Here is a 57,671-nt window from a genome sequence, read left to right as displayed (position 1 = left end):
AGCCGACGCCGACGACGGCGCACTTGGCGTGCGCCCACAGGTCCATGACCCGGCGTACGGACGGCTCGTGCTGCAGCGAGTAGAACAGCTCGGGGCCGGGCAGCGCGGGCGCGTAGAGGTAGGCGGGCACGCCGCCGGCGCGTTCGGCCAGGATGCGGGTGGTCTCGTTGGTCTGGAACCAGGGTTGCGGCTCCTCCTGGCCGCCCACGGCGGGCGCGATCGTGACGCCCGGGTACTGGCCGAGCCCTTCGCGGGCGCACTCGTAGACCGTGGTGCCGGACGAGACGAGCACGACGTCGCCGGACTCCAGCCCGACCGCCGCCAGCGCGCGGGTCACGGCGGGCGCCAGCCACGGGCCCAGGGTGGGGCCGCTGACCTTGGGGACCAGGTAGACGCGCTCCAGGTCGAGCGCCTCGGCCACCTCGGCGGCCAGCGGGCCGTCCGCGAGCGCGGCCGGCCGGTGCACCTTGATCTCGACGATGCCCTGCTTGCGGGCCTCGGTGAGCAGCCGGCTCACGGTCGCCCTGGAGACGCCGAGCCGCTGGGCGATGTCGCCCTGCGTGGCCTCCTCGATGTAGTACTGCTGGGCCGCCGCGTACATCAGCTCAAGCGGGAACCTGGCCTGCGTCTCGGGTGCGACGTCGGCGGCATTCATGCGCGCGCTCCTGTGAACATTTTTGCTGAACCGATGCGCAAACGACTATAGGCGGTGATGTCCCCGGGGGCCACTGCCGCGTCCTCCGCTGGAAAGGCTAGCCGCCATGAGGTTCTCCAGACAGGACTACTACTCTGCGCTTACGATCGGCTGCGCACAGTAATACGGGGGACAGGGGAGAGGCAATGTCCAAGGGGATGTACGTCGCGGTGGCCGTCGGCCTGGTGGTCGGGAACATGGCGCCGCCCGCCGTGGCGGCGGCCACGGTCCTGCGCTGCGACACCTACGTGCACGCGCAGGACCGAGACCTCGGCATCGCGTCCTGCACCAACCCCACGGGCCAGACCTGGAGGTTCCGGGCCGTGGTGGTCTGCGGCCGGGCGCCGGACGTCGTGGGCGAGTGGGTGACGCTCGCGCCCGGCGCGTCGGGGGAGTCCCGGGGATACTGCGGCGGCATCTTCACCAGCGGCGTGGGCGCCGTGGGCGTGGACGAGCGGGTCGCCTGACCGGTCAGCCCGGTGGGGGGAGCTCGCCGGAGCCGCGGGCGATGAGCCGTACCGGCAGCTCGATGTGCTCCGGCGGGCCCGTGTCGCCGCGCAGGCGGCGGAAGAGCAGCTCGGCCGCCACCCGCCCCATCCACGCGGGGTCCTGCGCCACCACGCTCACCCCAGGGGTCAGCAGGTCGGCCAGCTCGAAGTCGTCGAACCCCACCAGCGCCACCCTGCGCCCCGCCAGCGCGCGCAGCGCCGTCACGGTGTAGCGGCCGTTGCCGGTGAACAGCGCGGAGGGCGGATCGTCCAGGGCGAACATGCGGGCCAGGTCGGCGCGTACGCCCTCCAGCGAGGGCGGCCGCATCGACACCAGCCGCTCGTCGAACAACCCTCCGAGCGCCTGCCGGTAGCCGTTGAGCCGCTCGGCCGCGGTGAAGATCCCCGGGGCGTCCCCGAGGAAGGCGATCCTGCGGTGGCCGTGGCCCATGAGGTGGCGGATCGCCTCCCCGGTGCCGCCCAGGTTGTCGGCGAGCACCGTGTCCACGTCGATCCCCGCTCCCGGCGGCCGGTCGGCGAACACCACCGGCGTGCCGGCTTCCAGCTCGGGCCGCAGGTACGTGTGGTCCTCGCCGGCGGGCACCATGATCAGCCCGTCCACGCGGCGCGCGCAGAACGTCTCGACCAGCTCGCGCTCCCTGAGCGGCTCCTCGCTCGACGACCCGCTCAGCAGCAGGCAGCCGTGCTCGATGACGACGTCCTCGACGGCCCGGCTCAGACCCGAGTAGAACGGGTCCGCCACGTCCTCGATGACCAGCCCGACCGTGGCGGTCCTGCCCCTGCGCAGCACCGCCGCGCTCTCGTTGCGGCTGTAGCCCAGCCGCTCGATGGCCGCGCGCACCCGCTCGGCGGTGGCCGGGTGGACGCCGGGCTCGCCGTTCACGACGCGCGAGACGGTCTTGAGCGCCACGCCCGCCGCCGAGGCGACGTCCTTCATCGTCGGTCTCACGCCAGGATCATTCCTCACCTGGACCAGGCAGACAACGTTGTCAGGGGTTATGCGAGAGTGGTGCCCTATGTCGTTGAGATCTGCCGTGCTGGTCACCGGGTTCGTGCTGGCCGCGCTCAACCTGCGCCCCGCCATCGCGGGGGTCTCCCCGCTCCTCGACGAGATCATGAAGGACGTGGGCCTGTCGCCCGCCGGCGGCGGCGCCGTCACCACGGTCATGGTGGTCTGCCTCGGCGTGTTCGGGCCGGTCACGCCGCTGCTCGCGCGGCGCTTCGGGCTCGACCGCACGCTGCTGGCCGGACTGCTGGTCATCGCGGCGGGCGTGACGCTGCGCGGCCTCGGCGGCGCGCCCGTGCTCTACCTCGGCTCCGCCCTGGCCGCCACGGCGATCGCCGTCATGAACGTCTCCATGCCCGCCGTCGTCAAGGAGCACTTCCCCACCCGGGTCAACCTGCTGACCGGCGTCTACGTCGCCGCGGTGGTGGCCGGCGCCACCCTCGCCTCCGGGCTGGTCGTCCCCATCGAGCACGCCACCGGGTACGGCTGGCGCGGCGTCTCCGCGCTGCTCGCCGTGCCCGCCCTGCTGGCCGCGCTGCTCTGGCTGCCCCAGGCGCTGCGCAAGCAGAGCGGGGCGCAGAACGGGCCCAGGCCGTTCGGAGTGGTGCTCAGGAGCCCCGTGACCTGGTCCGTGACCGCCCTCATGGGCCTGCAGTCGCTCACCTTCTACGTCATGCTGGCCTGGCTGCCGACGATCTTCCTGGAGGCCGGACTCCCCGCCGACCAGGCCGGCTACCTGCTCAGCCTGACGAACCTGGTCCAGGTCGGCACCTCGCTGGCGATCCCCGTCCTGGCGGGCCGGCGGGCCTCGCAGGTGCCGTACGTGGTCGGAGCGGGGGTGCTGACCGTGCTCGGCTACCTCGGCATGCTGCTGGCCCCCACGGCCGCGCCCTGGCTGTGGATGATCGTGCTGGGGATCGGCCAGGGGGCCTCGTTCGCTCTGGCACTGCTGATCATCGCGCTGCGGCCCGCCGATCCGGCCACCGTGACCGCGCTGTCGGCCGTGGCGCAGTCCGTGGGGTACGGGATCGCGGCGGTGGGGCCGTTGCTGTTCGGGTTCCTCAGGGAGGTCTCCGGCGGCTGGACGGTGCCGCTGCTGGCGGGGCTGGGGGTGCTCGTGGTGCAGATCGCGGCTGGGTGGTTCGCGGGGCGGCCTGCTACCTTAGGTAAGGCTAACCTTTAGGGGGTTCAGGGTGCTGACCGAGACGCTCCAGCGGGTCGCCGACGCGCGTGGCGGGGTGCTGGGCGTCGAGCCGCGCCTGGTCATCGAGCCCGACGGCAGCTGGACGCCGGTCGCCGAGCTGCTGCGGGAGCCGTACGCGGCGCTGCTCGGGCTGATCGACGAGACGGCCGCGCGCTGGAACGCGCCACGCCATGTCGGCGCGGCGCTGTTCTGGAAGACGTACGGCTACTGGCACACCATGCCCATGGCGCTCGGCTGGGCGCTGGACGGGCGGGTGCCGATCATGCGGCCGGCGGACACGTACTTCAAGGTGTCGGACGCCGGGGTGACGATCGCGGCCACGCGGGTGAGCTGGTCCGAAGGGGCCGCCGCGATCCGCGAGGCGCTCGCCGAGTCGCAGGCGCCGCTGGTGCGGGCCGTCGGGGCGATCGCGAAGGTGGGCGAGCGGACGCTGTGGGGATCCACGGCCGAGGCGCTCGCCCATCCGCTGACGTCGATCGTGCCGGGCGACTACATGCGGCTGCTGAAGGAGATCGGCCCGCCGGTCGACGGGCTGATCGAGCCCGTCGGCGACGGCTACTTCCGCAGGACCTGCTGCCTGTGGATCACACTGCCCGATGTCGAGCCCTGCGGAAGCTGCTGCGTGCTCAGGCCACCACCGCGTCGTCCAGCGGCCTGAGCTCGTCGGCGTAGCTCACCGAGACGCGGCGCATGACGCCGGTGCCGTCGATGGAGTACTGGCCGAGCCGCCACAGCGGCGGCGAGTAGGCGTGGATGGAGACGCTTTCGTCCACCGCGCCGTTGAGCCGGTGGATGTGGTCGGGCCCGAACGAGAACGACTGCCCCTCCGTGACCACGGTCTCCAGGTGCTCGCCGCCGATGCGCGGGTTGCACTCCAGGAGCGCGCCCTGCACCACGTGGACGGCGCCGGAGGAGATGTCGTGGTCGTGCCAGCCGGTGTCGTCCTCGGGGCGCCAGCAGAGCAGCCAGACGTCCACGTACGCGTCGCGGTAGAGCGAGGCGTAGTGCCTGCCGCCGTCCTCGGGGAACTGCACCTGCTCCCGCCACTCCTCGGGATTGGCGGCCAGCTCGTTCACCAGGTCGCGCAGTTCGCGTCGGTCGAGCGTGCGCTCGGGCAACCGGGCACAGGTGCCCCCGTCCTGGATCTGCGTAGTGCTCACTTACGAGTCTCCCTTCTGGCGAGTAGACGACGGGGGTTGACGACCCGGATGGCGTGGCCGGCGGCCGCGCCGAGTCCGGGCTCGGGTGCGGTGGCGTAAGGGGCGTCGGAGCCGTTGACGACGACGTCGATGCCCAGCTCGCGGACGATCGCGTCGATCGCCCGCGGGCCGTAGGAGGAGGTCTCCACGAAGAAGTTCGGATCGACCAGGCCGCGGCTGCCGCCGCCCCTGGCGATCAGGCGCTCGGAGTGCAGCGGGGCCAGCCCCGCGAGGAGGGCGAAGCAGACGCGCAGCTCCGGGTGCCTGGGGCGGACGACGGCGTGGAAGTAGTGCCACGCGGCGTGCATCTGCTGGACGTACGGCACCACGGCGGGCCACCAGGGCGGCGTGCCCGGGGTTTTCGCGGCCGGGCCGGGGTGGACGAACAGCGGAAGGTCCAGGTCCGTGAGCACCTCGAGCAGGCCGTCGTCGGGCACGGCCGTCGCGGGGATCTGCAGCCCCGCGAAGCCGCGGCCGAGGTCCCGGGCCAGGCGCTCGGGGTCGGGCCGGCTGAGGCACGTGGACGCCCAGGCCCCGAACGGCTCGCCCAGCGCGAGCGCGCCGTCGTGGTAGGCGTCGATGACCGGCCAGGACTCCTCCGGCGGCAGGAACTCGATGCCGAGCGGGCTCGACGGCGACACCAGCGCCAGCTCCAGGCCGGTGGTGTCGCGGTGCTCGAGGTCCTGGGGGTCGATCTCGTACGGGGGCTCGTCGTCGAGGAACAACGTCCAGCCGTCGACGTGGGGAGGGGAGGAGCGGGCGCGCAGGGCGTCGACGAGCGGGCGCGTCCAGACGTGCTGATGGACGTCGATGCTCACGGCCTCCTCCTTCCCCTATTCCCTACTAATATTACAGGTAATCCGCGCCACCTTGCGACACTGAGCTGTGAAGCGTTTCAGTGATACGGTTCAGTGAACCGCTTCACAAGGCCGTTGTCAACGGGCCCGGCGCCGCCGGAAACACCGACAGGCCCGGCGTTCCGGGGCGGCGCACGCGCGGTGAGGAGCGCGAATCGTCTGACTGGAATCGGTTCTGTCGGCGCTAGCGAATAGGCTGGCTTAATGCCTCGCAAGAGAGCCACGATCCGGGAGGTGGCTCAGGCCACAGGCCTGTCACCGGCAGCCGTCTCGTACGCGCTGCGCGGCCTGCAGGTTTCCGAGGAGACCATGGAGCGCGTACGCGCGGCGGCCGCCGAGCTGGGCTACGAGGCCGACCCCATCGCCAGGGCCCTGGCCAGCGGGCGCACCGGCATGATCGGCCTGCTGTGCGGCTCGCTGGAGGACCTGTGGCAGCAGTCCCTGGCGGTCGGCATCAGCAGAGGGCTGCGGGAGAAAGACCGCTATGCCCTGATCCTTGACGCGGTGGGGGATCCCGCCCGCGAGCGGGCCTTCGCCCAGCGGCTGCGCGACCAGCGCGTCGACGGGCTGATCGTCCAGCCGATCGATCCGGCGGCGGCGTTCTGGCCCGAGCTGTGCGAGTCGCTGCCGGTGGTCGCGATCGGCGACTCGATCGCGGGCACGGCCGGGGAGGTCGTCTTCGACAACCGGCGCGGCGTGACGCTGGCGCTGGAGCACCTGCGCGCGCTGGGCCACCGCCGCATCGCCGTCCTCACCCCGACCCGGGCCAGCACTCCCGACCGGCCCGCCGACGTGCACGTCACCGCCGAGGCCGACCGGCTGGGGCTGGACATCGTGGTCGCCACCGCCCCGCACGGGCTGGCGGGGGCCACCGCCGCGGCGCGGGAGCTGCTGGCGGGGCAGGGGCCGAGCGCGGTGTTCTGCTTCGCGGACTCGATCGCCTACGGGGTTTACGCCGCGGCTCAGGAGCTGGGGCTGGCCGTGCCCGACGACGTGTCGGTCATGGGGTATGACGATCACCCGATGTCCGGGCTGCTCACGCCTGGTCTCACGACCGTCGATTGGGACATCGACGGGATCGTCAAGGCCGCGGTCCGCCTCATCTCGGCGGCGGCGGACGGGGGGACCCGGCGGCGGCGCGTCGTCCAGGAGCCCACCCTTCGCGAGCGGGGATCGGTCGCCCGCATGACGTGACGCCTCCCCGGCCTCGGTGCGCATCCCTTAGGGGGCACCCGAGAGCGGGCACCCCCGAGGGCGGGCGCACTCGGGGGGTCAGAGGGGTGGGTGGAGGGTCAGGGCGTGGCGGGAGGCGGTGAGGTCGTCGGTGAGGGGGCGGTCCGCGGTGGGGGTGTTGAGGGCCCGGAGGGCGGCGGTGCGTTCGCAGGCCAGGACGATTTCCAGGGGCTCCAGGCAGCGCAGGGCGTTGCGGGCCGCCTGGGTCGCGAAGCCCGCGTGGTCCTCCGTGCCCAGGGAGATCACCGCCGTGCCCGTCGTCACCGGCGTCGCGAGGAGCCGGAGCTCGGCCAGGGCATCCTGGGCCACGTACTCCAGGATCAGCGCCCCCGACGACCCCGGGCGGTCGGCGAGAAAGGGGTGGTGGCCGGTGTAGGCGGGGTCCATGAGGGTGGCCAGGCGAGCGGCGCTGAGCTGGGCCGTCTGTACGAGCGCGGCACGCGCCGCGTCGAGCGCCAGCGCCAGCGGGGCCGAGTGGAAGTTGCCGTTGTGCCAGGCCAGGGAGCCGGCGATGAGGGGGTTCTCGGCGGCGGCGTTGAGGTCGATCTCGACGGCGGCGGTGGCCCGGTCGAGGGCGTCCACGGCGGCCCCGTGCACCTGGGCGAAGGCCCGGTAGCCGTACGGGTCCTGCACGCGGGTCGCCAGCTCCTGGGTGAGCAGGCCGCGCAGGCGGGCGGCCACGGCGGCCTGGCCGGGGTGGGGGCGGGCCTCCTGTACGGCGGCCGCCAGCGGCTCGGCCGAGGCGCCCACGGCGGTGAACGACATCGCCGCCACGTCGATGACGCCTTCCAGGAGGAGCCGGAGGCGGTGGCAGGCGATGGCGGCGTCGGCCAGCGTGGCGGCCCCCGAGCTGATGAACGGCAGCGCGTCCTCCGGGGCGAAGGGGAAGCGGGGCCCGGCCACGTCGATCGAAGGCGTCCCCGGAGGGAACGGGGGTGGGGGTTCGTGGTGCCAGGGGAGTTCGCCGAGCAGGCACAGGGCCGTGGTGGCGAGGGCGGAGAGGTCGCCGGTGCCGATGGCGCCGTACGTCTGGATCGGCGGGGTGAAGCCGCCGTTGATCGCCTCGGCCAGCGCCGGCAGGACGGCCGGATCGATGCCGGAGCCGCCGGCGATGAGCTGGTTGAGCCGGACCACGAGCATGGCCCGGGCGCGGGCCGGCGGGATCATCGGGCCGGCGCCGCACACGTGGCTGCGGAGCAGGTCGAGGCCGGGTTTGTCGAGGATGACGCCTCTGTTGGCGCCCACGCCGGTGCTCCGCCCGTACACGGGGCCCGTGAGCTCCTGAGCGGTGGCCCACGCGGCCCGGGCCCGATCGAGGGAGGCGATCGTGACCCGGGCACCGTCGTACGCGGCCTCGTGGACCTGCGCGCAGGTCAGGCCGGCGCCGTCGAGCTCCACCGGCGGTTCAGTCGCCGTCGGGAATGAACAGGCCCAGCAGCCAGCTCACCACGCTGATGATGATCGCGCCCCAGAAGGCGGCCGGATAGAAGTTGTCGACGTGGAAGGGGATGTCGAGCTGAGTCGAGATCCAGCTCGTCAGCAGCAGCATGGCCGCGTTGATCACGAGGAGGAACAGGCCCAGTGTCAGAACGATGATCGCGCATCCGAGGGCCTTGACGATGGGCTTGACGATCGCGTTCACGATGCCGAAGATCAACGCCACGATCAGCAGCACGCCCCAGTATTTGGCGGAGTTGGGGGAGGTGCTGACCTCGATGCCGGGGACCAGTTGGATGGCCACCCAGAGGGCCGCCGCCGCGGCGATGGTTCTGATGATGAATCTCACGCTGCTTGATCCTCCCACTTGAGATCGGCACTTCGATAGTGGCGCGGCCACTACGATTCTCAGCGGCTACTGTGCGTAGTCGTCGGTTATGGTTGGCCCAACTCGGGAAGAGGCGTCCAGGGGGAGGGAGCGAGATGGACGCGAACGGGCTCGAGTCGTTGCCGGCCGACGAGTTGCACGACCGTGCGGTGCGGTACGCCGTACGGCACGGGGACCTGGGGTTTCTCTGGGACCTGTTGAAGGTGATCCCGGCCGCCGAGGCCGCCAGCGGTCACGGGACGGAGGCCGCCAACGACCTCAGCAGGGTCTCCGCGCTGCTCAGCGATGCCATCGCCTCCGGCGAGGGGCAGTTGGGTGAGGCGCTGCGCCCGATCTACATAGAGTATTTGCGTAAACATCCCGACGCCTGACCGTGCTCCCAGGGCGCCGGGGGGTGACCTCGCGAGGCCGATACGGGCCACCCTCCGTAATCACACGGGCGCGCTCAGCCCGCCATGCGGGCCTCGCTGCCGCTGTATTCGGCGAACCCGGGCGTGCTGACCTCCTGCCCGTCACGGGTGATGATCATCGTCTGGTACGGTCCCGCCGCCGCCAGGTCGGCCGCGAAGCGCCTGGACAGCATGGGCCCCATGGCGTAGATGGCGGTCGCGTACGCGTCGGCCTGACCCAGGTCGGGACCGATCACGGTGACCGAGCCGAGCCCTTCCTCGACGGCCCCCGTGTGCGGGTTGACGATGGGCGCGCCGCCGGAGGTGGCGATGCCGAGGTCGTGGGCGAAGACGACCTTGCGGATCACGTCCTTGCGCGGATCGCGGATGCCGACCCGCCAGCGCTTGCCCGGGGCGGCCGAGCCGCGCACCCTGATGTCCTCGCCCGCGCTGATGCGGTGGTCGCCCGCGCCCGCGTTGACCAGGGCACGGGAAAGGCGTTCGAGCGCCCAGCCCTTGATGTAGCCCGACGGGTCGGTGACGCCGTTGATGCGGGCCTCGAAGTAGCCGTCGGTGGCCTGGCTGATCTCGTCGCAGCGGTGGAGGACCTCGATGAGCTCGGGGATCTGCTTGATCGTCTGGCCGCGGTTGAGGCGGCCGATCTGGCTGTCCTCTCTTACCGGGCTGAAGGTGTCTTCCACCCACCTCAGCCAGGAGAACGCGTCATCCAGCAGGGGCGTCATCTCACGCACCGGGAGAGCGGTGCGGATGTCCACACTGACCGGCATGCCCATGACCATCTCGACACGGGCGCTTCCGGGGAAAGTCGTCACCTTGCCTCCTTGTCCGCAGCCCACCGTTGCAGATGGCGCGTAATGTGGAGCTAAACCTTTTGCCGTGATTTGAAATGAATTTGTGATCTTGGGACAGCAAGGCGTGACAACGCGCCGCGTACGTACCTCTTGAACTGCCGCGGACCGGCCACCACCACGTCGCGCTCGGCGATGTCGGGAATCTGGCGGCTCAGGCCGGAGGCGCTCAGGCGCTCCTTGGCGCGCGGGTCGTGCTCGGCGCCCTCGACGAGGATGAGCCCGTATCGGGCCTCCAGGTCGCGCAGCTCGTCGGTGGCGCGCTCGGTGCGGTAGACGGCCACGGTGCCGGGCGTGCCGGCCAGCCGTTCGCGCAGGGCGGCCGCGTCGAGGCCGGTGGCGATCAGCAGGGTCGGCCTGGTCGCGTGGGAGAGCTGGTGACTCCAGACCGCCATGACGGCCGCCATCGCGTACAGGACGAGCGAGCCGGCGCGGCTGAGGTCGGTCACGTACGCCGTGGAGCTGAACTGGTGGGCCACCAGCAGCGCGCCGGCGAGATAGCTGCCGAGCCGCAGGCGCTGCCTGGCCTCCTCGGTGCGGAGGTAGTCGGCGGCCTTGACGGTGATCAGGCCGAACGCGACGAGCAGCGCCGCGGCGGCGTAGGCACTGGGTCGCCATGGGTAGCCGAATCCCGGCTGGATCGCACCGAACTCGGCCACCGCGACCCCGCACCAGAAGAGGATGGGACCTTGGTTCGCATTCGCCTCGCTAGCCATGCCACTCACGATGCTGAATGAACATTAAAGGTTTCTGAGTAGGGTCTGAAACATGGCTAACGTGCGTGTCGAACGAACTGAGGACGGCGGCTTCCGGGCCACGAACGCCCGCGGCGCCGAGGTGCGGATGGGCAGCGGGGACGAGGACGGGGTGTTCACCCCGGTGGAGTTGCTGCTGGCGGCCGTGGGCGGATGCAACATCGTGACGGTCGAGCCGCTGACCGCCAAGCGGGGTCACCGGCTGGTCCGCCTGGCGATGACGGTGCAGGCGGAGAAGGTCGAGCCCAGCAAGCTGGGCCCGGTCACCGTCACGTACGACGTCGAGCTGCCCTCGGAGGAGGCCGACGAGGTGTTCAGGGCGGTCGCGGAGCGGGTGCACGAGAAGTACTGCACGGTGAGCAGGTCGCTTCAGGAAGGTACGGAGGTTCGGTTGGAGCTTCCGTAGTCGGATTAAACAGATATTCGACCCCGTTATGACGCGACCGTTGCATTCGTCTCGGTAGCGTTGTAGCAGGTCAAGAGGCCAATAGACCTTCACCGAAGCGGACGCGGAGGGGGACCGCGGTTCGCCAGTGCGGGACCGCCGGCGTTTTGGGGGAAGCGCCGGCCTGGACCGCCGCCGATCGGGCCGGGCAGCTTTGGGGGAACTGCCCGGCCCGATCTATGCGTATCCTCCCCTTTCGTGAAGAAAGTGCTGATTGACTGCGACCCCGGCATCGACGACGCGCTCGCTCTGGCTCTCGCCGCCGGCTCCCCCTCCCTGGACGTGGTGGGCATTACCACCGTGGGGGGCAACGTTGACCTCTCGCTGACCACCGCGAACGCCCTCGCGCTGCGCGAGTTCCTGGAAATGGGAAATGTCCCCGTGACGCCGGGCAGCGCCGGCGCCCTCCTGCGCGAGACCGTGCGCGCCACCCGCGTGCACGGCACCACGGGTCTCGGCGGCGTGGTGCTCCCCACCCCGCAGCTGGGGCCCTCGGACGGCCACGCGGTCGACTTCATCGTGGAGACCCTGAAGGCCGCTCCGGGCGAGATCACGCTGGTGGCCGTGGGCCCGCTGACGAACATCGCCCTCGCCGTACGCCGCGAGCCGCGCGTCGTGGAGTGGGCCCGCGAACTGGTGATCATGGGTGGCTCGTTCACGCGTGGCAACCACAATCCGGCGGCCGAGTTCAACATGCTGGCCGACCCGGAGGCGGCGGCCATCGTCTTCGGCGCCGGGTGGACGGTGCGGATGCTGGGGCTGGACGTCACCCTGTCCGCCACGGTCACCTCGGACGTCCTGGACCGGATGCGGCCGCTCGGCAAGCTGGCCGAGCTGCTGGTGCCCGCCGCGCAGTTCTACGGAGTGGTGACGGCCGACGGCGGGCCGGCCATCCATGACGCGTGCGCGGTGGCGTACGTGCTCGACCCCTCCCTCTTCACCTGCGTCCCCGCGACGGTGAACGTCGAGACCGCCGGGCTTTACACGCGAGGGATGACCGTGACGGACTTCAAGGTGAGCGAGCAGGACTCGAACGCGCTCGTGGCCACGTCGATCGACGTCAAGGGATTCTGGGAGCTGGTGCTGGGAGCGTACGAGAGGCTGGCGGGGCGGCTCGGATGATGTGCGGTCAGGGCTCGGCGGCTGATACAGTTACACCTGTTGCGCCGCTAGCTCAGTTGGTCAGAGCAGCTGACTCTTAATCAGCGGGTCCGGGGTTCGAGTCCCTGGCGGCGCACAGCGAAAAGCCCAGGTCACTCAGGTGGCCTGGGCTTTTTTGATCAGGCGGGCGCCGGGCATCGGCGCGTCAGGATCGGGAAGGTCTCGGCGCATACCCGGCCGAGGCGCCCACGGTGGAAGACGAGCGGGTCGTCGTCGGAGTCGTTCACGGTGAGCGACACCACCCTGGCGAGGATCAGCTCGTGGTCGCCCACGACGTGGCTCAGGTCGAGGACGCAGTCGATCCACGCGACCGCGCCCGTGATCGCCGGGTGCCCGCTCTCCCGCACCGACCAGCCGACCCCCGAGAACTTGTCGCTCCCCTTGGCCGCGAACGACCGGCACACCTGCTCCTGCCCGGCCCCCAGCACGCTGATCGTGAAGGCGCCCGCGGCCTTGATGCGGGGCCAGGTGGCCGAGGTGTGGGCGGCGCAGAAGCTCACGATGGGCGGGTCGAGGGAGACGGAGGTGAAGGAGTTGACCGTGAAACCGTGCGGTTCGCCGTCCTCCAGCGCCGCGATCACGACGACCCCCGTCGGGTAGTGGCCGAGCACGCGCCTCAGCCTCAGGCTGTCGATCATCGTGTGCTCCAGCGCCGCTTGAGCTCGTCGAGGTGGCGCAGCCCGTCGAGGACGGTGTCCGTGTCGGGGACGAAGTCGATGAGACAGGCGACCTCGTCGACGCCGATCTCCTGGAGCGAGCTCAATACCGCCATGCCGTCGTCGACCGTGCCGAACAGGCCGCCCGTGTCGAAATAGCGGTCGAACGAGACCTCCAGGAGGAACTCGATGTCCTCCGGGTCCATCGAGTCCGGGTCGATGCCGGGCATCAAGTCCTCGGCCGCCTTCAGCACCAGGCCGAGAGAGCTGCGCAGGTAGTCGGTGAAGGGCTGGTGAACGATCTCGCGCACGCGGGCGCGGTCCTCACCGATGAAGGTGTGCAGCATCAGCGCGACGTGGCCGGTGCCGCTGTGCGCCCTGGCGTAGTGCTCGCGGTAGTCGGCGACCTTGCGCACGAGGTCGTCCAGGCTCTGGCCGAGCAGGTGCGTCAGGATGCCGTAGCCGAGATCGCCCGCCTGGCGGAACGTCTCCGGGTTGCCCGAGCTGGTGAGCCACGTGGGCAGCTCCGGCTGGACCGGCGCCGGGTAGGCGCGCAGCTTGACCGACTCGCCGGCCCCGTCGACCAGCTCCACCTCCTCCTGCCGCCACAGCCGCCGCACCGTGTCGATGGTGTCCGTCGTCACCTGCCGGCGGCCGGCGTAGTTCTCGGGCCGCAACGCGAAGTCGACCACATGCCAGCCCGGGGCGAAGGACACGCCGACCCGGCCGCCGGACAGGTTGTCCACCATGGCCCATTCCTCGGCGATGCGAACCGGGTGGTGCAGCGGCGCCACGACGCTTCCCGCGCGGATGGCGACCCGCTCGGTGACGGCGGCGACGGCCGCGGCGCTCACGGCGGGATTGGGATATCGGCCGCCGAATTCATGAAAATGCCGCTCGGGTGTCCACACCGCGGAGAATCCATGGGTGTCGGCGAACCTGGCCCCTTCCAGCAGCAGCCGGTACTGGTCGGTTCCCGCCCTGACATCGTCCGCGAAATAGAATAGACCAAAGTCCATCGTTTCTCCTTGCGTACCGCGTTGATGCGCCCGGTCCGGGTGTCACAAGTATTTGTGAGCGGAGAAAGCGGGGTAACCCCTAGCGCCCACTAGGCGTGCCGGCCGTCGGGCGTCCGCCCTGCTGAGCACGGCCTGACGCGCTCGGGCAACCCTTATCGCCCCTTATCTCGACGCGGCTTCACCGCGCGCCGGAGCGTCGGCGGATTCGTTAGGGGAATACCCCCGGACATTAGGGGGCGAATCCCGTGGCTACGCCGCGGCCGCATGGGCTGGAATGAACGGTGATATCCCGCGGCGTGGTGCCGAATTCCCTGTCGGCAGAGGAAGGAATGTTCAGTGATCACCGAAACCGGAGCGTGGGTACGGCGGTTCTTCGCCGCGCCGGCATCCGCCACCCGTCTGATCTGCTTCCCGCACGCGGGCGGCTCCGCTTCCTATTTCCACCCGGTCGCCAAACAGCTCGCACCGCGGCTCGACGTCCTGGCGATCCAGTATCCGGGCCGGCAGGAACGCCGCCTGGAGCCGTGCATCGACGACATAGGCACCCTCGCCGATCGCCTCACCGGGGAGATCCTGCCCCTGGCGGACCGGCCGATGGCCTTCTTCGGGCACAGCATGGGCGCGGTGGTCGCGTTCGAGGTGGCCAAGAGGCTGATGGGCGACGGCGTCTCGCCGCTGGTGCTCTTCGCGTCCGGCCGGCGCGCGCCGTCGAGCGTACGCGTCGAGACCGTGCACAAGGAGGGCGACCGGGCGCTCATCGCCGAGGTACGGCGGCTCGGCGGCACCGACACGCGGATGCTGGACGACCCCGAGCTCGTGAACATGATCCTTCCGTCGCTGCGCGGCGACTACACGGCGATCATGACCTACCGCTGCCCGCCCGGCATCAAGATCGACGCGCCGATCATCACGCTGGTCGGCGACTCCGACCCGCACGTGTCGCTGGACGAGGCCGAGCGCTGGAAAGAGCACACCAGCGGCCCGTTCGACATGCACGTCTTCCGCGGCGGCCACTTCTACCTGAACTCACACGCGGCAGCGGTCATGCGGAAGATCACCGAGAACATCCCCGCCGTCCAGGCGTAGGTCCCCCTTTCGGTTGCAGGAAGAGTACGAGGCGAGAATGGCTGCGAACGACACCAAGCTCATCGAGGCCCTGCGTTCCTCATTGAAAGAGACGGAACGGCTGCGTGCGCAGAACCGTTCTCTCGCCGAGGCGGCGCGCGAGCCGATCGCGATCGTGGGCATGGCCTGCCGCTACCCGGGCGAGGTCCTGTCACCGGAGGACCTGTGGGACCTGGTGGCCACGGGCGGGGACGCGATCGGGGAGTTCCCCGCCGATCGCGGCTGGAACCTCGACAAGCTGTACGACCCGGACCCGGACAGCCGTGGGACGTCTTACTCGCGGCACGGCGGTTTCCTGTACAGCGCGGGGGAGTTCGACCCCGGGTTCTTCGGGATCTCGCCGCGTGAGGCGTTGGCGATGGATCCGCAGCAGCGGTTGCTGCTGGAGGCGTCGTGGGAGGCGATCGAGCGGGCGGGCGTCGATCCGGCCGGGCTGCGCGGCAGCCGTACCGGCGTGTTCGCCGGGGTGATGTACCACGACTACGCCCCTCAGGTGTCCTCCGTGCCCCAGGAGTTGGAGGGCCTGGTCGGGACCGGTAACTCGGGCAGCATCGCCTCGGGCCGGGTGTCGTACACGTTCGGGTTCGAGGGCCCGGCGGTGACCGTGGACACGGCGTGCTCGTCGTCGCTGGTGGCGCTGCACCTGGCGGTGCAGGCGCTGCGGTCGGGTGAGTGCGACCTGGCGCTGGCCGGCGGTGTCACGGTGATGGCGACGCCGGGCACGTTCGTGGAGTTCTCGCGGCAGCGCGGGCTGTCCCCTGATGGGCGATGCAAGGCGTTCTCGGCTTCGGCGGACGGCACCGGCTGGGCCGAGGGTGTCGGCATGCTGCTGGTGGAGCGGCTGTCTGACGCGCGGCGTAATGGTCACCGGGTGCTGGCGGTCGTCAAGGGCTCGGCGATCAACCAGGACGGTGCCAGTAACGGCCTGACCGCGCCGAACGGTCCTTCCCAGCAGCGGGTGATCCGGCAGGCCCTGGCCAACGCCGGGCTCGCGGCCGGAGACGTGGACGTGGTCGAGGCGCACGGGACCGGGACCACCCTGGGTGACCCGATCGAGGCGCAGGCGTTGATCGCGACGTATGGCCAGGAGCGGGAACGGCCGCTGTGGCTGGGGTCGCTGAAGTCCAACATCGGTCACTCCCAGGCTGCGGCCGGGGTGGGTGGCGTGATCAAGATGGTCATGGCGATGCGGCACGGGGTGCTGCCGCAGACCTTGCACGTGGACCAGCCGTCCCCACATGTGGACTGGTCGGCCGGTGCCGTTGAGCTGCTGACCGAGGCCCGGTCGTGGGACGTTCAGGATCATCCGCGCCGTGCCGCCGTCTCGTCGTTCGGGGTGAGCGGCACCAACGCGCATGTGATCATCGAGCAGGGTGAGGAGACCGACGCGGTCGCCGGCGACGACACGGGGCTGCCGGTGGTGCCGTGGCTGATCTCGGCGAAGACGCCCGAGGCGCTGGCGGGGCAGGCCGAGCGGCTCGCGTCATGGGTGGAGGAACACCCGGAGCCGGACGCCGCCGGGGTCGCGTGGACGCTGGCGACCGGTCGTACCGTGCTGGAGCAGCGTGCGGTCGTGGTCGGTGCTGATCGTGACGAGTTACTGGCCGGGTTGCGGGCGCTGGCCTCGGATGGGGTTTCCGGGAGTGGTTCTGGCGGAAAGCTGGCGTTGCTGTTCGCCGGCCAGGGGAGCCAGCGGGTCGGGATGGGCCGGCAGTTGGCCGAGGCGTTCCCGGTGTTCGCCGAGGCGCTGGAGGAGATCGACCAGTTCCTGCCGGTCCGTGAGGTCATGTTCGACGACCCGGATGGGGTGTTGAACGAGACGGGCATGACGCAGCCGGCGTTGTTCGCCTTCGAGGTGGCTCTGTATCGGCTGCTGGAGTCCTTCGGGGTCCGCGCGGATGTGCTGGTCGGGCATTCGATCGGGGAGATCGCCGCCGCGCACGTAGCGGGGGTGTTCTCGCTGGCGGATGCGTGTGCGCTGGTGGCGGCTCGGGCTCGGTTGATGCAGGCCCTGCCGACAGGCGGTGCGATGTTGGCGATCGCGGCACCCGAGGCAGAGGTTCTCCCGATGCTGGGGGACCGGGTCGGGATCGCGGCGGTCAACGGTCCGGCTGCGGTGGTGGTCTCCGGAGATGCCGAGGCGATCGCGGAGATCGAGGGGCGGGTGAGCGTTCGGACGCGCAGGTTGCGGGTCTCGCACGCTTTCCACTCGCCGCTGATGGAGCCGATGCTCGCCGACTTCGAGCAGGCCATCTCCGGTCTGACCTACCACGAGCCCACTCTCGCGATCGTCTCCAACCTCACCGGCCGGCTGGCCGAGCCGGGGCAGCTCACCCGTCCCGGTTACTGGGTGGAGCACGTGCGGCAGGCCGTGCGGTTCGCCGACGGAGTGACAGCTGCCGGGGCGAGCCACTTCCTGGAGGTCGGCCCGGATGGGGTGTTGACGGGGCTGGCTCAGCAGAGCATCGCCGACGGTGTGTTCATCCCCGCCAGCCGCAAGGACCGCGACGAGGTCCGCTCTCTGATCGAGGCGCTCGGCCGGCTGCACACCCACAACATCGCCGTGGACTGGACCGCGGTGCTGGCACCGGCCAGGCAGGTCGATCTGCCCACCTACGCCTTCCAGCACCAGCGGTACTGGATGTCGGCGCGGGCCGACGCCGGGGACATGGCCGGGGCCGGGCTCGCGGCAGTCGATCACCCGCTGCTGAGCGCGGTGACCGAGATCGCCGGCGGCGAGTCCGTGATCCTCAGCGGCCGGCTCTCCGTGGCCGCGCAGCCGTGGCTGGCCGACCACGCCGTCAACGGGACGATTCTCCTGCCCGGCACGGCGTTCCTGGAGCTGGCACTGCAGGCCGGGGACGAGGTCGGTTGCCCGGTCGTACAGGAGCTCACTCTTCAGGCACCGCTGCTGCTGCCCGCCGACGGCGGGCGCCAGCTGCAGGTGCTGGTCGGCAGCGGTGACGACGCCGGGGTTAGGCCGGTCTCGATCCACTCCCGCGCCGACGGCGACGCCCCCTGGGTGCTGCACGCCGACGGCACGCTGGCCGTTGCCGCGTCCACGCCCGTCGAAGGGCTGGAGCAGTGGCCGCCGTCCGGCGCCGCCGTGATCGACGTGTCCGACGCCTACGACCTCCTCCTGGACATGGGATACGAGTACGGGCCCGTCTTCCAGGGCCTGCAGGCGGCCTGGTCCCGAGACCGCGACGTGTTCGCCGAGGTCGCGCTGCCCGAGCAGGCGCACGCCGACGCGGCCAGGTCGGGACTGCACCCCGCCCTGCTGGACGCCGCCATGCACGCGCAGCTGATCGCCGGGGACGGGCAGACCGTCCTGCCGTTCTCCTGGGGCGGAGCGCGGCTGCACGCGGCAGGCGCGAGCAGCGTCCGGGTGCGGATCTCCCGCATCCGGGACACCTCCATCGCCCTGACCATCGCCGACGCCGACGGCGCGCCGGTGCTGTCGGTCGAGTCGCTGGCCGTGCGGCCCGTCTCGGCCGGTCAGCTCACCGCCGCTCGCGGCGACCACGCCGACGCGCTGTTCCGCGTGGACTGGACACCGCTCTCGCTCGCCCCCGCCGGGGTCGAGGAGCTGCCCGAGCTGACGGCCGTCGCCGAGGATGCCGCCGTGCCCGAGGCGGTGACGTACGTGGTGTCCGCGCCGGAGGGCGAGGTCCTCGACGCCGTCCACGAGATCACCGCCGAGGCCCTGGTCGTGATCCAGGAGTGGCTGGCCGACGAGCGGTTCACGTCGTCGCGGCTGGTCGTGGTGACGCGTGGTGCGGTGGCCGTGCAGGCCGCCGAGGGCCTGAACGTCGGTACGGCCCCGGTGTGGGGCCTGGTACGGGCGGCCGAGGCGGAGAATCCGGGCCGGTTCGTGCTGGTGGACGTGGACGGCAGCGCGGAGTCGTGGCGTGCCCTGGGTTCGGTGGTCGCTTCGGGGGAGCCGGAGGCGGCCGTTCGCGACGGGCAGGTGCGGGTTCCCCGGCTGGTGAAGGCGCAGGCGTCGGCGGGCGAGCCGGTGTTCGGCCCGGACGGCACGGTGCTGGTGACCGGTGGCACGGGCGGTCTGGGTGCCCTGGTGGCCCGGCACCTGGTGACGGCGCATGGAGTGCGCAGGCTGGTGCTGGTGAGCCGGCGTGGCCTGGAGGCGCCCGGCGCCGCTGACCTCGTGGCGGAGCTGGCCGAGCTGGGAGCCGAGGTCGCGGTCGAGGCCTGCGACGTGGCCGACCGGGAGGCGCTGGCCCGGGTTGTCGCTTCGGTGGCGGACTCGTTGACCGGGGTGGTGCACGCGGCCGGGGTGAGTGACAACGGCCTGGTGGGGTCGCTGTCGGTGGAGCGGCTCGCGCGGGTGCTGGGGGCCAAGGCGGCAGCGGCGTGGCATCTGCATGATCTGACGGCGGGTCTGGACCTGTCGGCGTTCGTGCTGTTCTCGTCGGCCGGTGGCCTGGTGCTGGCGGCGGGGCAGGCCAATTACGCGGCGGCGAACGTGTTCCTGGACGCCCTGGCGTCGTACCGGCGGTCGATGGGGTTGGTGGCGACGTCGCTGGCCTTCGGCCTGTGGGATACCGACGCGGGCATGGGCGGCGCGCTGAGCGAGGCCGACTTCGAGCGCATGCGGCGCCAGGGCCTGCCGGCGCTGTCGGTGGAGGAGGGGCTGGCGCTGTTCGACGCCGGGTCGGCGGGTGACGCGGCGGTGCTGGTGCCGCTGCGGGTGGACGCGACGGCCCTGCGGAACCGCGGTGAAGGGCTTCCGGCGCTGTTGCGCGGGCTCGTACGCGGTCCCGCGCGGCAGGTGGCGCGTGCGGCGGGAACGGGGCTGGCACGGCGGCTGGCAGGGATGGAGGCCGACCAGCGGGACCGGGCGCTGCTGGAGCTGGTCCGGCAAGAGGTCGCCAAGGTGCTCGGACACGCTTCGATGGACGCGGTCCAGCCGGATCGCGCCTTCCAGGAGCTGGGCTTCGACTCGCTGACCGCCGTGGAGTTCCGCAACCAGCTGATCGCCGCCACCGGGCTGCGGTTGCCGGCGACGTTGGTGTTCGATTTCCCGACGGCTGAGGCGGTGGCCGGGTATCTGGCCGGTGAGCTGGCCGGCGGGCGGTCGTCGGAGGCCGTGGTGGCCACCACGACGGCGACGGACGAGCCGATCGCGATTGTCGGGATGGCGTGCCGGTATCCGGGTGGCGTGACCTCGCCGGAGGGCCTGTGGGAGTTGGTGTTCTCGGGTCGGGATGCGGTGGGGGAGTTCCCCGCCGATCGCGGCTGGGACCTCGAGAAGCTGTACGACCCGGACCCCGACAGCCGTGGGACGTCGTATGCGCGGCATGGCGGGTTCTTGTATGACGCGGCGGAGTTCGATTCGGGATTTTTCGGGATTTCGCCGCGTGAGGCGTCGGCGATGGATCCGCAGCAGCGGCTGCTCCTCGAAACGTCGTGGGAGGCGGTTGAGCGGGCGGGGATCGATCCGACGGGGTTGCGGGGGAGTCGGACGGGTGTGTTCGCCGGGGTGATGTATCACGACTACGGGTTGGGGACGCCGGCGAACACCAGTGGCGGGAGTTTGGTGTCGGGTCGGGTCTCTTACACGTTGGGGTTGGAGGGTCCGGCGGTGACCGTGGACACTGCCTGCTCGTCGTCGTTGGTGGCGTTGCATTGGGCTGCTCAGGCGTTGCGGTCGGGGGAGTGTGATCTGGCGCTGGCCGGTGGTGTGACGGTGATGTCGACGCCGGGGATGTTCATCGAGTTTTCGCGGCAGCGGGGGCTGGCGGCGGATGGGCGGTGCAAGGCGTTCTCGGCCTCGGCGGATGGTACGGGCTGGGGTGAGGGTGTCGGTGTGCTGCTGGTGGAGCGGCTGTCGGACGCTCAGCGCAACGGGCATCAGGTGCTGGCGGTCCTCAAGGGCTCGGCGATCAACCAGGACGGTGCGAGCAACGGGATCACGGCCCCGAACGGTCCTTCGCAGCAGCGGGTGATCCGGCAGGCGCTCGCGAACGCCGGGTTGTCGGCCGCTGATGTGGATGTGGTCGAGGCGCACGGGACTGGTACGACGCTGGGTGACCCGATCGAGGCGCAGGCTTTGATCGCGACCTACGGCCAGGAGCGGGACCAGCCGTTGTGGCTGGGGTCGCTGAAGTCCAACTTCGGTCACACGCAGGCCGCCTCTGGTGTGGGCGGCGTGATCAAGATGGTCATGGCGATGCGGAACGGCTTCATGCCCCGGACCTTGCACGTGGATGAGCCGTCGCCGCATGTGGACTGGTCGGCCGGTGCCGTTGAGCTGCTGACCGAGGCGCAGCCGTGGGAGCAGAACGGGCACGCCCGTCGTGCGGCGGTCTCCTCGTTCGGGATCAGCGGCACCAATGCGCATGTGATCATCGAGCAGGGGCCGGGGGCAGAGGAGCAGCCGGAGCCTGTTGACGAGCCGCCGGTGGTGCCGTGGTTGGTCTCGGCCAAGGACCCGCAGGCGCTTCAGGCTCAGGCGTCTCGACTGGCGTCGTGGCTGGAGGAGCGGCCGGAGCTGAAGACGGCCGATGCCGCGTGGTCGTTGGCCACGGGGCGGGCCGTGTTGGATCAGCGTGCGGTCGTGGTGGGCGCTGACCGTGACGAGCTGCTGGCCGGGTTGCGGGCGCTGGCCGAGGGTTCACCAGAGGTGGCAGCTGGAGGCAGGCTGGCGTTGCTGTTCGCCGGTCAAGGAAGTCAGCGGGTCGGGATGGGTCGGCAGCTCGCTGAGGCGTTCCCGGTGTTCGCCGAGACCCTGGAAGAGATCAACCAGCTCCTGCCGATCCGCCAGGTGATGTTCGACGACCCCGATGGGGTGTTGAACGAGACCGGGATGACCCAGCCGGCGTTGTTCGCCTTCGAGGTGGCCTTGTATCGGCTGCTGGAGTCCTTCGGGGTCCGGGCGGATGTGCTGGTCGGTCATTCGATCGGGGAGATCGCCGCCGCGCATGTGGCCGGAGTGTTCTCGCTGGCCGATGCGTGCGCGCTGGTGGCGGCTCGGGCTCGGTTGATGCAGGCCCTGCCGACCGGCGGTGCGATGCTCGCGATCGCGGCACCGGAGGCGGAGGTTCTGCCGCTGCTGGAGGGCCGGGTCGGGATCGCGGCGGTCAACGGTCCGGCAGCGGTGGTGGTCTCCGGAGACGCCCAAAAGATCGCGGAGATTGAGGAGCGGGTGAGCGTTCGGACGCGCAGGTTGCGGGTCTCGCACGCTTTCCACTCGCCGCTGATGGAGCCGATGCTCGCCGATTTCGAGCAGGCCATCTCCGGTCTGACCTACCACGAGCCGACGGTCGCGATCGTTTCCAACCTCACCGGCCAGATCGCTGGACCGGGCCAGTTGACCAGCCCGAGCTATTGGGTGGAGCACGTGCGCCAGGCTGTGCGGTTCGCCGACGGGGTTGCGGCTGCGGAGGCCGGTTGCTTCCTGGAGGTCGGCCCGGATGGGGTGCTGACGGGGCTGGCTCAGCAGAGCATCGCCGATGGTGTGTTCGTTCCCGCCACGCGCAAGGACCGGGATGAGGTCCGCGCGCTGATGGAGGCGCTCGGCCGGTTGCACACCCACGGCATCGCCGTGGACTGGACGGCGGTGCTGACCCCGGCCAGGCACGTAGACCTGCCCACCTACGCCTTCCAGCGGGAGCGGTACTGGGTCAACGCGCAGGTCGAGGCCCGTGAGATGAGTTCCGTCGGGCTGGCGGACGTGGACCATCCGCTGCTGGGCGCCATGACCGAAGTGGCCGCCGGAGAGTCCGTGGTCTTCAGCGGCCGGTTGTCGGTGGCCACGCAGCCCTGGCTGGCCGATCACATGGTCAACGACACGATCCTGCTCCCCGGCACGGCGTTCCTGGAGCTGGCGCTGCACGCCGGGAACGAAGTGGGCTGCTCGCGCCTGCAGGAGCTCACTCTTCAGGCGCCGCTGCTGCTGCCTGCGGATGCCAGTTGTCAGCTGCAGGTCGTGGTGGGCGCGAGCGACGAGTCCGGGACGAGGCCGGTCTCGATCCACTCCCGTGTCGAGACCGACGCCGCGGGCGCGTGGACGGGGCATGCCGAAGGCGCGCTGACCACGGCTCCGCCGGTGTCGGTGTCGGCGTCCAGGCTGGAGCAGTGGCCGCCGTCCGATGCCGTCGGGATCGATGTGGCAGACGCCTACGACATGCTGCTGGACCGGGGTTACGAGTACGGGCCGGTCTTCCAGGGGCTGCAGGCGGCCTGGCGGCGCGGAGAAGAGATATTCGCCGAGGTCGCGCTGCCGGAGCAGGCGTTCGCCGACGCGGGACGCTTCGGGATCCACCCGGCTCTGCTGGACGCCACGCTGCACGCGCAGCTGGTCGCCGGGGACGGGCCGACGGTCCTCCCGTTCTCCTGGGCCGGAGTGGATCTGCACGCGGCCGGCGCGACCAGCGTACGGGTGCGGATCTCCCCCTTGCGCGACAACGCCATCGCCCTGACCATCGCCGATCCCACCGGGGCTCCGGTCCTGTCGGTGGAGTCGCTCGCCGTACGCCCGATCTCGGCTGACCAGCTCGCCGCGGCCAAGAGGAACAGTCTCGAGTCGCTGCACCACCTCGAGTGGAGCACGGTTCCGGCCGATCCCGCGGCTCAGGCGCCCACATGGGCGTTGCTTGAGGGACTCGCCGAAGCCGGAACGGTTCCGCAGTGCGTGCTGGTGGCGGCCCCGGCCGGACGGGGAGCAGTGCATGAGGTGCTGGACCTGCTGCAGGAGTGGCTGGCGGACGAGCGGTTCACGTCGTCGCGGCTGGTCGTCGTCACGCGTGGTGCGGTGGCGGCCGGTCCGGAGGATGTGCCGGAGCCGGCGCAGGCGGCGGTGTGGGGTCTGGTACGGGCCGCGCAAGGCGAGCAGCCGGGCCGGTTCGTGCTGCTCGACCTGGATGACGACACACCTGAGGACATGATCGGCCGGGCGCTGGCCTGTGGTGAGGCCCAGGTGGCGGTGCGGGCCGGTGAGGTGTGGGCGCCGCGCCTGGCCCGGGCGGCGGTGTCCGAGGGCCTGAGGCCGGTGTTCGGGCCGGAGTCGACGGTGCTGGTCACCGGCGGTACGAGCGGTCTGGGCGCCTTGGTGGCCCGGCATCTGGTCACGGCGTACCAGGTGGGACATCTGGTGCTGGTCAGCAGGCGGGGCGCGGACGCTCCGGGGGCCGGAGAGCTGGTGGCCGAGCTGTCCGCGCTGGGCGCCGAGGTGAGTGTGGCCGCCTGCGACGTGAGCGACCGTGACGCCGTTGCCGAGCTGATCGCCTCCATGCAGCGTCCGCTGTCCGGTGTCGTGCACGCGGCCGGTGTCCTGGACGACGGAGTGATCACTTCCCTGACGTCCGAGCGTCTTGACACGGTCATGCGGCCCAAGGCCGACGCCGCCTGGCACCTGCACGAGCTGACCCGGGATCTGGAGCTGTCGGCGTTCGTCCTGTTCTCCTCGATCGCCGGGGTGCTGGGTGGCCCTGGCCAGGGGAACTACGCGGCGGCGAACGCGTACCTGGACGCCCTGGCGGAGCACCGCAGAGCACAGGGGCTGCCCGCGATCTCGCTGGCCTGGGGCCTGTGGAACACGGGCGGCATGACCGAGGAGCTGACCGAGGCCGACCTGCGTCGCATGGAGCGCGTGGGGCTGAAGCCGCTGTCGGAGGCAGAAGGGCTGACGCTCTTCGACGCCGCGCTGTGCTCCGATCGGCCGGTGCTGGTCGCGGCGCGGTTCGCGCAGGCCAGGAGCGCTCGTACCCAGCCGCGGCGGGCCGCCGCGGTCAACGGGCTCGCCGACCGGCTGGCCGGGATGGAGCCGGCCGAACGCCAGTCGGCACTGTCGAACCTGGTGCGCCAGGAGGTGGCGACCGTCCTGGGCCACGCCTCGGCCGACGCGGTACAGCCCGATCGGACGTTCCAGGATCTCGGCTTCGACTCCCTCACCGCGGTCGAGTTCCGCAACCGGCTCACCACGGTCATCGGGCTGCGCCTGCCGGCCACGCTGATCTTCGACTACCCGACCGCCGCCGCGGTCGCCGATTACCTGGACTCGGAGCTGTCGGGAGCCGCGTCCGCGGCGTCCGCCGCCGTGGCCCGGACGGTGATCGACGACGAGCCGATCGCGATCGTGGGGATGGCCTGCCGCTACCCGGGTGGCGTGGTGTCTCCGGAAGGTCTGTGGGAGCTCGTCTCCTCCGGCACGGACGCGATCGGGGAGTTCCCCACCGACCGCGGCTGGGACCTCGGCAGGGTGTACGACCCCGACCCGGAGAGCAAGGGCACCTCCTACGTACGCCACGGCGGGTTCTTGTACGAGGCCGCCGAGTTCGACCCCGGGTTCTTCGGGATCTCGCCGCGTGAGGCGTTGACCATGGATCCGCAGCAGCGGCTGCTGCTGGAGACCTCGTGGGAGGCGCTTGAGCGCGCCGGTGTCAGTCCCGTCGCGCTGCGCGGCAGCCGGACCGGTGTGTTCGCCGGTGTGATGTATCACGACTACGGGCTGGGCACTCCCGCGTCGACCAGCGGCGGCAGCCTGGTGTCCGGGCGGGTGTCGTACACGTTCGGGTTCGAGGGCCCGGCGGTGACCGTGGACACGGCGTGCTCGTCGTCCCTGGTGGCTCTGCACCTGGCGGCTCAGGCTCTGCGGTCCGGTGAGTGCGACCTGGCGCTGGCCGGTGGTGTGACGGTGATGTCGACGCCGGGCACGTTCATCGAGTTCTCCCGCCAGCGTGGCCTGGCCACGGACGGCCGGTGCAAGTCCTTCGCCGCCGCGGCGGACGGTACCGGTTGGGGCGAGGGCGCCGGCGTGCTGCTGGTGGAGCGGCTGTCGGACGCGCGGCGCAACGGGCATCAGGTGCTGGCGGTCGTCAAGGGTTCGGCGATCAACCAGGACGGTGCGAGCAACGGGATCACGGCTCCGAACGGTCCTTCGCAGCAGCGGGTGATCCGGCAGGCGCTGGCCAACGCCGGTCTGTCGGCCGGAGATGTGGACGTGGTCGAGGCGCACGGCACGGGCACCAAGCTCGGTGACCCGATCGAGGCCCAGGCGCTCCTCGCGACCTACGGCCAGGAGCGGGACAGGCCGTTGTGGCTGGGTTCGCTGAAGTCGAACTTCGGTCACACGCAGGCCGCGGCCGGTGTGGCGGGGATCATCAAGATGGTGATGGCCATGCGCCATGGCCTCATGCCTCAGACCTTGCACGTGGACGAGCCGTCGCCGCACGTGGACTGGTCCGCCGGGGCTGTTGAGCTGCTGACCGAGGCCCGCCCCTGGGAGCGGCAGGACCGGCCGCGGCGGGCGGCGGTCTCCTCGTTCGGGATCAGCGGTACGAACGCCCACGTGATCATCGAGCAGGTTGACGCCGAGGTCGCGAGTGATGACGCGGTTCTGCCCATGGTGCCGTGGCTGATCTCGGCCAGGACCACCGAAGCGCTGCAGGCCCAGGCCCGGCGTCTGGAGTCGTGGGTCTCGGAGGAGACCTCGATCGCCGGTACGGGCGCGGCGCTGGCGTTGAACCGGGCGGTGCTGGAGCAGCGTGCGGTCGTGGTGGGCGCCGACCGTGACGAGCTGCTGGCCGGGTTGCGGGCGCTGGCCTCGGACGTGGTTTCCGAGAGTGGCTCTGGTGGCCGGCTGGCGTTGTTGTTCGCCGGTCAAGGAAGCCAGCGGGTCGGCATGGGCCGGCAGCTCGCCGAGGCGTTCCCGGTCTTCGCCGAGACCCTCGAAGAGATCAACCAGCTCCTGCCGATCCGCGAGGTCATGTTCAACGACCCCGATGGGGTGTTGAACGAGACGGGCATGACCCAGCCGGCGTTGTTCGCCTTCGAGGTGGCTCTGTATCGGCTGCTGGAGTCCTTCGGGGTCCGGGCGGGTGTGCTGGTCGGGCATTCGATCGGGGAGATCGCCGCCGCGCACGTGGCCGGAGTGTTCTCGCTGGCCGATGCGTGCGCGCTGGTGGCGGCTCGGGCTCGGTTGATGCAGGCCCTGCCGACCGGTGGCGCGATGCTCGCGATCGCCGCACCCGAGGCAGAGGTTCTGCCGCTGCTGGAGGGCCAGGTCGGGATCGCGGCGGTCAACGGCCCGGCAGCGGTGGTGGTCTCCGGAGACGCCCAAAAGATCGCTGAGATCGAGGAGCAGGTCAGCGCTCGGACACGCAGGCTGCGGGTCTCCCATGCTTTCCACTCGCCATTGATGGAGCCAATGCTGGCTTCCTTCGAGGAGGCCATCTCCGGTCTGACCTACCACGAGCCGACGGTCGCGATCGTTTCCAACCTCACCGGCCAGTTGGCCGAGCCGGGCCAGCTGACCACCCCGAGCTACTGGGTGGAGCACGTGCGCCAGGCCGTGCGGTTCGCCGACGGAGTGATGGCCGCCGGGGCGAGCCACTTCCTGGAGGTCGGCCCGGATGGGGTGCTGACCGGGCTGGCCCAGCAGAGCATCGCCGACGGGGTGTTCATCCCCGCCACCCGCAAGGACCGCGACGAGGTCCGTACCCTGGTCGAAGCCCTGGGACGGATGCACGCCTGTGGTCTGACCGTCGATTGGGAGGCGTTCTTCGCCCCTGTGGGGGCGCAGCGGGCGGACCTGCCCACCTACGCCTTCCAGCGGGAGCGGTACTGGGTGCCAGCCGCTCAGAGCACCGGCGATGTGGACGCCGCAGGGCTGGGCGCCGTCGATCATCCGTTGCTGAGCGCGGTGACCGAGGTGGCCGGCGGCGAGTCGGTGGTCTTCAGCGGCCGGTTGTCGCTGGCCACGCAGCCCTGGCTGGCCGATCACCTGGTCAACGGCATGGTCCTGCTTCCCGGCGCGGGCCTGGTGGAGCTGGCGGTTCGCGTCGGTGACGAGGTGGGCTGCTCGTGCCTGCAGGAGCTGACCCTGCAGGCTCCGCTGGTGGTGTCCGCCGAGGGCGGCGTGCAGCTGCAGGTGGTGGTCGGTGCGGTGGAGGAGTCCGGTCAGCGGTCGGTGAGCATTCATTCCCGGTCCGGTGACGGGGACGAGTGGGTCCGGCACGCCGACGGCGTGCTGGCGGCCACGGCCGCGGAGCCGGGCTTCGACGTGGCGCAGTGGCCGCCGGCGGACGCGGTGCCGGTCGATGTCGAGGACCTGTACGAGAACCTGGCGGGGATCGGCCTGGAGTACGGCCCGCTCTTCCAGGGCCTGACGAGCGCGTGGACCCGGCCGGGCGAGGTGTTCGCCGAGATCACGCTGCCGGACCAGGCGCACGCCGAGGCGGCGCGGTTCGGGATGCATCCGGCCCTGCTGGACGCCGCGCTGCACGCCAGCGCACTGGGCGATCTGCTGCCGACGCCCGAGCCGGGTCAGCCGTTCCTGCCCTTCGCCTGGTCGGGAGTGTCGCTGCACGCGACCGGAGCAACCGGCCTGCGTGTAAAGGCCACCAAGAACACCGCCGCCGGCAGCACCTCCGTCTCGCTGACCATCGCGGACGGCACCGGTGCTCCGGTGGCCGACATCGACGCGCTCACCGTCCGGCCGCTGTCCACCGGCCAGCTGCAAACGGGTCAGAACCCCCTCTACCAGGTGACCTGGACGAAGCCGGCCGAGGTTCCGGCAGCTCCCGTCGAAGTGGGTGAATACCCGGACCTGGCGGCTCTGGGGGATGCGGTGCCTGAGTGGGCGTTCCTGGAGTGCCCGGCCACCGACCCCGCGACGGACGTCCCCACCGCCGTACGGCAGGCCATCCGTCCCGTCCTGGAATCGGTGCGGGAGTGGCTGGCGGACGAGCGGTTCGCGTCGTCGCGGCTGGTCATCGTCACGCGTGGCGCGGCGGCGGTGCGGCCCGACGAGTCCGTGGACGTCGGCGTGGCCCCGGTATGGGGGCTGGTGCGGGCGGCCGAGGCCGAGAACCCCGGCCGGTTCGTCCTGGTGGACGTGGACGGCAGCGAGGAGTCCTGGCGCGCTCTGGGCGCGGTGGTCGCTTCCGGGGAGCCCGAGGCCGCTGTGCGCGAGGGCGAGGTGTGGGTGCCGCGGCTCGCGCGGGCCGCGAGCGCGGAAGGCGGGTCACCGGCGTTCGGGCCGGACGGCACGGTGCTGGTAACCGGTGGCACCGGCGGGCTCGGCGCGCTGGTCGCCCGGCACCTGGTGGTCACCCACGGAGTGCGGCACCTGCTTCTGGCCAGCCGCAGCGGGCCATCGGCCGCGGGCGCGGCAGATCTGGTGGCCGAGCTGGGCGAGCTCGGGGCCGAGGTGTCGGTGGCGGCCTGCGATGTCGCCGACCGGGACGCGCTGGCCGAGGCGATCGCCTCCGTCCCTCAGCAGCATCCGCTGGTCGGCGTGGTGCACGCGGCGGGCGTGGCCGACAACGGGCTGGTGGGTTCGCTGTCGGCCGAGCGGATCGACGGAGTGCTGGGGGCGAAGGCCGACGGAGCCTGGCACCTGCACGAACTGACCCGCGATCTGGACCTGTCGGCGTTCGTGCTGTTCTCGTCGGCCGGCGGGTTGGTGCTGGCGGCCGGGCAGGCGGCGTACGCGTCGGCCAACGTGTTCCTGGACGCGCTGGCGGTGCACCGTCGCTCGCTGGGGCTGCCGGCGACGTCCCTGGCGTACGGGCTCTGGGACGCCGAGACGGGGCTGAGCGCCTGGCTGAGCGAGGCCGACCTGGAGCGGATGCGGCGTCAGGGTCTGCCGGCGCTGTCGGTGGACGAGGGCCTGGCGTCGTTCGACGCGGGCGTGGCCGCGGATGCGGCGGTGCTGGTGCCGTTGCGGGTCGACGCGCAGGCGCTGCGCTCGCGGGGTGAAGGCCTTCCGGCGCTGCTGCGCGGGCTGGTACGCGGCTCGGCCCGGCGGGTGGCGCGCTCGGACGCGTCGGCGCTGGGGCGGCGGCTGGCCGGTCTGGAGCCGGCGGAGCGCCGGCAGGTGCTGCTGGAGCTGGTACGCCAGGAGGTGGCGACCGTGCTGGGCCACGCCTCAGGGGACGCGGTGCAGCCCGATCGCGCCTTCCAGGAGCTGGGCTTCGACTCGCTGACCGCGGTGGAGCTCCGTAACCGGCTGAACGCCGTTTCCGAGCTGCGCCTGCCGGCCACCCTCGTCTTCGACTACCCGACCGCCGCCGCGGTCGCCGATTACCTGGACTCGGAGCTGACGGGAGCCGCGTCCGCGGCGTCCGTCGCCGTGGCCCGGACGGTGATCGACGACGAGCCGATCGCGATCGTGGGGATGGCCTGCCGGTATCCCGGTGGCGTTGTCTCTCCCGAAGGTCTGTGGGAGCTCGTGCTCTCCGGTACGGACGCGATCGGGGAGTTCCCCACCGACCGCGGCTGGGACCTGGACAAACTGTACGATCCCGACCCCGACACCAGGGGCACCTCCTACGTACGCCACGGCGGGTTCTTGTACGACGCGGGGGAGTTCGACCCCGGGTTCTTCGGGATCTCGCCGCGTGAGGCGCTGGCGATGGACCCGCAGCAGCGGCTGCTCCTCGAAACTTCGTGGGAGGCCCTGGAGCGGGCCGGAATGGACCCGCACGGGCTGCGCGGCAGCAGGACCGGCGTGTTCTCCGGCGTCATGTACCACGACTACGCCTCTCAGCTCACTTCGGTGCCGGAAGAGCTGGAAGGGCTGATCGGCACCGGCAACTCGGGCAGTGTCGCCTCCGGCCGGGTGTCGTACACCTTCGGCTTCGAGGGCCCCGCGGTGACCGTGGACACGGCCTGCTCGTCGTCGCTGGTGGCGCTGCACCTGGCGGTGCAGGCGCTGCGGTCCGGCGAGTGCGACCTGGCCCTCGCCGGCGGCGTGACCGTGATGGCGACGCCGGGCACGTTCATCGAGTTCTGCCGGCAGCGCGGCCTGTCCACCGACGGCCGCTGCAAGGCGTTCTCGGCCGGGGCGGACGGCGCCGGCTGGAGCGAAGGCATCGGGGTGCTGCTGGTGGAGCGCCTGTCGGACGCGCAGCGCGACGGCCACCAGGTGCTGGCGGTCATTCGCGGTACGGCGGTCAACCAGGACGGTGCCAGCAACGGCCTGACGGCGCCGAACGGTCCCTCCCAGCAGCGGGTGATCCGCCAGGCCCTGGCCAACGCCGGGCTGTCGGCCACCGACGTGGACGTGGTCGAGGCGCACGGCACGGGGACCCCGCTGGGGGACCCGATCGAGGCCCAGGCGCTGCTCGCCACCTATGGCCAGGACCGGGACCAGCCGGTGTGGCTCGGCTCGATCAAGTCGAACATCGGCCACACGCAGGCCGCCGCCGGCGCGGCGGGCGTCATCAAGATGGTCATGGCGATGCGCAACGGCGTACTTCCCAGGACCTTGCACGCGGACGAGCCCAGCCCGCACGTGGACTGGTCGGCGGGCGCGCTGGAACTGCTGAACGAGCGCCAGCCGTGGGACCGGCAGGACCGCCCGCGCCGGGCAGCGGTCTCCTCCTTCGGCGTCAGCGGCACGAACGCGCACGTGGTGCTGGAGGAGCCGCCGATCGAGGCCCCGGTGGAGCCGGAGCCCGTTGACGAGCCGCCGGTGGTGCCGTGGGTGCTGTCGGGCCGTAGCGCGGAGGCGTTGCGGGCCCAGGCGGGCCGGTTGGCCGATGCGGTGACCGGGATCCGGCCGGCAGATGTCGGCTGGTCGCTGCTCGGCCGCTCGGCGTTCGACCACCGCGCGGTGGTGATCGGCGCCGACCAGGAGGAACTGCTGGCCCGGCTGGAAAGGCTGGACGAGGGCGCGGTGCGGGGCGTGGCCGGGCCGGGTGGCAAGACGGCCTTTGTCTTCCCCGGTCAGGGGTCGCAGTGGCTCGGCATGGGCGTCGAGTTGCTGGACGACTCGCCGGTGTTCGCGGCGCGGATGGCGGAGTGCGAGGCGGCGCTGTCGGAGTTCGTGGACTGGTCCCTCACAGAGGTGCTGCGCAGCGGGGAAGGTCTGGACCGGGTCGATGTGGTGCAGCCGGTGCTGTGGGCCGTGATGGTGTCCCTGGCCGAGGTGTGGCGCTCGCTCGAAGTGACACCATCCGCCGTGGTCGGTCACTCCCAAGGCGAGATCGCCGCCGCAGTCGTGGCTGGCGCGCTGTCGCTTCAGGACGGCGCCCGGGTGGTCGCGCTGCGGAGCCAGGCCATCGTGGCACTGGCCGGACAGGGCGGCATGGCATCGATCCCGCTACCGGCTGCAGAAGTGACCGCAGACGACCGGATCTCCATCGCGGCCGTGAACGGACCTTCCTCGACAGTGGTGTCAGGCGATGCGGACGCCATTGACGAATTGATCGCCGGCTATGAGGCCCAGGGGGTGCGGGCGCGGCGGATCGAGGTGGACTACGCCTCGCATTCGGCCCATGTCGAGGCGATCGAGGACGAACTGGCGAGACTGCTGGCCCCGGTCATCCCGCAAACGAGCGACGTGCCGTGGTACTCGACCGTCCGGCAGCGCTGGCTGACCGGCACCGAGGTGGACGCCGCGTACTGGTACGAGAACCTGCGGCAGACGGTGTGGTTCGCCCCGGCGGTGAGTGAGCTGGCGGGTTCGGGCTTCCGGTTCTTCGTGGAGGTCAGCGCGCATCCGGTGGTGCAGATCGGGATGCGCGAGGCGGTCGAGGAGGCCGGCGCCGAGGCGGTGGTGGTGGGTACGCTGCGCCGCGACGACGGCGGCCTGCGCAGGCTGTGGACCAGCGCCGCCGAGCTGTGGGTACGCGGCGCGGAGATCGACTGGGCCGGAGTGTACGAGCCCGCCCGGCCGAACCAGGTCGAACTGCCCACCTACGCCTTCCAGCACCAGCGCTTCTGGCTGCTGGAGTCGGCCGGTGCCGGCGACGCGGAGAGCCTCGGCCTGTGGGCCACGGGACACCCGCTGCTCGGCGCGGTCACGGGCCTCGCCGACGGCGGAGCGGTGGTCCTCACCGGCCGCGTGTCGATCGCCACCCACCCGTGGCTGGCCGACCACGCCGTCAACGGGCAGGTGTTCCTCCCCGGCACGGGCTTCGTGGAGCTGGCCGTCAGGGCCGGCGACGAGGCCGGCTGCGACCTGCTCGAAGAGCTCACCCTGCAGGCCCCGCTCGTCGTGCCCGAGCGCGGCGCGGTCCAGCTCCAGGTCGCCGTCAGCGCCCCGGACGAGGACGGCCGCCGGCGGCTGGGGATCTACTCCCGCCTCCACGGCGCGCAGGACGAGCCCTGGACCCAGCACGCCGCCGGAACTCTGACGCGAGCCGGCGTGACGGTGCCGGAGCCCGAGAGCGTCTGGCCGCCGGAACGGGCAGAGGCGGTGGCGCTGGACGGCCTGTACGACCAGTTCGCCGCCATGGGCCTCGGCTACGGCCCCGCCTTCCGCGGGCTCCGGGCCGCATGGCGCAAGGACGACGAGGTCTTCGCCGAGCTGGCGTTGCCGGAGGAGATGGCGCGCGACGCGGCCCGGTTCGGGCTGCACCCGGCGCTGTTCGACGTGGCGCTGCACGCCACCGCGCTCGGCGGGTTCGCGCCGGACGCGGAGCCCGGCCGCCCGTCCCTGCCGTTCGCCTGGAGCGGCGTGGCGCTGCACGCCTCCGGCGCCACGAAGCTCCGCGTACGGATCTCCTTGCGGGCACAGGGCGCGGTTTCCGTGACATTGACGGACACGGGCGGCCTGCCCGTGGCCACGGTCGCCTCGCTGGCGGTACGTCCGGTTTCCGCCGGTCAGCTGGAGACCACCCCGGCGGCCAGGAGCAGGAACAAGCTGTTCCAGGTCGACTGGGTGCCGGTGGAGTTGAGCGCGCCGGGCGACCCGCAAGAGATCCTGGCAGGGCTCGCCGAGATCGGGACGGTTCCGGAATGCGTGCCGGTGGCGGCTCCGGCCGGTGTGCACGAGACGCTGGACCTGCTGCAGGAGTGGCTGGCGGACGAGCGGTTCACGTCGTCGCGGCTGGCCGTCGTCACGCGTGGCGCGGTGGCGGCGGGTCCGGCGGACGTGCCGGATCCGGCACAGGCGGCGATCTGGGGCCTGGTACGGGCCGCGCAGGCCGAACAGCCCGGCCGGTTCGTCCTGCTCGACCTGGACGACGACACGTCCGAGGACGTGATCGGCCGGGCACTGGCCGGCGACGAGGCCCAGGTGGCCGTGCGGGCCGGTGAGGCGCGGGTTCCGCGCCTGGCGCGGGCGGCGGTGCCGGAAGGCCGGGCGCCGGTGTTCGGGCCGGAGTCGACGGTGCTGGTCACCGGCGGTACGAGCGGTCTGGGCGCGCTGGTGGCCAGGCACCTGGTCACCACGTATCAGGTGGGGCGTCTGGTGCTGGTCAGCAGGCGCGGGCCGGAAGCTCCGGGGGCCGCGGACCTGGTGGCCGAGCTGTCCGCGCTGGGCGCGGAGGTGAGCGTCGCCGCCTGCGACGTGGCCGACCGTGAGGTGCTGGCGGCGTTGGTGACCTCGGTGGCGGACTCGCTGACCGGTGTGGTGCACGCGGCCGGCGTCCTGGACGACGGCGTGATCACCTCCCTCACGTCCGAACGGCTCGACACGGTCATGCGGCCCAAGGCCGACGCCGCCTGGCACCTGCACGAGCTCACCCGCGATCTGAACCTGTCCGCGTTCGTCCTGTTCTCCTCCCTGGCAGGCGTCATGGGAGGCGCGGGCCAGGGCAACTACGCGGCGGCGAACGCGTACCTGGACGCCCTGGCGGAGCACCGCAGAGCACACGGGCTGCCCGCGATCTCGCTGGCCTGGGGCCTGTGGAGGGAAGGCGGGCTCGCGGAGCTCGACGACGCCGCCCTGCGGCGGCTCGCACGCTCCGGCGTCGACCCGTTGTCGGCCGAGGACGGGCTGGCCCTGCTCGACGCGGCGCTCGGCACCGACCGGGCCACGCTGGTCCCCGCCCAGCTGAACCTCAAGGTCCTCGGCGCCCACGCGGACATGCTGCCCCCGCTGCTGCGCGGGCTCGTGTCCGGTCCCGCCAGGCGCGTGGTGACGGCCGCGTCGGAGGCCGCCGCCACGCTGAAGCAGCAGCTGGCGAGCATGCCGCCGGCCGGACAGCAGTCCGTGCTGGAAGACCTGGTACGCGATCAGCTGGCCGTGGTGCTCGGCTTCGCCGACCGGTCGGCCCTCGACGAGGGCATGTCGTTCCAGGAGCTGGGTTTCGACTCGCTGATGGCGGTGGAGTTCCGCAACCGGCTCAGCGAGGTCACGGGCATCCGGCTGCCGGCGACGCTGGTGTTCGACTATCCCACCCAGGCGGCGCTCGTCAGGTTCCTGTCCGGCGAGCTGCTGGGCACGCATGAGGTCGCGGTCACGGCACGGACCTCGGCGGCGGATGACGAGCCCATCGCGATCGTCGGCATGGCCTGCCGCTACCCCGGCGGGGTCGCCTCGCCCGAGGATCTGTGGCGGCTGGTGGCTCAGGCCGGGGACGCCGTGGGCGAGTTCCCGGCGGACCGAGGCTGGGATCTGGACAGGCTCTACGACCCGGACCCCGGCAACCGGGGCACCTCGTACGCCCGGCACGGCGGCTTCCTGTACGACGCCGCCGAGTTCGACCCCGGCTTCTTCGGGATCTCGCCGCGTGAGGCGCTGGCCATGGACCCGCAGCAGCGGCTGCTGCTCGAAACCTCGTGGGAAGCGCTCGAACGCGCCGGAATCGATCCCCACAGGTTGCGGGGCAGCCGGACGGGTGTGTTCGCCGGTGTGATGTACCACGACTACGCGTCCCAGCTGTCCTCGGTGCCGGAAGAGCTGGAAGGCCTGATCGGCACCGGCAACTCGGGCAGCGTCGCCTCCGGCCGGGTGTCGTACACCTTCGGCTTCGAGGGCCCCGCGATGACCGTGGACACCGCGTGCTCGTCGTCCCTGGTCGCGCTGCACCTGGCGGTTCAGGCGCTGCGGTCGGGGGACTGCGACCTGGCGCTGGCAGGCGGCGTGACCGTGATGGCCACCCCGTGGACGTTCATCGAGTTCGCCCGGCAGCGCAACCTCTCCGTGGACGGCCGGTGCAGGGCGTTCGGCGAGGCCGAGGGCGGCGTCGGGCTGTCGGAGGGCGCGGGCATGCTGCTGGTGGAGCGGCTGTCGGACGCGCGCCGCAACGGCCACCAGGTGCTGGCGGTCGTCCGCGGATCCGCGGTCAACCAGGACGGTGCCAGCAACGGCCTGACCGCCCCGAACGGCCCCTCCCAGCAGCGGGTGATCCGCCAGGCCCTGGCCAACGCCGGACTTTCGGCCGCGGACGTGGACGCGGTCGAGGCGCACGGCACGGGCACGGTGCTCGGCGACCCGATCGAGGCCCAGGCGCTGATCGCGACCTACGGCCAGGAGCGGGACCAGCCCCTGTGGCTCGGCTCGATCAAGTCGAACATCGGCCACTCCCAGGCCGCCGCGGGCGTCGCGGGCGTGATCAAGATGGTGATGGCGCTGCGGAACGAGACGCTGCCGCAGACCCTGCACGCGGACGAGCCGTCCACGCACGTGGACTGGACGGCCGGCGCGGTCCGGCTGCTCACCGACGCGCAGCCCTGGCAGCGGAACGGGCACGCGCGCCGCGCCGGCATCTCCTCCTTCGGGATCAGCGGCACGAACGCCCACGTCGTCCTGGAGGAGTCCCCGGCCGCGCCCGAGCCGGAGCCCGCCGGCGAGCTGCCCATGGTTCCGTGGGTGCTGTCGGGACGCAGCGAGCAGGCGCTGTCGGCGCAGGCCGGACGGCTCCGCTCCTGGATCGAGTCGCGGCCCGAGCTGGACGTGGCCGATGTCGGCTGGTCGCTGGCGGCGGGCCGGTCGGTGCTGGAGCACCGGACGGTGATCACCGGCGCGGACCGCGCCGAACTGCTCGAAGCACTGGCGGCGCTGGCCGACGGCAGCCCGGACGAGCCGAGGACCCAGACGGGGCTGGTGCGCTCGCGGGCCAAGCTGGCACTGCTGTTCGCCGGTCAGGGCAGCCAGCGGGTCGGCATGGGCCGGCAGTTGGCCGAGGCGTTCCCGGTCTTCGCCGAGACCCTGGAGGAGATCAACCAGCTCCTGCCGATCCGCGAGGTCATGTTCAACGACCCGGATGGGGTGTTGAACGAGACCGGGATGACCCAGCCGGCACTGTTCGCCTTCGAGGTTGCGCTGTACCGGCTGCTGGAGTCCTTCGGCATCCGCGCGGATGTGCTGGTCGGTCACTCGATCGGCGAGATCGCCGCCGCTCACGTGGCCGGAGTCTTCTCGCTGGCCGATGCGTGCGCCTTGGTGGCGGCCCGGGCCCGGTTGATGCAGGCTCTCCCGACCGGCGGTGCGATGCTCGCGATCGCCGCACCCGAGGCGGAGGTTCTGCCCCTGCTGGAAGGCGAGGTCGGGATCGCGGCGGTCAACGGCCCCGCAGCGGTGGTGGTCTCCGGAGACGCCCAAAAGATAGCTGAGATCGAGGAGCGGGTCAGTGTTCGGACGCGCAGGTTGCGGGTCTCGCACGCTTTCCACTCGCCGCTGATGGAGCCGATGCTGGCCGACTTCGAGCAGGCCATCTCCGGTCTGACCTACCACGAGCCCACATTGGCGATCGTCTCCAACCTCACCGGCCGCCTGGCCGAGCCGGGCCAGCTGACCACCCCGAGCTACTGGGTGGAGCACGTGCGCCAGGCCGTGCGGTTCGCCGACGGGGTCGCTGCCGCTCGTGCCGCCGGGGCGAAGGTGTGGGTGGAGGTCGGTCCGGACACCACTCTGACCGCGCTGGCCCAGCAGAGCCTGGAGGACGGCGCCTTCGTACCGGCCGCGCGCAAGGACCGCGACGAGACCCGTACGTTCGTCGAGGCGCTGGGCCGGATGCACGCGAACGGCGTTGCCGTCGACTGGGAAGCGTTCTTCGCGCCGGCCCGCCCGTCCCGGGTGGACCTGCCCACGTACGCCTTCCAGCACGAGCGCTACTGGCTCATGCCCGGCCCCGACACCGGCGACGTCACCACCGCGGGCCTGGGCGCCGTCGAGCACCCGCTGCTCGGCGCGGCGACCGAGGTGGCCGGCGGCGAGACGGTGATCTTCAGCGGGCGGCTGTCGGTCGCCACGCACCCCTGGCTGGCCGACCACGTCGTGGGAGGCAGCGTGATCGTGCCGGGCACCGCGCTCGTCGAGCTGGCCGTCCGGGCCGGGGACGAGAGCGGTTGCCCGCACCTCCAGGAGCTCACCCTGCAGGCCCCGCTGGTCCTGCCCGAGGGCGGCGGCGTCCAGCTCCAGCTGGTGTCCACCGCCACCGAGGAGCCGGGCCGCAGGTCGCTGGCGATCCACTCCCGTACGCAGGACGCGACCGAGTGGACCCAGCACGCCCAGGCCACGCTCACCGGGACCGTGCCCGAGCCGGACATCGACCTGCGGCAATGGCCGCCCGCGGGCGCGGAGCCGGTCCCGGTCCAGGACCTCTACGACGACATGCTCGCGATCGGACTGGACTACGGGCCGACGTTCCAGGGGCTGACAAGCGCCTGGGAGCGGGGCGGCGAGGTGTTCGCCGAGATCGTCCTGCCAGAGGAGGCGCACGCGGACGCCGGCCGGTTCGTGCTGCACCCCGCCCTGCTGGACGCCGCGCTGCACGCCACCGCCCTGGGCGGTCTGCTGCCGCGGCCCGAGCCGGGGCGGCCGTACCTGCCGTTCGCATGGTCGGGCGTGTCCCTGCTCGCGGCGGGAGCGACCAGCCTGCGCGTCAAGATCGCCAACGTCGGCGGCGCGGCCATCACGCTGAGCATCGCCGACGAGCTCGGCGCGCCGGTCGCCGCCGTCGAGACCCTCACCCTGCGCCCGATGGCCGGCGGCCGGCAAGGCGGCGGGAACCAGGGCGCCCTGCACCAGATCGAGTGGACCCGGCTCCCCGACGCGCCCGCGTCCGAGACGCCGCGCTGGGCGCTGCTCGGTGCCGACGACCTCGGCACCGGCCGCGTCACCTATCCGGACCTGGCCACTCTGGTCTCGCTGCACGACCCGGCCGATCTCCCGGAGGCGGTCCTGACCGGCCCCTCCGCCGGGCAGGACCATCACGCGGCGACGCACGGCGTCCTCGAACTGCTGCAGAGCTGGCTGGCGGAGGAGCACCTCGCGTCGTCCCGGCTCGTCATCCTCACGCGCGGCGCCCTCGCACCCGCCACCGGTGAGAGCCCGGACCTCGCCCAGGCGGCGGTCGGCGGCCTCGTGCGGGCCGCGCAGGCCGAGCAGCCCGGCAGGTTCGTGCTGCTGGACCTGGACGGCGACACGTCCGAGGACGTGATCGGCCGGGCGCTGGCGTCGGGTGAGTCGCAGCTGGCGGTGCGGGCGGGCGAGCTGTGGGTGCCGCGGCTGGGCCGGGCCACGGATCTGGAGGATCAGGGTCCGGTGTTCGGGCCGGAGGGCACGGTGCTGGTCACCGGTGGCACGGGCGGGCTGGGTGCGCTGGTGGCCCGGCACCTCGTCACCGAGCACGAGGTCAGGCGGTTGGTGCTGGTCAGCCGTCGTGGGCTGGGGGCGCCGGGCGCGGCCGAGCTGGTGGCCGAGCTCTCGGAGCTGGGTGCGGAGGTGGAGGTGGCGGCCTGCGACGTGGCCGACCGTGAGTCGCTGGCGGCGACGGTCGCCTGGGTGGCGGACTCGCTCACCGGTGTCGTGCACACGGCCGGTGTTCTGGACGACGGGGTGATCACGTCCCTGACGTCCGAGCGTCTTGACGGGGTCCTGCGGCCCAAGGCCGATGCCGCCTGGCACCTGCACGAGCTGACGCGAGGGCTCGACCTGCGGGCGTTCGTGCTGTTCTCCTCGATGTCGGGGGTGCTGGGAGGAGCGGGCCAGGGCAACTACGCCGCGGCGAACGCGTTCCTCGACGCGCTGGCCCAGCTGCGGGCCGCCGAAGGGCTGGCGGGCACGTCCCTGGCCTGGGGGCTGTGGGAGCAGGGCGGCATGTCCGGCGAGCTGACCGAGGCCGACCTGCGGCGCCTGGCGCGCATGGGCGTGGCGCCGCTGTCCGCGGCCGACGGGCTGGAGCTGTTCGACACCGCGGTCGCGTCCGGCCGGTCACTGCTCATCCCGGCCCGATTCGTCCAGGCCCGCGCCAGTGCGCGGACCTCCATGCGGCGGGCGGGAACCACCGACGGGCTCGCCGAGCGGCTGTCCGCGATGGAACCGGCCGAGCGCCGGTCGGCGCTGTCGGACACCGTCCGCGGCCAGGTGGCGGCCGTCCTCGGGTTCTCCGACGGCTCCGCCATCGACCCGCAGCGCCCGTTCCAGGACCTCGGGTTCGACTCCCTGACCGCGGTCGAGTTCCGCAACCAGCTCGGCAGGGCCACGGGCCTGCGGCTGCCCGCCACCCTCGTCTTCGACTACCCCACCCCGGTGGCCCTGACCGACCACCTCATGGGGTACTTCGGCGAAGCCGGGGCGGAGAACGAGGAGGCCGGCATCCTGCGGATCTTCGCGGAGCTGGACCAGATCCAGGATTCACTGACCACACTCGCCGAGGACAGCACGGTGCGCGCCAGGCTCACCGCGCGCCTCAAAGAGCTCCTGTCGGGCCTGAACGGCACGGGCGAGTCGGACGTCGCGGACCAGCTCGAGTCCGCCAGCGACGACGAGATGTTCGCCTTCATCGACAACGAGCTCGAGATCTCTTGACAGTTGCAGCGGCTCAGAAGGGCTACGTTCGATGGCAAACGAAGACAAGCTCCGGGGCTACCTGAAGCGGGTCACGGCCGACCTGCACCAAACCAGGCAGCAACTGCGGGAGATCCAGGGCCGGGAGCACGAGCCGATCGCGATCGTCGGCATGGCCTGCCGCTACCCGGGCGGGGTCACCTCGCCCGAGGAGCTGTGGCGGCTCGTCGCCGACGGCGTCGACGCGATCTCCGAGTTCCCCACCGACCGCGGCTGGGACGAGAACCTCTACCACCCCGACCCGGACAACCCGGGCACGACCACGGCCCGGACGGGCGGCTTCGTCTACGACGCGGCCGACTTCGACGCCGGCTTCTTCGCGATCTCGCCACGTGAGGCGTTCGGGACCGACCCGCAGCAGCGGATGTTCCTGGAGTCGTGCTGGGAGGCGTTCGAGCGCGCCGGCATCGACGCGAACTCCGTGCGCGGCAGCCGGACCGGCGTCTACGCCGGCGTCATGTACCACGACTACTTCCGCGCCGAGGCGCTCGGCAGCGTGGTCTCCGGCCGCGTGGCGTACGCGCTCGGCCTCGAGGGCCCGGCGATCTCGGTCGACACGGCCTGCTCGTCGTCGCTGGTGGCGCTGCACCTGGCGGCGCAGGCGCTGCGGCGCGGCGAGTGCTCGCTGGCGCTGGCCGGCGGCGTGACGGTGATGGCGACCCCGAACACCTTCATCGAGTTCTCCCAGCAACGGGGCCTGTCGGCCGACGGCCGCTGCAAGTCCTTCGCCGACGCGGCGAACGGCACCGGCTGGAGCGAGGGCGTGGGGGTGCTGCTCCTCGAACGCCTGTCGGACGCGCGGGAGAACGGGCACCACGTCCTCGCGGTCATCCGCGGCAGCGCGGTCAACCAGGACGGCGCCAGCAACGGGCTGTCCGCGCCGAACGGCCCCTCCCAGATCCGCGTGATCAGGGAGGCGCTGGCCGACGCGGGCCTGTCGCCCTCGCAGGTGGACGCGGTGGAGGGCCACGGCACCGGCACCACCCTGGGCGACCCGATCGAGGCCCAGGCGCTCATCACCGCGTACGGGCAGGACCGGGACCAGCCTCTGTGGCTGGGCTCGCTGAAGTCGAACATCGGCCACGCCCAGGCCGCCGCCGGCGTCGGCGGCGTGATCAAGATGGTGATGGCGCTGCGCAACGAAACGCTGCCGCGCACCCTGCACGTGGACGAGCCGTCCACGCACGTGGACTGGTCGGCCGGCGCCGTCGAGCTGCTCACCGAGCCCCGGTCGTGGGAGTCCGGCGAGGCGCCCCGCCGCGCCGCCGTCTCGGCCTTCGGCTTCAGCGGCACCAACGCCCACCTGATCCTCGAAGAGACGCCGGCCGAGCAGGACGACACCGCCGAGCAGGCCGGGCTGAACCTGCCGCTGGTGCCCTGGACGGTCTCCGCCAGGGACGCGCAGGCGCTGGCCGCGCAGGCCGACCGGCTCAGTACGTGGGCGGCCACGCGGCCGGACCTGCGCGTCGAGGACGTCGGCTGGTCGCTCGCGACCGGCCGGGCGGCGCTCGACCAGCGCGCCGTGATCGTGGGGGAGACCCGGGACGAGCTCCTGGCCGGTCTCCGGTCGCTCGCCGACGGCGCCACCGCCGTCACGGGTTCCGGGGCGGGAGGCAGGATCGCCTTCCTGTTCGCCGGCCAGGGCAGCCAGCGGGTGGGCATGGGCGCCGCGCTCGCCCAGGCGTTCCCGGTGTTCGCCGCCGCGCTCGAAGACGTCTGCAAGGTGCTGGACCCGCTGCTGCCGCACCCCATCAGGGACGTCATGTTCACCGACCCCGACGGGGTGCTGGACGAGACGGGCATGACCCAGCCGGCACTGTTCGCCTTCGAGGTCGCCCTGTACCGGCTGCTGACCTCGCTGGGCATCGAGGCCGACGTGCTCGCCGGGCACTCGGTCGGCGAGCTCGCCGCCGCCCACGTCGCGGGGGTGCTCTCGATCGGCGACGCCTGCGCGCTGGTCGCCGCGCGGGCCCGGCTGATGCAGGCGCTGCCCGCGGGCGGCGCCATGCTCGCCGTCGCCGCCCCGGAGGAGCAGGTGCTCCCGCTGCTGGCCGGCCGCGCGGACCGGGCCGGGATCGCCGCGGTCAACGCGCCGGGCGCGGTCGTCGTCTCCGGCGCCGCCGGCGACATCGACGAGATCGCGCAGGCACTCGAGGCGGGGCAGGTACGCACCCGCCGGCTGCGCGTCTCCCACGCCTTCCACTCGCCGCTCGTCGAGCCGATGCTGGAGGAGTTCCGGCAGGTCGCGGAGTCCTTGACGTACGGCGAGCCCGCCATTCCGATCATCTCCGACGTGACCGGGCAGAAGGCGCAGCCCGGGCAGCTCACCGACCCCGGCTACTGGGTGGACCACGTCCGCCGGGCGGTGCGCTTCGGCGACGCCGTCACCACCGCCAGGGCCGCCGGCGCCACCGTGTTCGTGGAGATCGGCCCGGACGGGGTGTTGACCAGCCTGGCCAGGCAGACGCTCGACGGCGACGACGCCGCGTTCTTCGTCAGCGCCACGCGCAAGGACCGCGACGAGGCCCGCGCCTTCGTCGAGGCCGTCGGCCGGCTGCACTGCCGGGGCGTCGCCGTCGACTGGGACGCGTACTTCGCCGACGCCGTCCCCCAGCGCGTCGAGCTGCCCACGTACGCCTTCCAGCGCAAGCGCTTCTGGTTCATGCCCGGCGGGACCCCGGTCGAGCAGGCGCCCGACGGCTCCGTCGACCCCGAGTTCTGGGCCGCGGTCGAACGCGAGGACGTGGCCGCGCTCGCCGCCACCCTCGGCATCGAGGACGGCTCCCCGCTGGCGGCCATCCTGCCGGCGCTGTCGTCCTGGCGGCGCCGGCGGCGCGACCAGGACGTGCTCGACTCCTGGCGGTACCGCGTCACCTGGACGCCCGTCGGCGCACCCGGCGGGAAGCCGCCCGCGCTGTCGGGCACCTGGCGCGTCGTCGTCCCGGCGGACCGGGCCGGCGGCGACGCGGCGGCCTCCGTCGCCGGGGCGCTCGAACGGCACGGAGCCCGGTGCGAGCTCCTGGAGGTCACCGGCGACTCCGGAAGGGACGACCTCGCCGCGCTGCTGGCCGGGGACGAGGCGCCGGCCGGCGTGCTCGCCCTCCACTGCGACCTGGCCCGGACGGTCACGCTGATCCAGGCCATGGACGACGCCGGCGTGGCGGCCCCGCTCTGGATCGCCACCGACGGAGCCGAGAGCGTCAGCCGGGCCGACCCGGTCCGCGACCCGGAGCAGGCCGCGGTCTCCGGGCTCGGCCGGGTCTTCGGCCTGGAGCACCCCGCCCGCTGGGGCGGCCTTGTGGACCTGCCGGAGACGCTCGACCAGCGCGTCCTGACCCGCCTGGTCACCGTGCTCGCCGGGATCGGGGAAGAGGACCAGCTCGCCGTCCGCGCCTCGGGGATCTTCGCCCGCCGCCTGTCCAGGGCGCCCAGGGCGCGGACCGACTCGGCCGGGCACTGGCGGGCCCGCGGCACCGTACTGATCACCGGCGGCACCGGCGGCCTGGGCGCGAACGTCGCGCGGTGGCTGGCCCGCGACGGCGCCGAGCACCTCGTGCTCACCAGCCGGCGCGGCGCCGACGCCCCCGGCGCCGCCGCGCTCGTGGCCGAGCTCCAGGAACTCGGCGCGCGGGTGACGGTGTCCAAGTGCGACGTGGCCGACCGCGACGCGCTCGCGGCCCTGGTCCGCGAGATCGAGGCCGACGCCCCCGTCCGATCGGTCTTCCACACCGCGGGCGTGCCCCACATGCAGCCCCTCACCCGGCTCGGACGGGACGAGCTGGCCGAGGCCACCCAAGCCAAGATCGTCGGAGCCGCCAACCTGGACGCGGCCTTCGACGGACCGCTCGACGCGTTCGTGCTGTTCTCGTCCGGCGCCGGTGTCTGGGGCGGCGCCCTGAACGGCGCGTACGCCGCCGGCAACGCCTACCTCGACGCGCTGGCCGCGCACCGCCGCGCCCGCGGCCTCGCCGCCACGGCTGTCGCCTGGGGCTTCTGGGACGCCGCGGGCGGCGGCATGACCACGCTCCTCGACGAGGAGGACGCCCGCAGGACCGGCGTCCGCTACATGGACGCCGGCCTGGCCATCGACGCCCTGCGGCAGGCCCTGGACGACGGCGAGACCAACCTGGTCGTCGCCGACGTCGACTGGGAACGGTTCTTCCCCATCTTCACCGCCGCCCGGCGGCGGCCCCTTCTCGACGGCGTCCCCGAGGCCGTGGCGGTGTTCCAGAAGGAGGCGGTAGCCGACTCCGAGTCCTCCGAGCTGCGCGCGAAGCTCCTCCCGCTGAGCGAGGACGAGCAGGACCGGCTGCTGGTCGCGCAGGTGCGCGAGCAGGTGGCCGCCGTGCTCGGGTACGCCCCCGGCGAGGTGGAGGTGGACCGGGCCTTCCGAGACCTCGGCTTCGACTCGGTCACCGCGGTCGAGCTGCGAGGCAGGCTCAACGCCGCGCTGGGCGTGCGGCTGCCGGCGACCGTGGTCTTCGACTACCCGAACGTCAAGGCGCTCGCGGGCCTGGTCCGCGGCGAGATCCTGGGCACCCGGACGGAGGCCGGGTTCACCGGCGAGACCCGCGGGCCGGTCTCCGACGACCCGATCGTGATCGTCGGGATGAGCTGCCGGATGCCCGGCGGCGTGACCAACGCCGACGACCTCTGGCGGCTGGTCGCCGAGGGCGGGGACGCGATCTCGGCCCTCCCGGACGATCGCGGCTGGGACGTCGAGGGGATCTACGACCCGGACCCCGAGGCGCAGCTCGCCTCGTACGTACGGGACGGCGGTTTCCTGCGTGACGCGGCCGAGTTCGACCCCGAGTTCTTCGGCATCAGCCCGCGCGAGGCCCTGGCCATGGATCCGCAGCAGCGGGTCCTGCTCGAAGCCTCGTGGGAGGCGATCGAGCACGGCCGGATCGAGCCCGGCTCGCTGCGCGGCACCCGTACCGGCGTCTTCGTCGGCGCGGCCTATGAGGAGTACGGCCGCCACTCCGACCAGGTCCCGCTGGAATCCGTGGGGCACCTGGTCACCGGCACCCTGAGCAGCATCGCGTCCGGCCGGGTCGCGTACGCGCTGGGGCTCGAAGGGCCCGCGGTGACGGTGGACACGGCGTGCTCGTCGTCGCTGGTGGCGCTGCACCTGGCGGCGCAGGCGCTGCGGAACGGCGACTGCGACCTGGCGCTGGCCGGCGGCGTCACGGTGATGTGCACCCCGCTCGGATTCATCGGCTTCAGCCTCCAGGGCGCGCTCGCCCGGGACGGCAGGTGCAAGCCCTTCGCCGGCGCGGCGGACGGGTTCGCGCTGTCGGAGGGCGTCGGCATGCTGCTGGTGGAGCGGCTGTCGGACGCCCGCCGCAACGGCCACCCGGTGCTGGCGGTCGTCAAGGGCTCGGCCATCAACCAGGACGGGGCCAGCAACGGCCTGACCGCGCCGAACGGCCCTTCCCAGCAGCGGGTGATCCGCCAGGCCCTGGCCAACGCCGGGCTGTCGGGCGCCGACGTGGACGTGGTCGAGGCACACGGGACGGGCACGACGCTGGGCGACCCGATCGAGGCCCAGGCGCTGATCGCCACCTATGGCCAGGACCGGGACCAGCCGCTGTGGCTCGGCTCGGTCAAGTCGAACATCGGCCACACCCAGGCCGCCGCCGGTGTCGCCGGGGTCATCAAGATGGTCATGGCGATGCGGCACGGGATGCTGCCGCAGACGCTGCACGTGGACGAGCCGTCGCCGCACGTGGACTGGTCGGCCGGGGCCGTCGAGCTGCTCACCGAGGCCCGGCCGTGGGACGTGCAGGATCATCCGCGCCGCGCCGCCGTCTCCTCCTTCGGCATCAGCGGCACCAACGCCCACGTGATCATCGAGCAGGTGCCGGGCACGGACGAGGAGCCCGAGCCCGTCGACGAGCCGCCGGTGGTGCCGTGGGTGCTGTCGGGTCGCAGCGCGGAGGCGTTGCGGGCCCAGGCGGGCCGGTTGGCCGATGCGGTGGCCGGGGTCCGGCCGGTGGATGTGGCGCATTCGCTGGTGGCTTCGCGGTCGGCGTTCGACCACCGCGCGGTGGTGATCGGTGCGGACCGGGAGGAGCTGCTGGCCGGTCTGGACGAGGGCGCGGTGCGGGGTGTGGCCGGGCCGTGCGGCAAGACGGTGTTCGTCTTTCCTGGTCAGGGGTCGCAGTGGCTCGGTATGGGCGTCGAGTTGCTGGATGACTCGCCGGTGTTCGCGGCGCGGATGGCGGAGTGTGAGGCGGCGCTGTCGGAGTTCGTGGACTGGTCCCTCACAGAGGTGTTGCGTAGCGGGGAGGGTCTGGACCGGGTCGATGTGGTGCAGCCGGTGCTGTGGGCCGTGATGGTGTCCCTGGCCGAGGTGTGGCGCTCGCTCGGAGTGTCACCGGCCGCCGTGGTCGGTCACTCCCAGGGTGAGATCGCCGCCGCAGTCGTGGCTGGCGCGCTGTCGCTTCAGGACGGTGCCCGGGTGGTCGCGTTGCGGAGCCAGGCCATCGTGGCGCTGGCCGGTCGGGGCGGTATGGCGTCGATCCCGCTGCCCGCTTCGGAGGTGGCGGTAGACGACCGGATCTCCATCGCGGCGGTGAACGGGCCTGCCTCGACGGTGGTGTCAGGCGATGCGGATGCCATTGAGGAATTCCTGGCTCGGCACGACGCGGTGCGGGCGCGGCGGATCGAGGTGGACTACGCCTCGCATTCGGCCCATGTTGAAGCGATCGAGGAGGAGTTGGCGCGACTGCTGGCTCCGGTGACGCCGCAAACGGGCGAGGTGCCGTGGTATTCGACCGTCCGGCAGTGCTGGTTGGCCGGGACCGAGGTGGATGCCGCGTACTGGTACGAGAACTTGCGGCGGACGGTGTGGTTGGAGCCGTCGGTGCGGGCGCTGGCCGAGCAGGGACATGGCGTGTTCGTTGAGGTCAGTGCCCATCCGGTGCTGATGATGGCGGTGCAGGAGACGGTCGAGGACGTGGTGGCCTGCGGCACGCTGCGCCGCGACGACGGCGGCCTGCGCAGGTTGTGGACGAGCGCCGCCGAGCTGTGGGTACGCGGGGTGAACGTCGATTGGGCCCAGGCCCTGGAGCCCGCCGCCCCCCGGATGGTCGACCTGCCCACCTACGCCTTCCAGCACCAGCACTTCTGGCTGGAGGAGCGCACCGCGAGCGCCGGTGACGTCGGAGCCGCCGGGCTCGGGGCGGCCGGGCATCCCCTCCTCGCCGCCGCCGTCTCGCTGGCCGACTCCGATGGCGTGCTGCTGACCGGCAGGCTCTCGCTGAAGACCCACCCCTGGCTGGCCGACCACCAGGTCAACGGCCAGGTGCTGCTGCCCGGCACGGCGTTCGTGGAGCTGGCCGTCAGGGCCGGCGACGAGGCCGGCTGCGACCTGCTCGAAGAGCTCACCCTGCAGGCCCCGCTCATCGTGCCGGAACGCGGCGCGATCCAGCTCCAGCTGGCCGTCGGCGCCCCCTACGAGGACGGGCGGCGGCAGCTCACCGTCCACACCCGGCCCGACGGCGGAGCCGCCGACGACCCGTGGACCTGCCACGCCACCGGCGTGCTCGCGCCGGAGGCCGCCGCGCCGCCCGCCCAGGAGACGGCCGCCTGGCCGCCCGAGGGCGCGCAGCCGCTCCCGATGACCGGCCTGTACGACTGGCTCGGCGCGGTCGGCCTGGGCTACGGACCCACGTTCCAGGGTCTGAAGGCGGCCTGGCGGCGCGACCAGGAGCTGTTCGCCGAGGTGGCGCTGCCGGAAGGGACCGAGACCGGCGGATTCGGGCTCCACCCGGCGCTGCTCGACGCCGCGCTGCACAGCGTCGCGCTCAACGCGGCCACCGCCGAGGACGGGCCGCGGATGCCGTTCGCCTGGACCGGCGTACGGCTGCACGCGACCGGCGCGACCTCGATCCGCGTCCGGCTCACCCCCCGCGGCACCGACGACGTGACGCTCGCCGTCACCGACACGACCGGCGTGCCCGTCGCGCACGTGGACTCGCTGATCCTGCGCCCGCTGCCCGCCGACCTCGGCGCCGAGCAGCGCGCCACCGGAGAGGACTCGCTCTACACGCTCGAATGGGCGCCGGTGCCCGCCGGCGAACCCGCGGGCGAGCAGCGATGGGCGGTCATCGGCGACCCGTCAGAACTGGCGGCCGCCGGGATCGACGCGGCCGCGCACGCCGGCCTGGCCGAACTCGTGGCCACCGGATCGGTGCCCGAATGGGTGGTCGTCCCGCTGGACGGCGAACCGGAGCCCGATCTGGCCGCGGCGGTCGCCGACCGGACCTGCCAGGTGCTGGAGCTGCTGCAGACGTGGCTGGCCGAGGAGGGCTTCCCCGCCTCCAAGCTCGTCCTCCTCACCCGGGGCGCGGTCGCGACCACGGCGGAAGAGGAGGTGCCGGACCTGGTCAACGCCGGGGTCTGGGGTCTCGTCAGGTCCGCGCAGTCGGAGAGCCCAGAACGGGTCGTCGTCCTCGACCTCGACCGTGACGCGGACTCCTGTCGGGCGCTGCCCGCCGCGCTCGCGACAGGCGAGGCGCAGCTCGCGATCAGGAAGGGCACGGCGTACGCGCCCCGCCTGGCCCGGCCCGGAGCCGACGGCGCGCTGACCCCGCCGGCCGATGCCGAGAACTGGCGGCTGGACGTCACCGCCCGCGGCACGCTCGACGACCTCGCGCTGCTCCCCACCCCGTCGGCGCCGCTCGCACCCGGGGAGGTCCGCATCGGCACCAAGGCCATGGGCCTGAACTTCCGCGACGTGCTGATCGCCCTGGACATGTACCCGGGCGACGCGCCGATGGGCGGCGAGGGCGCCGGCGTCGTCATCGAGGTGGCCGACGACGTCACCACGCTCGTGCCCGGCGACCGGGTGATGGGCATCGTCGACGGCTTCGCCCGGGAGGCGGTCACCGACCACCGGCTGCTCGCCCGCATCCCGGACGACTGGACGTTCGCCCAGGCGGCGTCCGTGCCGATCGCCTTCGTCACCGCCTACCACGCCCTGGTGGACCTCGCCGGGCTCCAGGCAGGCGAGGCGCTGCTCGTGCACGCCGCGGCGGGCGGCGTGGGCACGGCCGCCGTGCAGCTCGCGCACCACCTGGGCGCCGAGGTCTACGGCACCGCCAGCGAGAGCAAATGGGACGCGGTACGCGAGCTGGGCGTCCCCGCCGAGCGCATCGCCTCGTCCCGGACGCTGGAGTTCGCGCGGACCTTCGCCCCGGGCGTGGACGTCGTGCTCAACTCCCTCGCGGGCGAGTTCGTGGACGCCTCGCTGGGCCTGCTGCGACCGGGCGGACGCTTCATCGAGATGGGCAAGACGGACGTACGGGACCCGGCCGAGCTGCCCTCGGTCCGCTACCAGAACTTCGACCTCACCCTGCTCGGCCCGGCCCGCACCGGCGAGATCCTGGCCGAGATCGCCGCCCTGTTCGAGCGCGGCGCGCTCCGGCTCCCGCCGATCAGCACGTGGGACGTCCGCCGCGCCCCCGACGCGTTCCGGTACGTCGCCCAGGCCCGCCACATCGGCAAGGTCGTCCTGACGGCACCGCCCGCCCTCGACCCCGAGGGCACCGTGCTCGTCACCGGCGGCACCGGCGCGCTCGGCGCCCTCGCCGCCAGGCGCCTGGTCACCGAGCACGGCGTGCGGCACCTGGTCCTGGCCAGCCGGCGCGGCCCCGCCGCCGACGGCGCGGCGGCGCTGGAGGCGGAGCTGACCGGGCTCGGCGCCACCGTGACGGTCGCCGCCTGCGACGCCGCCGACCGGGACGCCCTCGCCGCGCTGCTCGCGAGCATCCCCGCCGAGCACCCGCTGACCGGGGTCGTCAGCACGGCGGGCGTGCTCGACGACGGGATGATCTCCTCGCTCACCCCGGAGCGCGTCGAGGCCGTCATGCGCCCGAAGGTGACCGCTGCCGCCAACCTGCACGAGCTGACCGCCGATCTCGACCTGGCGCAGTTCATCCTGTATTCGGGCGCCGCGGGCATCCTCGGCAGCCCCGGCCAGGGCAACTACGCCGCGGCGAACACGTTCCTGGACGCGCTCGCCCAGCACCGCCGAGCCCGCGGGCTGGCGGCGACCTCCCTGGCCTGGGGCCTGTGGTCGCCGCAGAGCGGCAGCGGTATGACCGGCCACCTGGACGAGGCCGACCTGAGCAGGCTGAGCCGGTCCGGCATGGGCGCGCTCGGCCTCGACGAGGGCCTCGGCCTCTTCGACCGGGCGCTGAGCGTGGACGAGGCGGCGCTCGTGCCGATCCACCTGGATCTCGCCACGCTGCGTGCGGGCGCGGCCAAGGGGTTCGGCCACCCGCTCTTCCGCGGCCTGGTACGCATCTCCACGCGCCGCGTGCTCGCGGCGGAGACGCCCATGGGCGAGTCGCTCACCGACCGGCTGGCCGCCCTGCCGGAGGCGGAGCGGGCTCCGATGCTCCTCGACCTGGTACGCGGCCACGTGGCCGCCGTGCTCGGCTTCGCCGGGCCGGAGTCCGTCGAACCGGGACGGGCGTTCAAGGACCTTGGCTTCGACTCGCTGACCGCCGTGGAGCTGCGCAACCGGCTCAAGGCGATCACGGGACTGCGGCTGCCCGTCTCCCTGATCTTCGACTACCCCAACGCCGCCGCGCTGGCCGGGCACCTGCTGGAGGAGCTGGCGCCACCCGCGCACAGCGCCGAACAGCAGGTCCTGGCCGAGCTCGACCGGATCGAGGCCAGGCTGGCCGTCATGGCGGCCGAATGCGCCACCGCCGGGGAGATCACCGCCCGGCTCGAACAGCTGGTCTTCTCCTGGAAGGAACGGCACCAAGAATCCGGAGCCACCGTCGAGGACGTGGCCGATCAGCTCAGCTCGGCCACGGCCGACGAGATCATCAGTTTCATCGACAGCGAGTTCGGACTCTCCTGAGCAGGCGTCACCGAAGGCTAGGAAGGCAGCACACATGGCGACAGAAGAGCAGCTCGTCGAATACCTCAAGCGCGTGACGACCGAGCTCCACGACAGCAAGAAGCGGCTGCAGGCGGCCGAGGACAAGGACCACGAGCCCATCGCCATCATCGGCATCGGCTGCCGCTACCCCGGCGACATCGCGAGCCCCGAGGACCTGTGGCGGGTCGTGTCCGGCCGTACCGATGCCATCGCCGGGATGCCGGACGACCGCGGCTGGGACCTGGAGTCGATGTACAACCCCGATCCCGACGCGGTCGGCACCTCGTACGTCCGGGACGGCGGCTTCATGCGGGACGCCACCGCCTTCGACGCCGCGTTCTTCGGCGTCTCGCCGCGCGAGGCCGTGGCCATGGACCCGCAGCAGCGGCTGCTGCTCGAGACCTCGTGGGAGGCGATCGAGCGGGCCGGCATCGACCCGGACGCGCTGCGCGGCAGCCGGACCGGCGTGTTCGTGGGCGCCAACAGCCCCGAATTCCTCACGATGATGATGCAGGCGCCGCCGGAGCTGCAGGGCTATCTGATGACCGGCGTCGCCCCGAGCGTGGTGTCGGGCCGCGTCTCCTACACGCTGGGCCTGGAGGGACCGGCCGTCACGATCGACACGGCCTGCTCCTCGTCCCTGGTGGCGTTGCACCTCGCGGTACGGGCGCTGCGCAACGGGGACTGCTCGCTGGCGCTGGCCGGGGCCGTGACCGTCCTGTCCACGCCGGGCACCTTCATCGGCTTCAGCCGGGTACGCGGGCTGGCCAGGGACGGCCGCTCCAAGGCGTTCTCCGCCGAGGCGGACGGCATGGGGCTCGCCGAGGGAGTCGGCATCCTCCTGGTGGAGCGGCTGTCGGACGCCCGCCGCAACGGCCACCCGGTGCTGGCGGTCGTCCGCGGCTCGGCGGTCAACCAGGACGGCGCCAGCAATGGCCTGACGGCGCCGAACGGCCCTTCCCAGCAGCGGGTGATCCGCCAGGCGCTCGCCGACGCCAGGCTCGCGCCCGTCCAGGTCGACGCGGTCGAGGCGCACGGCACGGGGACCCCGCTGGGGGATCCGATCGAGGCCCAGGCGCTGCTCGCGACCTATGGCCAGGAGCGGGACCAGCCGGTGTGGCTGGGGTCGATCAAGTCGAACATCGGCCACGCCCAGGCGGCCGCCGGCGCGGCGGGCGTCATCAAGATGGTCATGGCGATGCGCAACGGCGTCCTGCCCGCGACGCTGCACGCCGAGGAGCGCTCGCCGCACATCGACTGGTCGGCGGGCGCGGTGGAGCTGCTGACCGAGGCTCGCCCCTGGCCCGCGGGCGGCGAGCCGCGCCGGGCCGGCGTGTCGTCGTTCGGCATGAGCGGCACGAACGCGCACGTGGTGCTGGAGGAGGCGCCCGCCGAGACCCCGGCGGAGCCCGGCGGGGAGCTGCCCGTCGTGCCGTGGACGCTCTCGGCCAGGACGGGCGAGGCGCTGGAGCGCCAGGCCGGACGGCTGGCCTTGTGGACCCGGTCGCATCCCGAGCTGGGCGCGGTGGACGTCGGCTGGTCGTTGCTCGGCCGCTCGGCGTTCGACCACCGTGCGGTGGTGATCGGTGCGGACCGGGAGGAGCTGCTGGCCGGTCTGGACGAGGGCGCGGTGCGGGGTGTGGCCGGGCCGTGCGGCAAGACGGTGTTCGTCTTTCCTGGTCAGGGGTCGCAGTGGCTCGGTATGGGCGTCGAGTTGCTGGACGATTCGCCGGTGTTCGCGGCGCGGATGGCGGAGTGTGAGGCGGCGCTGTCGGAGTTCGTGGACTGGTCCCTCACAGAGGTGTTGCGTAGCGGGGAGGGTCTGGACCGGGTCGATGTGGTGCAGCCGGTGCTGTGGGCCGTGATGGTGTCCCTGGCCGAGGTGTGGCGCTCGCTCGGAGTGTCACCGGCCGCCGTGGTGGGCCATTCCCAGGGTGAGATCGCCGCCGCAGTCGTGGCGGGTGCGCTGTCGCTTGAGGACGGCGCCCGGGTGGTCGCGTTGCGGAGCCAGGCGATCGTGGCACTGGCTGGTCGGGGTGGTATGGCGTCGATCCCGCTACCGGCTTCAGAAGTGATCTCAGGTGACCGGATCTCGATCGCGGCGGTGAACGGGCCTGCCTCGACGGTGGTGTCAGGTGACGCGGATGCCATTGAGGAACTGATTGCCGACTATGAGGCCCGGGGAGTGCGGGCGCGGCGGATCGAGGTGGACTACGCCTCGCATTCGGCCCATGTTGAAGCGATCGAAGATGAGCTGGCGAGGTTGCTGGCCCCGGTGACCCCGCAAACGGGCGAGGTGCCGTGGTACTCGACCGTTCGGCAGTGCTGGCTGAGCGGGACCGAGGTGGACGCCGCGTACTGGTACGAGAACTTGCGGCGGACGGTGTGGCTGGAGCCGTCGGTGCGGGCGCTGGCCGAGCAGGGGCATGGCGTGTTCGTTGAGGTCAGTGCTCACCCGGTGTTGACGATGGCGGTGCAGGAGACGGTCGAGGACGTGGTGGCCTGCGGCACGCTGCGCCGCGACGACGGCGGCCTGCGCAGGCTGTGGACCAGTGCCGCCGAGCTGTGGGTACGCGGCGCGGAGATCGACTGGGCCGGTGTGTACGAGCCCGCCCGCCCGAACCGGGTCGAACTGCCCACCTACGCCTTCGAGCGCGAGCCGTACTGGCCCAAGACCGTCCAGTCCAGCGGCGACCTCACCCAGGTCGGCATGGGCCCCGCCGGGCACCCGTTGCTGGCGGCGGCGGTGTCGCTCGCGGACGGCGAAGGTGTGCTGCTGACCGGCAGGCTCTCGCTGAAGACCCACCCGTGGCTGGCCGACCACCAGGTCAACGGCCAGGTGCTGCTGCCCGGCACGGCGTTCGTGGAGCTGGCCGTCAGGGCCGGTGACGAGGCCGGCTGCGACCTGCTCGAAGAGCTGACCCTGCAGGCCCCGCTGATCCTGCCCGAGCGCGGCGGCGTCCAGGTGCAGGTGGCCGTGGGGGCGCCCGACGAGGACGGCCGGCGGGCGCTGACCATTCACGCCCGGCTCGACGACGAGCCCTGGACCAGGCACGCCACCGGCTTCCTCGCCAAGGACACCGGCGCCGTGGCGTTCGGCGAGCCGTCGTGGCCGCCCGCGGGCGCGACCGCCGTCGGCGCCGACGACGTCTACGAGCTGCTCGCGGGCATCGGCGTCGGCTACGGCGCGGCCTTCCGCGGCCTGCGGGCCGTCTGGCGGCGCGACCGGGAGCTGTTCGCCGAGGTCGCCCTGCCCGAGGAGGCCACCGCGGACCTGGCCGGATTCGGGCTGCACCCGGCGCTGCTCGACGCGGCCATCCAGCCGCTCGCCGTGGGCGACTTCTTCCCCGCCCAGGACGGCGCCGGGCCCGTCCTGCCCTTCGCCTGGACCGGCGTGCGGCTGGCCGCCACCGGCGCGGCCACGTTACGGGTCCGGCTGGCGCCCGCGGGAGCGAACGCGGTCCGCATCGAGGTGGCCGACGCCACCGGCGCGCCCGTCGCCTCCGTGGACTCGCTGGTCGTGCGCGCGATGGCCGCCGCCGACCTCAAGGCCGCCGCGGACCCGCTGCGGGACGCGCTGTTCGCCCTCGAATGGGTGCCCGCGCAGCCCGCCCCCGCCCGGGACGGCATCCGATACGCGCTCGCGGGCGGTGACCCCTCCCGGCTCGGCCTGCCGGTGGACGCCCTCGACCCGGACGGTCCCGTGCCGGACCTGGCGATCCTGGTCTGCACCCCGTACGCGGGCGACGACCCGGCCGCCGGCGCCCGCGCCGCGACCGGCGAGGTGCTGGCCGCCGCCCAGTCCTGGCTCGAACAGGAGCGGTACGCCGACGTGCCCCTGGTCGTCCTCACCCAGGGGGCCACCGGCGACGACCTGCCGGGCGCCGCCGTATGGGGGCTGATCCGATCGGCCCAGTCGGAGAACCCTGGCCGGTTCGTCCTCCTCGACGTGGACGGCACGGACGCGTCCTGGCAGGCGGTCCCCGCCGCCCTCGCCGCGGGCGAACCCCAGCTCGCGCTGGTCGAAGGCGAGGCCCTGGTCCCGCGGCTGGCCCGGCACCGCGCCGCGGAACCCGCCGGCCACGGCACGTGGACCCCCGACGGGACCGTGCTGATCACCGGCGGCACCGGCACCCTGGGCGGGATCGTCGCCCGTCACCTGGTGACCGAGCACGGGGTCCGGCGGCTGGTGCTGATCAGCCGGCGCGGCCCCAACGCCGACGGCGCGGCCGACCTGATGACCGAGCTGACCGGGCTGGGCGCGGACGTGACCGTCACCGCCTGCGACGCCGCCGACCGGCAGGCGCTGGCGGACGTGCTGGCCGCCATCCCGGACGAGCACCCGCTCACCGGCGTCGTCCACACGGCCGGCGCGCTGGACGACGGCGTCCTGGCCGCGCTGACGCCCGAGCGGATCGACAGCGTGCTGCGGGCCAAGGCCGACGCCGTCCTGAACCTGCACGAGCTGACCAAGGACCTGCCGCTGACCGCGTTCGTGCTGTTCTCGTCGGCCGCCGGCGTCTTCGGCGGCCCCGGCCAGGGCAACTACGCCGCCGCCAACGCGTTCGTGGACGCCCTCGCGCAGTGGCGCGGGCGGCTCGGCCTGCCCGCCCTGTCCCTGGCCTGGGGCCTGTGGGAGCAGGACAGCGGGCTGACCGGCACCCTCAGCGAGACCGACCGGGCGCGGCTGGCCCGCACCGGGGTCGCGCCGCTGTCCACCGCCGACGGGCTCGCGCTGCTGGACGCGGCCTGCGCCGCGGACCGGGCGGCGCTGGTGCCGATCCGGCTGGAGTTCGCCGCGCTGCGGATGGCGGCCCAGTTCGGGGCGCTGCCCACGATCCTTCAGGAGCTCGTCCCCACCTCCAAGCGGCGGGTGGTGGGCAACGACCCGGCCGCCGCGTCGGAGCTGCGCGAGCGCCTGGCCCGCATGCCCGAGGCCGAGCACGCCAGGGTGCTGCTCGACCTGGTGCTCGGCCAGGTGGCGACCGTGCTCGGCTACCGCGACGCCGGCGCCGTGGAGCAGGACCGCCCGTTCAACGAGGCCGGGTTCGACTCGCTGACCGCCGTCGAGTTCCGCAACAGGATGAACGCGGCCACCGGGCTGCGGCTGCCCGCCACGCTGATCTTCGACTACCCGACACCCGTCCAGCTGGTCCAGTATCTCCGGGGCCGCCTGCTCGACGGCCCCCAGACGGCCGTCTCCGCCACGACCCGGGCCGGTGAGGAGGAGCCGATCGTCATCGTCGGCATGAGCTGCCGGCTCCCCGGCGGCGTCACCAACCCCGACGAGCTGTGGAACCTGGTGGCCGAGGGCGGCGACGCGATGTCGATGTTCCCCTCCGACCGCAACTGGAACCTGGACGAGCTCTACCACCCGGACCCCGAGCACCCCGGCACCACGTACGCCCGCGAGGGCGGCTTCGTCTACGACGCCACCGCGTTCGACCCGGCGTTCTTCAGCATCTCGCCCAGGGAGGCCGTGGCCATGGACCCCCAGCAGCGCCTGCTGCTGGAGAGCTCGTGGGAGGCGCTGGAGCACGCCGGCATCGACCCGGCCGGGCTGCGCGGCAGCAAGACCGGCGTGTACGTCGGCCTGATGTACCACGACTACGGGATGCACCTGCAGCAACCGGCGAGCGACCTCGAGGGCCTGGTCGGCACCGGCATCTCGGCCGGCGTCGCCTCCGGGCGGGTGTCGTACACCTTCGGGTTCGAGGGCCCGTCGGTCACCCTCGACACCGCCTGCTCCTCCTCGCTGGTGGCGCTGCACATGGCGATCCAGGCGCTGCGGCGCGGCGAGTGCTCGCTGGCCCTGGCCGGCGGCGTCACCGTGCTGTCCACCCCCTCCGTGTTCGTCGACTTCAGCCGCCAGCGCGGCCTGGCCTCCAACGGCCGCTGCAAGTCGTTCGCCGCGGCCGCCGACGGCACCGGCTGGGCGGAAGGCGTGGGCATGCTGCTCGTCGAGCGGCTCTCCGACGCGCGCCGCAACGGCCACCCCATCCTGGCCGTCGTCCGCGGCAGCGCGATCAACCAGGACGGCGCCAGCTACGGGCTCACCGCGCCCAACGGCCCTTCCCAGCAGCGGCTCATCGAGCAGACGCTGGCCGACGCGGGGCTGGGCGCCGCCGACGTCGACGCCGTCGAGGGCCACGGCACCGGCACCACCCTCGGCGACCCGATCGAGGCGCAGGCCATCGTCGCCACCTACGGCCAGGACCGGCCGCAGGACCGGCCGCTCTACCTGGGCTCGGTGAAGTCGAACCTCGGCCACACCCAGGCCGCGGCCGGAGTGGCGGGCGTCATCAAGATGGTGATGGCCATGCGGCACGG

The 57,671-nt window shown here is 72.4% G+C and carries 21 protein-coding genes and 1 tRNA gene (2 of these 22 cut by a window edge); 12 read left to right on the top strand and 10 right to left on the bottom strand.

Going from position 1 to position 57,671, the window contains the following annotated elements; genetic code table 11:
• Nucleotides 1–655, bottom strand: partial view of a sugar-binding transcriptional regulator gene (locus tag ACWEPL_RS21050; protein WP_363979331.1) — the 5' portion only. It extends 311 nt beyond the left edge of the window; 655 of the gene's 966 nt are visible here — the first part of the coding sequence; its start codon is at nucleotides 653–655; its stop codon lies off the left edge, out of view.
• Between the two features lie 185 nt (nucleotides 656–840).
• On the opposite strand from ACWEPL_RS21050, the gene ACWEPL_RS21045 reads away from it, so the two are divergent.
• The gene (locus ACWEPL_RS21045) at nucleotides 841–1,161 is read left to right on the top strand and encodes a hypothetical protein (RefSeq protein WP_350741616.1); all 321 of its coding nucleotides are present in this window, start codon (nucleotides 841–843) and stop codon (nucleotides 1,159–1,161) included.
• Between the two features lie 4 nt (nucleotides 1,162–1,165).
• On the opposite strand, the gene ACWEPL_RS21040 is transcribed toward ACWEPL_RS21045, so the two are convergent.
• On the bottom strand, nucleotides 1,166–2,152 hold the full coding sequence (locus ACWEPL_RS21040; protein ID WP_449911924.1) for a LacI family DNA-binding transcriptional regulator: 987 nt from the start codon (nucleotides 2,150–2,152) through the stop codon (nucleotides 1,166–1,168).
• Between the two features lie 67 nt (nucleotides 2,153–2,219).
• Here ACWEPL_RS21040 and ACWEPL_RS21035 point away from each other — a divergent pair, with 67 nt between their 5' ends.
• Together ACWEPL_RS21035 and ACWEPL_RS21030 are read left to right on the top strand one after the other, a co-directional pair.
• Entirely contained in the window at nucleotides 2,220–3,392 is a 1,173-nt protein-coding gene (locus tag ACWEPL_RS21035) for a CynX/NimT family MFS transporter (protein WP_363979334.1), read from the top strand.
• Nucleotides 3,393–3,402: 10 nt separating this feature from the next.
• Nucleotides 3,403–4,071 (top strand): hypothetical protein, encoded by a 669-nt coding sequence (locus ACWEPL_RS21030; protein WP_452437182.1) that lies wholly within the window; start codon nucleotides 3,403–3,405, stop codon nucleotides 4,069–4,071.
• Here ACWEPL_RS21030 and ACWEPL_RS21025 read toward each other — a convergent pair.
• Nucleotides 4,040–4,573 carry a cysteine dioxygenase gene (locus tag ACWEPL_RS21025; RefSeq protein WP_452437181.1) on the bottom strand — a complete coding sequence of 178 codons (534 nt, stop codon included), beginning with the start codon at nucleotides 4,571–4,573 and terminating at the stop codon, nucleotides 4,040–4,042. The two genes, ACWEPL_RS21030 and ACWEPL_RS21025, sit on opposite strands and share 32 nt — an antisense overlap.
• Nucleotides 4,570–5,430: an amidohydrolase family protein gene (locus tag ACWEPL_RS21020; protein WP_452437180.1), complete on the bottom strand. Its 861-nt coding sequence runs from the start codon at nucleotides 5,428–5,430 to the stop codon at nucleotides 4,570–4,572. The genes ACWEPL_RS21025 and ACWEPL_RS21020 overlap by 4 nt, the downstream gene beginning before the upstream one ends.
• Before the next feature lie 273 nt (nucleotides 5,431–5,703).
• Here ACWEPL_RS21020 and ACWEPL_RS21015 point away from each other — a divergent pair, with 273 nt between their 5' ends.
• On the top strand, nucleotides 5,704–6,663 hold the full coding sequence (locus ACWEPL_RS21015; protein WP_452437179.1) for a LacI family DNA-binding transcriptional regulator: 960 nt from the start codon (nucleotides 5,704–5,706) through the stop codon (nucleotides 6,661–6,663).
• Between the two features lie 78 nt (nucleotides 6,664–6,741).
• Here the strand turns inward: ACWEPL_RS21015 and ACWEPL_RS21010 are convergent, their stop codons facing one another.
• Both ACWEPL_RS21010 and ACWEPL_RS21005 read right to left on the bottom strand, forming a co-directional pair.
• On the bottom strand, nucleotides 6,742–8,100 hold the full coding sequence (locus ACWEPL_RS21010) for an aromatic amino acid lyase (protein WP_452437178.1): 1,359 nt from the start codon (nucleotides 8,098–8,100) through the stop codon (nucleotides 6,742–6,744).
• A 7-nt stretch (nucleotides 8,101–8,107) separates the two neighbouring features.
• Nucleotides 8,108–8,488 (bottom strand): phage holin family protein, encoded by a 381-nt coding sequence (locus ACWEPL_RS21005; RefSeq protein ID WP_185068013.1) that lies wholly within the window; start codon nucleotides 8,486–8,488, stop codon nucleotides 8,108–8,110.
• A gap of 134 nt (nucleotides 8,489–8,622) precedes the next feature.
• On the opposite strand from ACWEPL_RS21005, the gene ACWEPL_RS21000 reads away from it, so the two are divergent.
• A complete protein-coding gene (locus tag ACWEPL_RS21000) occupies nucleotides 8,623–8,898 on the top strand; it encodes a hypothetical protein (RefSeq protein WP_185068012.1) in 276 nt (91 codons plus the stop codon).
• A gap of 74 nt (nucleotides 8,899–8,972) precedes the next feature.
• Here ACWEPL_RS21000 and ACWEPL_RS20995 read toward each other — a convergent pair whose 3' ends face one another.
• Nucleotides 8,973–9,749 carry an FAD:protein FMN transferase gene (locus ACWEPL_RS20995; RefSeq protein ID WP_452437177.1) on the bottom strand — a complete coding sequence of 259 codons (777 nt, stop codon included), beginning with the start codon at nucleotides 9,747–9,749 and terminating at the stop codon, nucleotides 8,973–8,975.
• A 50-nt stretch (nucleotides 9,750–9,799) separates the two neighbouring features.
• On the bottom strand, nucleotides 9,800–10,501 hold the full coding sequence (locus ACWEPL_RS20990) for a ferredoxin reductase domain-containing protein (protein ID WP_363979351.1): 702 nt from the start codon (nucleotides 10,499–10,501) through the stop codon (nucleotides 9,800–9,802).
• Between the two features lie 52 nt (nucleotides 10,502–10,553).
• Here ACWEPL_RS20990 and ACWEPL_RS20985 point away from each other — a divergent pair, with 52 nt between their 5' ends.
• The 3 genes from ACWEPL_RS20985 to ACWEPL_RS20975 all read left to right on the top strand — a co-directional run bounded on the left by ACWEPL_RS20985 (nucleotide 10,554) and on the right by ACWEPL_RS20975 (nucleotide 12,222).
• Nucleotides 10,554–10,946: an OsmC family protein gene (locus ACWEPL_RS20985; RefSeq protein WP_363979354.1), complete on the top strand. Its 393-nt coding sequence runs from the start codon at nucleotides 10,554–10,556 to the stop codon at nucleotides 10,944–10,946.
• 237 nt (nucleotides 10,947–11,183) lie between these two features.
• Nucleotides 11,184–12,107 (top strand): nucleoside hydrolase, encoded by a 924-nt coding sequence (locus tag ACWEPL_RS20980; protein WP_355199604.1) that lies wholly within the window; start codon nucleotides 11,184–11,186, stop codon nucleotides 12,105–12,107.
• Nucleotides 12,108–12,148: 41 nt separating this feature from the next.
• Nucleotides 12,149–12,222: transfer RNA gene (locus ACWEPL_RS20975), tRNA-Lys, on the top strand.
• 43 nt (nucleotides 12,223–12,265) lie between these two features.
• Here ACWEPL_RS20975 and ACWEPL_RS20970 read toward each other — a convergent pair.
• Together ACWEPL_RS20970 and ACWEPL_RS20965 are read right to left on the bottom strand one after the other, a co-directional pair.
• Complete coding sequence (locus ACWEPL_RS20970) at nucleotides 12,266–12,784, bottom strand: flavin reductase family protein (RefSeq protein WP_350741595.1); 519 nt, start codon at nucleotides 12,782–12,784, stop codon at nucleotides 12,266–12,268.
• Nucleotides 12,781–13,821, bottom strand: coding sequence for a MupA/Atu3671 family FMN-dependent luciferase-like monooxygenase (locus tag ACWEPL_RS20965; protein WP_363979360.1), 1,041 nt, complete (start codon nucleotides 13,819–13,821; stop codon nucleotides 12,781–12,783). The genes ACWEPL_RS20970 and ACWEPL_RS20965 overlap by 4 nt, the downstream gene beginning before the upstream one ends.
• A gap of 336 nt (nucleotides 13,822–14,157) precedes the next feature.
• Between ACWEPL_RS20965 and ACWEPL_RS20960 the strand changes: the two genes are divergently transcribed.
• The 4 genes in view from ACWEPL_RS20960 to ACWEPL_RS20945 are tightly spaced (at most 37 nt apart) and all read left to right on the top strand, a layout consistent with a single transcriptional unit that may run on beyond the window.
• On the top strand, nucleotides 14,158–14,907 hold the full coding sequence (locus ACWEPL_RS20960; protein ID WP_397365856.1) for a thioesterase II family protein: 750 nt from the start codon (nucleotides 14,158–14,160) through the stop codon (nucleotides 14,905–14,907).
• Between the two features lie 37 nt (nucleotides 14,908–14,944).
• Complete coding sequence (locus tag ACWEPL_RS20955) at nucleotides 14,945–40,399, top strand: SDR family NAD(P)-dependent oxidoreductase (protein ID WP_452437176.1); 25,455 nt, start codon at nucleotides 14,945–14,947, stop codon at nucleotides 40,397–40,399.
• A gap of 31 nt (nucleotides 40,400–40,430) precedes the next feature.
• Nucleotides 40,431–51,320, top strand: a complete 10,890-nt coding sequence (locus ACWEPL_RS20950) for a type I polyketide synthase (protein ID WP_452437175.1) — start codon at nucleotides 40,431–40,433, stop codon at nucleotides 51,318–51,320.
• Nucleotides 51,321–51,354: 34 nt separating this feature from the next.
• Nucleotides 51,355–57,671, top strand: partial view of a type I polyketide synthase gene (locus ACWEPL_RS20945; RefSeq protein WP_452437174.1) — the 5' portion only. It continues 3,094 nt past the right edge of the window; 6,317 of the gene's 9,411 nt are visible here — the first part of the coding sequence; its start codon is at nucleotides 51,355–51,357; its stop codon lies beyond the right edge, outside the window.

The organism is Nonomuraea sp. NPDC004186 (genome assembly GCF_053603495.1).
This window is presented reverse-complemented; position numbering and strand designations above follow the sequence as displayed.

Bases quoted from the DNA above. Each gene is read 5' to 3' on its own strand.
- ACWEPL_RS20970 (WP_350741595.1), bottom strand. From the start codon at position 12,784: ATGATCGACAGCCTGAGGCTGAGGCGCGTGCTCGGCCACTACCCGACG.
- ACWEPL_RS21000 (WP_185068012.1), top strand. From the start codon at position 8,623: ATGGACGCGAACGGGCTCGAGTCGTTGCCGGCCGACGAGTTGCACGAC.
- ACWEPL_RS21045 (WP_350741616.1), top strand. From the start codon at position 841: ATGTCCAAGGGGATGTACGTCGCGGTGGCCGTCGGCCTGGTGGTCGGG.
- ACWEPL_RS20965 (WP_363979360.1), bottom strand. From the start codon at position 13,821: ATGGACTTTGGTCTATTCTATTTCGCGGACGATGTCAGGGCGGGAACC.
- ACWEPL_RS20955 (WP_452437176.1), top strand. From the start codon at position 14,945: ATGGCTGCGAACGACACCAAGCTCATCGAGGCCCTGCGTTCCTCATTG.
- ACWEPL_RS20950 (WP_452437175.1), top strand. From the start codon at position 40,431: ATGGCAAACGAAGACAAGCTCCGGGGCTACCTGAAGCGGGTCACGGCC.
- ACWEPL_RS21035 (WP_363979334.1), top strand. From the start codon at position 2,220: ATGTCGTTGAGATCTGCCGTGCTGGTCACCGGGTTCGTGCTGGCCGCG.
- ACWEPL_RS20990 (WP_363979351.1), bottom strand. From the start codon at position 10,501: ATGGCTAGCGAGGCGAATGCGAACCAAGGTCCCATCCTCTTCTGGTGC.
- ACWEPL_RS20985 (WP_363979354.1), top strand. From the start codon at position 10,554: ATGGCTAACGTGCGTGTCGAACGAACTGAGGACGGCGGCTTCCGGGCC.